This window comes from Cryobacterium sp. Sr8 (assembly GCF_004403225.1).
GTDB lineage: Bacteria > Actinomycetota > Actinomycetes > Actinomycetales > Microbacteriaceae > Cryobacterium > Cryobacterium psychrotolerans.
The window spans coordinates 1-56965 of the sequence record NZ_SOHO01000058.1 but is presented as its reverse complement, the minus strand read 5'-3'; the positions used below and the strand labels follow the sequence as shown (position 1 = coordinate 56965).

53 protein-coding genes are annotated in these 56965 nt (G+C 62.2%); 15 read left to right on the top strand and 38 right to left on the bottom strand.

Annotation, left to right across the window (positions count from 1 at the left end; translation table 11 throughout):
* Positions 1-33: 33 nt before the first annotated feature.
* The 16 genes from E3T54_RS12065 to mobF all read right to left on the bottom strand — a co-directional run bounded on the left by E3T54_RS12065 (position 34) and on the right by mobF (position 19926).
* Positions 34-837 carry a restriction endonuclease gene (locus tag E3T54_RS12065; RefSeq protein WP_241977200.1) on the bottom strand — a complete coding sequence of 268 codons (804 nt, stop codon included), beginning with the start codon at positions 835-837 and terminating at the stop codon, positions 34-36.
* Between the two features lie 903 nt (positions 838-1740).
* Positions 1741-2103: a hypothetical protein gene (locus E3T54_RS12060; RefSeq protein WP_134475894.1), complete on the bottom strand. Its 363-nt coding sequence runs from the start codon at positions 2101-2103 to the stop codon at positions 1741-1743.
* A 121-nt stretch (positions 2104-2224) separates the two neighbouring features.
* Positions 2225-2605 (bottom strand): hypothetical protein, encoded by a 381-nt coding sequence (locus tag E3T54_RS12055; RefSeq protein WP_134475893.1) that lies wholly within the window; start codon positions 2603-2605, stop codon positions 2225-2227.
* 273 nt (positions 2606-2878) lie between these two features.
* Positions 2879-3241, bottom strand: a complete 363-nt coding sequence (locus E3T54_RS17370) for a DUF1801 domain-containing protein (RefSeq protein WP_241977199.1) — start codon at positions 3239-3241, stop codon at positions 2879-2881.
* Positions 3242-3446: 205 nt separating this feature from the next.
* On the bottom strand, positions 3447-4634 hold the full coding sequence (locus E3T54_RS12045) for a tyrosine-type recombinase/integrase (protein ID WP_134475892.1): 1188 nt from the start codon (positions 4632-4634) through the stop codon (positions 3447-3449).
* Positions 4635-4640: 6 nt separating this feature from the next.
* Positions 4641-4895, bottom strand: coding sequence for an AlpA family transcriptional regulator (locus E3T54_RS12040; RefSeq protein WP_241977198.1), 255 nt, complete (start codon positions 4893-4895; stop codon positions 4641-4643).
* Between the two features lie 985 nt (positions 4896-5880).
* Positions 5881-6105 (bottom strand): KTSC domain-containing protein, encoded by a 225-nt coding sequence (locus E3T54_RS12035; RefSeq protein ID WP_134475891.1) that lies wholly within the window; start codon positions 6103-6105, stop codon positions 5881-5883.
* The gene (locus E3T54_RS12030) at positions 6105-7268 is read right to left on the bottom strand and encodes a DUF2130 domain-containing protein (RefSeq protein WP_241977197.1); all 1164 of its coding nucleotides are present in this window, start codon (positions 7266-7268) and stop codon (positions 6105-6107) included. Before E3T54_RS12030 ends, E3T54_RS12035 begins: the two co-directional genes overlap by 1 nt.
* 66 nt (positions 7269-7334) lie before the next feature.
* Entirely contained in the window at positions 7335-7520 is a 186-nt protein-coding gene (locus E3T54_RS17365; RefSeq protein WP_241977196.1) for a hypothetical protein, read from the bottom strand.
* Between the two features lie 2 nt (positions 7521-7522).
* On the bottom strand, positions 7523-9403 hold the full coding sequence (locus tag E3T54_RS12025; protein WP_134475890.1) for an ATP-dependent endonuclease: 1881 nt from the start codon (positions 9401-9403) through the stop codon (positions 7523-7525).
* Complete coding sequence (locus tag E3T54_RS12020) at positions 9403-12444, bottom strand: type I restriction endonuclease subunit R (protein WP_134475889.1); 3042 nt, start codon at positions 12442-12444, stop codon at positions 9403-9405. The genes E3T54_RS12025 and E3T54_RS12020 overlap by 1 nt, the downstream gene beginning before the upstream one ends.
* Positions 12441-13673 carry a restriction endonuclease subunit S gene (locus tag E3T54_RS12015; protein ID WP_134475888.1) on the bottom strand — a complete coding sequence of 411 codons (1233 nt, stop codon included), beginning with the start codon at positions 13671-13673 and terminating at the stop codon, positions 12441-12443. The genes E3T54_RS12020 and E3T54_RS12015 overlap by 4 nt, the downstream gene beginning before the upstream one ends.
* Entirely contained in the window at positions 13670-14596 is a 927-nt protein-coding gene (locus E3T54_RS12010; RefSeq protein ID WP_370255513.1) for a restriction endonuclease, read from the bottom strand. Before E3T54_RS12010 ends, E3T54_RS12015 begins: the two co-directional genes overlap by 4 nt.
* A complete protein-coding gene (locus E3T54_RS12005) occupies positions 14593-16161 on the bottom strand; it encodes a type I restriction-modification system subunit M (protein WP_134475887.1) in 1569 nt (522 codons plus the stop codon). The genes E3T54_RS12010 and E3T54_RS12005 overlap by 4 nt, the downstream gene beginning before the upstream one ends.
* 196 nt (positions 16162-16357) lie before the next feature.
* On the bottom strand, positions 16358-17149 hold the full coding sequence (locus E3T54_RS12000; protein WP_134475886.1) for a hypothetical protein: 792 nt from the start codon (positions 17147-17149) through the stop codon (positions 16358-16360).
* Positions 17074-19926 (bottom strand): MobF family relaxase, encoded by a 2853-nt coding sequence (gene mobF, locus E3T54_RS11995; RefSeq protein WP_134475885.1) that lies wholly within the window; start codon positions 19924-19926, stop codon positions 17074-17076. Before mobF ends, E3T54_RS12000 begins: the two co-directional genes overlap by 76 nt.
* Before the next feature lie 294 nt (positions 19927-20220).
* On the opposite strand from mobF, the gene E3T54_RS11990 reads away from it, so the two are divergent.
* The 5 genes from E3T54_RS11990 to E3T54_RS11970 all read left to right on the top strand — a co-directional run bounded on the left by E3T54_RS11990 (position 20221) and on the right by E3T54_RS11970 (position 24481).
* On the top strand, positions 20221-21066 hold the full coding sequence (locus tag E3T54_RS11990; RefSeq protein ID WP_241977195.1) for a type IV toxin-antitoxin system AbiEi family antitoxin: 846 nt from the start codon (positions 20221-20223) through the stop codon (positions 21064-21066).
* A complete protein-coding gene (locus E3T54_RS11985) occupies positions 21063-21848 on the top strand; it encodes a nucleotidyl transferase AbiEii/AbiGii toxin family protein (RefSeq protein ID WP_134475884.1) in 786 nt (261 codons plus the stop codon). Before E3T54_RS11990 ends, E3T54_RS11985 begins: the two co-directional genes overlap by 4 nt.
* A gap of 284 nt (positions 21849-22132) precedes the next feature.
* Complete coding sequence (locus tag E3T54_RS11980) at positions 22133-23278, top strand: hypothetical protein (RefSeq protein WP_134475883.1); 1146 nt, start codon at positions 22133-22135, stop codon at positions 23276-23278.
* Positions 23275-24066 carry a DUF1883 domain-containing protein gene (locus E3T54_RS11975; RefSeq protein WP_134475882.1) on the top strand — a complete coding sequence of 264 codons (792 nt, stop codon included), beginning with the start codon at positions 23275-23277 and terminating at the stop codon, positions 24064-24066. The genes E3T54_RS11980 and E3T54_RS11975 overlap by 4 nt, the downstream gene beginning before the upstream one ends.
* 85 nt (positions 24067-24151) lie before the next feature.
* Positions 24152-24481: a hypothetical protein gene (locus E3T54_RS11970; protein WP_134475881.1), complete on the top strand. Its 330-nt coding sequence runs from the start codon at positions 24152-24154 to the stop codon at positions 24479-24481.
* A gap of 243 nt (positions 24482-24724) precedes the next feature.
* On the opposite strand, the gene E3T54_RS11965 is transcribed toward E3T54_RS11970, so the two are convergent.
* Both E3T54_RS11965 and E3T54_RS11960 read right to left on the bottom strand, forming a co-directional pair.
* Entirely contained in the window at positions 24725-26002 is a 1278-nt protein-coding gene (locus E3T54_RS11965) for a tyrosine-type recombinase/integrase (protein WP_241977194.1), read from the bottom strand.
* The gene (locus tag E3T54_RS11960) at positions 25995-26183 is read right to left on the bottom strand and encodes a helix-turn-helix domain-containing protein (RefSeq protein ID WP_134475880.1); all 189 of its coding nucleotides are present in this window, start codon (positions 26181-26183) and stop codon (positions 25995-25997) included. The genes E3T54_RS11965 and E3T54_RS11960 overlap by 8 nt, the downstream gene beginning before the upstream one ends.
* Positions 26184-26664: 481 nt before the next feature.
* Here E3T54_RS11960 and E3T54_RS11955 point away from each other — a divergent pair, with 481 nt between their 5' ends.
* Positions 26665-27462, top strand: coding sequence for an ArdC-like ssDNA-binding domain-containing protein (locus E3T54_RS11955; protein ID WP_134475879.1), 798 nt, complete (start codon positions 26665-26667; stop codon positions 27460-27462).
* Positions 27463-27538: 76 nt separating this feature from the next.
* Here E3T54_RS11955 and E3T54_RS11950 read toward each other — a convergent pair whose 3' ends face one another.
* Positions 27539-28645, bottom strand: a complete 1107-nt coding sequence (locus tag E3T54_RS11950; protein ID WP_134475878.1) for a MerR family DNA-binding transcriptional regulator — start codon at positions 28643-28645, stop codon at positions 27539-27541.
* Between the two features lie 568 nt (positions 28646-29213).
* On the opposite strand from E3T54_RS11950, the gene E3T54_RS11945 reads away from it, so the two are divergent.
* On the top strand, positions 29214-29837 hold the full coding sequence (locus E3T54_RS11945; RefSeq protein WP_134475877.1) for a hypothetical protein: 624 nt from the start codon (positions 29214-29216) through the stop codon (positions 29835-29837).
* Between the two features lie 140 nt (positions 29838-29977).
* On the opposite strand, the gene E3T54_RS11940 is transcribed toward E3T54_RS11945, so the two are convergent.
* The 4 genes from E3T54_RS11940 to E3T54_RS11930 all read right to left on the bottom strand — a co-directional run bounded on the left by E3T54_RS11940 (position 29978) and on the right by E3T54_RS11930 (position 33072).
* The gene (locus E3T54_RS11940) at positions 29978-30862 is read right to left on the bottom strand and encodes a J domain-containing protein (RefSeq protein ID WP_134475876.1); all 885 of its coding nucleotides are present in this window, start codon (positions 30860-30862) and stop codon (positions 29978-29980) included.
* A 576-nt stretch (positions 30863-31438) separates the two neighbouring features.
* Entirely contained in the window at positions 31439-31591 is a 153-nt protein-coding gene (locus tag E3T54_RS16850; protein ID WP_166804911.1) for a hypothetical protein, read from the bottom strand.
* 493 nt (positions 31592-32084) lie between these two features.
* On the bottom strand, positions 32085-32399 hold the full coding sequence (locus tag E3T54_RS11935) for a hypothetical protein (protein WP_134475875.1): 315 nt from the start codon (positions 32397-32399) through the stop codon (positions 32085-32087).
* 304 nt (positions 32400-32703) lie between these two features.
* Entirely contained in the window at positions 32704-33072 is a 369-nt protein-coding gene (locus tag E3T54_RS11930) for a hypothetical protein (RefSeq protein ID WP_134475874.1), read from the bottom strand.
* A 277-nt stretch (positions 33073-33349) separates the two neighbouring features.
* Between E3T54_RS11930 and E3T54_RS11925 the strand changes: the two genes are divergently transcribed.
* Positions 33350-33550, top strand: a complete 201-nt coding sequence (locus tag E3T54_RS11925; RefSeq protein WP_134475873.1) for an antitoxin VbhA family protein — start codon at positions 33350-33352, stop codon at positions 33548-33550.
* Positions 33551-33661: 111 nt separating this feature from the next.
* Here E3T54_RS11925 and E3T54_RS11920 read toward each other — a convergent pair whose 3' ends face one another.
* The 3 genes from E3T54_RS11920 to E3T54_RS11910 all read right to left on the bottom strand — a co-directional run bounded on the left by E3T54_RS11920 (position 33662) and on the right by E3T54_RS11910 (position 34994).
* Entirely contained in the window at positions 33662-34459 is a 798-nt protein-coding gene (locus tag E3T54_RS11920; RefSeq protein WP_134475872.1) for a metallophosphoesterase, read from the bottom strand.
* Positions 34460-34546: 87 nt separating this feature from the next.
* Complete coding sequence (locus tag E3T54_RS11915) at positions 34547-34783, bottom strand: hypothetical protein (RefSeq protein WP_134475871.1); 237 nt, start codon at positions 34781-34783, stop codon at positions 34547-34549.
* Positions 34770-34994, bottom strand: a complete 225-nt coding sequence (locus tag E3T54_RS11910; RefSeq protein ID WP_134475870.1) for a hypothetical protein — start codon at positions 34992-34994, stop codon at positions 34770-34772. The genes E3T54_RS11915 and E3T54_RS11910 overlap by 14 nt, the downstream gene beginning before the upstream one ends.
* A gap of 259 nt (positions 34995-35253) precedes the next feature.
* Between E3T54_RS11910 and E3T54_RS11905 the strand changes: the two genes are divergently transcribed.
* Complete coding sequence (locus E3T54_RS11905) at positions 35254-35532, top strand: hypothetical protein (protein WP_134475869.1); 279 nt, start codon at positions 35254-35256, stop codon at positions 35530-35532.
* Between the two features lie 130 nt (positions 35533-35662).
* Here E3T54_RS11905 and E3T54_RS11900 read toward each other — a convergent pair whose 3' ends face one another.
* The 6 genes from E3T54_RS11900 to E3T54_RS16845 all read right to left on the bottom strand — a co-directional run bounded on the left by E3T54_RS11900 (position 35663) and on the right by E3T54_RS16845 (position 39573).
* Positions 35663-36523, bottom strand: coding sequence for a DUF4190 domain-containing protein (locus E3T54_RS11900; protein WP_134475868.1), 861 nt, complete (start codon positions 36521-36523; stop codon positions 35663-35665).
* 383 nt (positions 36524-36906) lie between these two features.
* Positions 36907-37350, bottom strand: a complete 444-nt coding sequence (locus E3T54_RS11895) for a hypothetical protein (protein ID WP_134475867.1) — start codon at positions 37348-37350, stop codon at positions 36907-36909.
* Between the two features lie 8 nt (positions 37351-37358).
* The gene (locus tag E3T54_RS11890; RefSeq protein ID WP_134475866.1) at positions 37359-37811 is read right to left on the bottom strand and encodes a hypothetical protein; all 453 of its coding nucleotides are present in this window, start codon (positions 37809-37811) and stop codon (positions 37359-37361) included.
* A gap of 222 nt (positions 37812-38033) precedes the next feature.
* A complete protein-coding gene (locus tag E3T54_RS11885; RefSeq protein ID WP_134475865.1) occupies positions 38034-38303 on the bottom strand; it encodes a hypothetical protein in 270 nt (89 codons plus the stop codon).
* Positions 38303-38518, bottom strand: coding sequence for a hypothetical protein (locus E3T54_RS11880; RefSeq protein ID WP_134475864.1), 216 nt, complete (start codon positions 38516-38518; stop codon positions 38303-38305). Before E3T54_RS11880 ends, E3T54_RS11885 begins: the two co-directional genes overlap by 1 nt.
* Before the next feature lie 164 nt (positions 38519-38682).
* Positions 38683-39573, bottom strand: a complete 891-nt coding sequence (locus tag E3T54_RS16845) for an LAGLIDADG family homing endonuclease (RefSeq protein ID WP_166804910.1) — start codon at positions 39571-39573, stop codon at positions 38683-38685.
* Between the two features lie 959 nt (positions 39574-40532).
* On the opposite strand from E3T54_RS16845, the gene E3T54_RS11870 reads away from it, so the two are divergent.
* A complete protein-coding gene (locus tag E3T54_RS11870) occupies positions 40533-41279 on the top strand; it encodes a helix-turn-helix transcriptional regulator (RefSeq protein ID WP_134475862.1) in 747 nt (248 codons plus the stop codon).
* Positions 41280-41919: 640 nt separating this feature from the next.
* Here the strand turns inward: E3T54_RS11870 and E3T54_RS11865 are convergent.
* Together E3T54_RS11865 and E3T54_RS11860 are read right to left on the bottom strand one after the other, a co-directional pair.
* On the bottom strand, positions 41920-42222 hold the full coding sequence (locus tag E3T54_RS11865; protein ID WP_134475861.1) for a hypothetical protein: 303 nt from the start codon (positions 42220-42222) through the stop codon (positions 41920-41922).
* A 269-nt stretch (positions 42223-42491) separates the two neighbouring features.
* Positions 42492-42962, bottom strand: a complete 471-nt coding sequence (locus E3T54_RS11860; protein ID WP_134475860.1) for a hypothetical protein — start codon at positions 42960-42962, stop codon at positions 42492-42494.
* Between the two features lie 416 nt (positions 42963-43378).
* On the opposite strand from E3T54_RS11860, the gene E3T54_RS11855 reads away from it, so the two are divergent.
* Complete coding sequence (locus E3T54_RS11855; protein WP_166804909.1) at positions 43379-44623, top strand: site-specific DNA-methyltransferase; 1245 nt, start codon at positions 43379-43381, stop codon at positions 44621-44623.
* Between the two features lie 121 nt (positions 44624-44744).
* Here E3T54_RS11855 and E3T54_RS11850 read toward each other — a convergent pair whose 3' ends face one another.
* The gene (locus tag E3T54_RS11850) at positions 44745-45650 is read right to left on the bottom strand and encodes a hypothetical protein (RefSeq protein WP_134475858.1); all 906 of its coding nucleotides are present in this window, start codon (positions 45648-45650) and stop codon (positions 44745-44747) included.
* Positions 45651-46546: 896 nt separating this feature from the next.
* Between E3T54_RS11850 and E3T54_RS11845 the strand changes: the two genes are divergently transcribed.
* Positions 46547-49468, top strand: a complete 2922-nt coding sequence (locus E3T54_RS11845; protein ID WP_134475857.1) for a hypothetical protein — start codon at positions 46547-46549, stop codon at positions 49466-49468.
* Between the two features lie 376 nt (positions 49469-49844).
* Here E3T54_RS11845 and E3T54_RS11840 read toward each other — a convergent pair whose 3' ends face one another.
* Positions 49845-50327, bottom strand: coding sequence for a hypothetical protein (locus E3T54_RS11840; RefSeq protein ID WP_134475856.1), 483 nt, complete (start codon positions 50325-50327; stop codon positions 49845-49847).
* Positions 50328-50459: 132 nt separating this feature from the next.
* Between E3T54_RS11840 and E3T54_RS11835 the strand changes: the two genes are divergently transcribed.
* A complete protein-coding gene (locus tag E3T54_RS11835; protein ID WP_134475855.1) occupies positions 50460-50927 on the top strand; it encodes a hypothetical protein in 468 nt (155 codons plus the stop codon).
* Between the two features lie 524 nt (positions 50928-51451).
* On the opposite strand, the gene E3T54_RS11830 is transcribed toward E3T54_RS11835, so the two are convergent.
* Positions 51452-51763 (bottom strand): hypothetical protein, encoded by a 312-nt coding sequence (locus E3T54_RS11830; RefSeq protein WP_134475854.1) that lies wholly within the window; start codon positions 51761-51763, stop codon positions 51452-51454.
* A 954-nt stretch (positions 51764-52717) separates the two neighbouring features.
* Here E3T54_RS11830 and E3T54_RS11825 point away from each other — a divergent pair.
* Positions 52718-53860: a hypothetical protein gene (locus tag E3T54_RS11825; RefSeq protein WP_134475853.1), complete on the top strand. Its 1143-nt coding sequence runs from the start codon at positions 52718-52720 to the stop codon at positions 53858-53860.
* Between the two features lie 760 nt (positions 53861-54620).
* The gene (locus E3T54_RS11820; RefSeq protein WP_134475852.1) at positions 54621-55445 is read left to right on the top strand and encodes a CFI-box-CTERM domain-containing protein; all 825 of its coding nucleotides are present in this window, start codon (positions 54621-54623) and stop codon (positions 55443-55445) included.
* Between the two features lie 58 nt (positions 55446-55503).
* Here the strand turns inward: E3T54_RS11820 and E3T54_RS11815 are convergent, their stop codons facing one another.
* A complete protein-coding gene (locus E3T54_RS11815) occupies positions 55504-55911 on the bottom strand; it encodes a hypothetical protein (protein WP_134475851.1) in 408 nt (135 codons plus the stop codon).
* Positions 55912-56965 lie beyond the last annotated feature (1054 nt).

Here is a 56965-nt window from a genome sequence, read left to right as displayed (position 1 = left end):
GAGCTCGATCCGCAGTCGGCTCACGCGACGCGCCTATTCCGCGAGCATCCAAACGCGCTTGAGTGGAAGTCGGGATCGGATGTCTTCCGGAAGATTCTCATACACGCGCATGACCGCGTCGACGACGTCTTCAGCGGCCCAAACCCGCATCCTGAACTGTTGACTTTGAACTGTCCCACGCGCTTGCTTCGATAGACCGCCCCATGCGACCAGAAGGCCCTGATCTGCTCCCTGCGTATGGACGACTCCGCTCAAATCACGAACAACGGAGTCTCCCGTTTGCCCGCCGGATTTCACTTGGACGATTACACGCGGAGAATCCATCCCGAGGACACCACGCCCGGCGACGATGTCGATACCGCCATCCGCGCCGGGTGGAGACATGGTGCAAGTGAACCCCTCTGCCTCAAGAATGGCCGTGATGAGTGCGGTCAATTCATGTCCTGCGAACTCCTCGGCAATACGCGCACTAATGCGGTCTCTCGCGACCTCGACAATATCGGTGTGCAGTTCGGGTTCATCGACATCGTCCTCTTCGAGGATCGTTGATTTTGCGCCCGGAATCTTGACTGCAACCTGGAAGGGAGCCTGACCTGGATCAATGCCGGTTGCCAGCAACTCCTCAAGACGAGATATTGCATGGTTCTTCGAGGGAGCGAAGATGGAAAGCGCGGAGCCGAGGCTGAACAGTAGGTCCTGTTTAACAGCCGAGCGAGGCAGATCCGTGACATGCCACTGCACCCGCACGACGTGACGCTTGTCCGGGTCGACTTCGTCAGCCACGTATTGGTAGCCGCTAGTGACCCTCCCGAGCGCGATCTGCTTCGTCGTCTTCAAGGGCATAGCCAAGAGATCCCCGGGACTAATGCGGGATCGCAGCGCCCACATCTGACCCGTGTAGTTGGCGAGGGCCGGTCCGCTGAAGTCAGGAAACACCTGAGAAAGAACTGCGCCGACGGCCTCACGTGTGCTGCATTCAGTCAGATCAGGTACTTCCTGCCAACCACCGCCGGAAACCCCGCCGCTCAGTGCCCATGCGTCTCGTTCTCCGTGCCGGCCCGATCGAACAACCCACGCTGCGCCCAAGATAGCTCCCTACTCTTCAGAATCTGATCATGTCAGACTGAGCCGCGCGTGAAGGTCCATGGGCTTCTGCCGCTCTTAGCTCTTCCGCGGAGTCGTCACAGATTCGCGCGTCGGGCACATTACCCTCCCTGATCTGGAGCTGGTCTCCGAGCCGTAGGGTCTGATAGGTTCATCTCGACCGCCGGGCATCGTCGCCCAGCGCAGTCTGGCCACTGCAGTGCAGGCCCCAACCCCACCTAGGAAGGGATTGCACTGCTGTGCCAACCATCGATTGTTCCAAGCGCCCCTACGTATCGCCCCGCGCGGCCGCCCAAGCGCTGCGCGCGGTTCGCTCCCGCGGAGGCGATCGTCTTCCCGCCGACATACATCCCTGTTCTAGGTGCCATGCATGGCATGTCACTTCCAAACGAGCCAGTGGGCGTCCGAAGTGGTGGCATAAGTTGGCCCTGATGTAGGCAGAGCCTTGGCGGTCCTAGCTAACTGGACCGGTTGTCCAGCCTCATTCAAATCAGGCGATATTGGCGGGCATCGGCAGAAAAGTTGTGGCGCTCCAGTGGACGAGGACGCCACCAGCACGAAGGGCGTCTACCGATACCTGCTATCCGGCGAGGACCGGAGCTCTTCGATCCGAGCGTCCGAGCAGCAACAGAAACGCTACGCGAGCGGGTAGCCGATCACGTCGTGGGAAACCGCGCTCACGACGTTGCCGGGAACATCGGCGTACGCGAGGCGATACACCGTGTTCAGCCGAGGATTGAAGATCCCGAGGTGCGTGAGCGACCCATACTGCTCCTGGCCCGAGCGCTGACCCATGAGGAAGTACATGAGCAGCTGCAACGTGTTCTTGTTCGTCGGCGGGTTCACCGACACTTTGAAGTCCCACAGCGTGTCCGCGGTGAGGAAGTCACCGTCGCCCGAGTTCACCAGTTCCGTCATCGACTGCCGGTTGACCGGCATGAAGCCGTCTTCGGTGATGGGGCCATGGCCGGTGAAGAACGCCACTGCCCTTTCCACCATGCTGCGGATGTGTGCGATGGTGACCGCATCAGGAATCGAGTGCTGGCCCACATAGGTATCAGGTCCTACCCTGAACGCGATGTCGTAGCCGACCAGGTGCACCGCTGCGCGAATCGCGTCATCATCCGGAATGACGCCCGGCCGCAGACAGCGTATCGGCGATGTGTTCCATCTCCCAGGCATCCTGCTCACCGCGCAGGTAGTTGACATCGACCACGGGGGTCAGCCGCCCCAGATCGAGAGCACTCATCGCTTCCATGGCGTGCAGGCGTATGGCGCCCCGAATCGAGATTTGGAAGGCGTCTCCTGGTTCAGCGCCATTTGCGAGGCGGGACAGGTAGTCGACGGCCATCCCCATCGTGGCGGAATGTATATTCTCGGCGTTGTGATCGAGAAGTTGAGGGTGCCCATCCCCGAGCTGGATCGTCTCCATTGCTCGCGGGTTGATGTAGCCGCCACGCGGCTGGGTGATCTGATTGATTCGTCTCACTACGGAAGTCATAGACCTCACGATATTAAGGGCCCACTCGAGCTCTACCCCCCCTTCGCTCTCGTAAACGAGGGAACTCCCCGTCCAGCTTTCGCTGCAACGGGAGCCGCACTTCCGAATCCGCACTCTTCTGGATTCGGCCGCAATCTTCGGGTCAACGCTTCTTGCCCCCGACACCTGGCACGGACGTGACTTGTTTCATCCACGCCGCGATCTGGCGTTCGTCGAGGTCATCTACGGACTGGAGCTCCACGCCCCGGGTTGACTTGCCCATTCCCACCGGGGTCACCGGCGGTACCGGTTCGAGCGCCGCGCCATTGATGAACATGAGCTTGAGTGGCCGGCGAAGCCGCCGCAGCTGAAGCACCACCCGTCGCCGACGCCGTAGTACGCCATGCCCCATTTCACGGAGCGCTGGAGGTCGGGCAGCGTCTTGGCCGCCAGGGCATCGACGGCTTCGGCGATGCCGCGCTGCGGTTGCGGGAGGCTGCCGATGTAGGCGAAGACCGGCTTGTCGCCGACCGCGGCTTTCGCGGGGCTTGCCCTGCCTGCCATGGCTTCGGGCAGGGTCCAGGCGGCGTCGCTTGGTGCCGCAGCGCCCCTGGCCGGTTTCTGGGCTTCGCTCTTGCAAGTCTCCTTGCTGTCCATGGCGAGATCTTATTCCGCACACCTCGTGGGTGCGTCCACCTCGCCCGCAGCAGCACACAGTGACTATTGCGCATGCTCAAACTTCGGTGTACAAAGGAAGCCAATTCCCGTTCTCAGCCAGCGGACTCGTACAGTGATGACCTCGTCTCACGGGTTGCGGCAAAATCCCCGATCACACGGTGCTGCCACCGTGGCAGCACCGTGTTCAGTCCTCGTCTTTCGCGAACGCCCGGTCGAGGAGCGCGGCGGTGGCCGGGTTCACCAGTTCGCTGCGTTGGATGTAGTGCATCACCGTGACTCTGGTGTCCGTGTGGCCGAGCAGCTCGGCGGCGAGTTCGATGCTGGCGTTGTCGTTGACCGCGGTCGCAACCGTGCGGCGGAACATGTGCGGGGTCACCCCGTCAATCCCAACTCCCATGAGCACCTGTCGCAACTGACGACGCACGTTCGCGGTGGTCAGCGGGGTGCCGTCCCGGGACTGGAAGAGCAGTGCATCCAAGCCCATGCTCCCGACTTTGGCGAGACGTCGGCGGACCGCGTCGGCGGTGAACGAGGGCAGGGCCACGACGCGACGGGACTTCGTGGTCTTGGGGTGATCCTGCCGGAAGGTCTGCTCGCCGTTCCGGCTGACGATCGTGCCGGCCAGGCGGATGGAGGGGATGGGGCTCGTAATGTCGACATCCCGGCGTCGGATGGCCAGCACCTCGCCGATCCGCGCCGAAGTGCCGAGCATCACCTCGACGATCGCGCCGAGCTGGCCGTCTGGCTTCGGACCGGAAACATGGTCGGCGGCGCTTTCCCACTGGGCGATCGCGGCGCGGATCACGTTGACCTCGGGGGCGGTGAGCGCATCGGGGATGTGCGGCTCGCGGTAAAGCCGGGAGACGTGGTCCATCGGGTTGCGTGGGAGGACCTCGTGCCGCACCGCCAATTCCAGCGCCAGCCGCAGCACGACCCGGGCCTGCTTGGCGCGGTTGTAGGAGAGCTTCGCCAGCTGCTTGATGAACTTGTCGCACCGGGCCACGCCGATCTCGCGCAGGGTGAGGCGATCGAACGCCGGAGAGACGAGAGTGCGCATATTGCGCTCGTACAGGTTCCGGGTGGTCCGGGAGATCCGGCCCTCCAGGTCGATGTCCTCCAACCAATACGTCACCAGGTCACTGAACAGGCTGTCCGGCGACAAGCTCGTGTCGGCGGGTTGGAACAGGTCCCGGTCGACCAGCTTGGCCTTCAGCGCCCGTTCGGCGGCCTTAGCGGTGGCGCCGCTGGCCTGCACCAGACGCGCGTGACCGTCCCAATCCCGATAGCGGGTCCGCGCCAGGTACCGGCCGGTCGACGACCGGCGGGTGCTGATGTCGCCGAAGGTGCCGATCGTCAACCGTTGCCGGGGCATCTCAGCTCACCGCCGATCGGTGCGCCTGGGCTCGCTGGTGGGTTCCCGCTGCTGGGCGATCCAGGCCCGCACATCGGAGATGGCGAACTTGAGGTGCTTGCCGAACCGGTAGGCGGTGGGGCCTTTGCCGTGCACCCGCCAGTCGTAGACGGTAGAGATCGGGATGCCCAGGTAAGTCGCCAGCTGGTGGACGTCCATCAGGGGCTCGAGACCCCAATCGTCTGTGGGAGAAGAGGTTGGGTTGTCGTTGTGGATGCTCATACCCGACAGGTGTGCACGACGATCCCGGACGTTCGGGAGGAACCGAAACCAACCTCTGCGCCCCGGACGACAGTGCCGGCTCAGCGGCTGAAAAACGCTGAAAGTGATGACGTAGTGATGACACAATCAAATCTCTTAACCAAAAACGTCCCGGAAACCCTTGAGTTTCCGGGACATTTGGTCGGGCTGACAGGATTTGAACCTGCGACCCCCTGACCCCCGCAGCTCTTTGTGGGCAGTAGTGGATGTTAGTTCATAATGCTGATCAGACGGTATTTTCTCCCCACGCGTATCGCGATCAGGCATGAATCCGCGGAGCCCAATGCGGTGACCTAAAACGGTGACCAGCCCCTGTCGGAAATCGCCAATGCGCAGATCAGCGTCTGTTGCGCGCGTCGGCAACAGTTGTTGGGAGCAGTTCATGATCACCCCACCCGAGAACAGAGCCGACAAGGTTGCGGCCGCCGTGCCGGTGCGGCTGTTCGCCGCCGGCACTTCCTGCGCGGCGTGCCACCCGGCGGCGATGGCAGCTCGGACGATGATCTCCTTTGCCCTAGACGCGCCGGCGATGCCGCGTATGCGTGGGTCGCGTCGCAGGCTCGCATGCGACGTATTTCAGCGCCGATAGCAGCCTTGCGTGCGCCCTAACGCAAAAACTCCCGCATCCCTGCGTGAGCAAAGCTGGGTACCTGGACTCGAACCAAGAACAACTGAAAGAAGACGAGCCCACGGTCTACCCCGTGAAAAAGTCCGAAAATCCGCGTAATCATGCGGATCTAGGTGGGTTCAGTCTACACCGAGCCCGTGCTGTCCCGTGGTCAAAAAGTGACCCTGAGAGGGCAAAAAGTGACCCAAACAGTTACCTGCACGTACATGGCGGCCCGTCGCTTGCGCGCCGCCGCAAGATGCTGGCAGTCGTCCGCCAAGGCTCTATCCGATCATCACCGGTTGATAATCCAGGCGGCATTGAGTCGGAAGGCGCCTCTCAAAGCTTCGTGTACCGATAACCGACTTTCTTGACGTTTATGTTCAGGTATTTCCCAACGCTTTCTCCACGGCTAGAAGTGGCAAGCAGCCCTTCGTACACAACGCCAGGAACATCAAAGTAGTTGTAAACCGAACCATCTTTAAACACAACTTCGAGCGTTCCTGAAGCCTCGTCATAGCCAACTTCCGCAACGTTGCTGCTAACAACCGGAAAACGTTCCATCAGTTTTCTTCCTCATCATCAGATACAGTCCGCCCCAGTTCAGCGAACTTTGCGGCCATCGTCGGGTTGCCCCGCGTCAGCTTCTTGATCGAAATATCTTGAAGCTTGTCGTTCGCGAGGCGGAGGTTCCGATCGGTACCAAGCAGGGCATCCTTCGTCTTCTGCAGATGGTCGATCGACTTGTCGATCTCATCGATCGCCGTCTGGAAGCGGCGGGAAGAGAGATCCCAGTTCCTACCGAAGGCCGACTTGAAGGCATCTACTTCCTTCTCGAAATTGGTGATATCGATGTTCTGTGCCTTCATGAGCGCAAGCTCGTTCTTGTACTGAAGTGAGTTTGTCGCGGCGTCCCGCAGTAGCGCGATCATCTGGATGAAGAACTGCGGCCGGATCACATACGTCTTCGGGTAGCGGTACGAAACGTCGACAATGCCCGTGTTGTACAGCTCACTCTCCGGTTCCAACAAGGAAACGAGAATCGCATACTCGCAGCCCTTCTCAGTGCGGTCCTTATCGAGCTCTTTGAGGAAGTCCTCATTTTTCTTCTTGGTCGCGGTGGTGTCGTTCTCGTTCTTCATCTCGAACATGATCGAGACGATCTCGGTGCCCGCCTCGTCCGAGTCGCGGAAGATGTAGTCGCCCTTACTGCCGGTTCGGGCGTCGTTGTCCTTTTCGAAGTACGCACGGGGAAAGGCTGTGGCCCGGATGCGGTTGAACTCGATCTCGCAGTGCTGCTCTAGCGTCTCACCGATCATCTTCGTCGACAGCTTCGCCTTCATATCGCGGAGCCGCTCGATCGCATCATCACGATCCTTGAGCTGCGTCTCGTACTTGTCTTTGAGCGACTTCTCCGAAAGCTGCTTCTCAAGCTCGGCCTTCTCCAGGTCACTCTTGAGCTTGTCGCGTTCTTTCTCGACGACGCTCAATGCCTCCGTGATTTCCAGCTTCTTCGCCAACCCAACGGAGTTGATTTTTGCCTTGAGCTCCTGAATCTCCGCATCCTTCGTTGAAGCGGACTTCTGAAGCTCGGCCTCGAGCTTCGCTTCGGCCAGCTCGATCGCCGACCGCTTCTCCTGTTTTGCCGTCTCGAGGTTGCTCAGGAGCGCATCACGCTCCTTCTCAATAGTGCTGAGAGCCTCGGTCACGGCCAGTTTCTGCTGCACGTCACCGGCGTCGAGTTTCGCTTTGAGCTCCTGGATCTCAGCGTCCTTCGCGGCTGATGCCCGCTGCTATTCGCTGGAAGCCTTAGCCTCTGCGAGTTCCAGAGCATTCTTCTTGTCCTGGTCAGCTAGCTCCAAGCGTTCATGGAGCTGTTTCTCGAACTCGCTATCACGAACCTGCTTGGCAATATCGGCGTAACCCGCCTCATCGATAGTGAATGTCCGCCCACAGTGCGGGCACTTGATCTCATGCATGGTTATGCCTCGCTTACCTTTTTCAAAATCTGATCCAGCGTTGAAGGCACCTCTCCCTCCGCTTTCAAGGTTGCGGTTCGATATGCCAGCTGATTCTTCGCAAGGCTAATGCCGGCGGCAGCTTCAACCTCACGACACCCGGCAATCCACTCCGGCCAGTTCTCTGCGAGATGAGCCTCGAGATGGTCATCGAAGATGGCGACGTTGTCAGCTACCACGGCGGCGGGAAAGTCTTCCTCGTCCCGACCGAAGTACTTGAGCGCCGAACGATTAGCGGAGACATGGGAAACGCGTTCCTCATCAATCTTGTCTTGCTTCTTACCGTTTGCCTTCGCCCGCGCCTCGAATCCGCCGTCGGCGTCGAACAACGCGTAGACGGGGATACCCAAGGCAGTCAGAATCGCGTGCACTAGCGGAATCGACTGTTTGCCTCCGACTGGCACGATAGACACACCCGCAGCCTCAAGAGAGCCGACTCCAAGTCGGTCACCAACGCCGTAGAAGACCGCCGACTCCGTGGGCCCTTCGACAAGCAGAGTGCGATTCGCGAAGAGTGCAACGGACAGCTGGTTCGTGATCACCCCATCGAGTTGGCGAGTCACTACCGCACCCTCCACAACCCCTGCCAGTTTCGCCTTCACATCTGCGATGGTGGCCCAGTGGACTGTCACGACAGGAGGTGCGTCGGTCGACCGCGTCAGGCGTCGAACCTGGTCGAAGTGTCGAGCCTCGAGAAAATATGGGCTATGGGTCGCGTAGGTCACCTGGATGCGTTTATCGGTGTCTTCTGCAAGCGCTCGGAGCACTTTCGCAAACGTCTGCGCCTGAATCGGGTGCTGAAAAAGCTCCGGCTCTTCAACCGCCAGGCAGATGACACCCTCTGATGAGGCCGCCCCCGATTGGGCGAGTAACTGCAACGCTGAGATCAGCAACGTGCGCTGAAAACCGTGGCCCTGGCGTTCTACCGCGGTCTCGGTGTCCCCATCAAGAATCGCGAGTTCGAAGGTGGTGCGGGGTGCCTTGAGTTCGACCTCTGCCGGGGTAACCGAGACGGAACGGCCCGGCGAGTATGACTCGATAACTTCATTGAGCTGACTGGTCAGCGCATCGAGCTGCGACCTGAACTTCTCGTCGTAGACCTGCTGCTGCTTCGAACGTGACTCCTCGACGATCTTCGCGATCTCTTCGTCCGCTGCTGCCCGGTCCACCGACCGCTCGAGAATGCGCCCGATGATACTTGCCTTGCCGTCTTGTGACTCTTCGTTGGCACGAAGGTCTGCAGTCACAAGCACGTAGTCGAACAGACCGCTCATCTTGCCACCGCTGTTAAAGCCGAAAAAGTTCGTCTGCAGCGATTCAGGAGCCTCGACGAGCTGATCAGTATGCTCTGCTTCCCAGGCGGTCATAGCTGCATCAACGGCTGTTCCAGAGTTCGCGGCGGGTAGACCGAGGTCTGACCGACTTCGTCGAAGCTCTGCGTAAAGATCCTTCTTTGCGGTCGCACTCGTCGCAGCCTTTATCGGGTTGAAGTCCGGGAAACCCTTTGCATTCGCGGAAAACACCTCGGCTCCTTCCGGAGATCTCCGCTTCCAGGCGGTAAAAGTATCTGCGCCATCCGGAGCATACTTTCCGAGCGCCTCGCGGTCTCTGTCCGTGAGATCACCGAAGGTTACTTGCACTTCGATATCCTCGTCGATAGCCCCGAACGAGCAATCCTTTTCAGCGAGTTGACCAACCTTGCCGTTGAAATACCAGTCGAGTGCCCGCAGGACTGTGGACTTCCCAGTACCGTTCGGCCCGATAAAAGTCGTCACCGCATCAAAGGTGATCGGTACGTCCTTCAATGTTCGGAAGTTTTTTATCCGAACCGCTTGAATCCTCATTACTCGTTCTCCTTTGCAACTAGGCCAAAGAACCGTTCAAAGAACGCCCCGAGCTTCTGGATCACACGTTGCTTCTTCTCGCCGTGGCCACCGTCTGCTGAGAAGCGTGAAACGGGCGGCAGCACCTTGGTGATTGCGGTTCCGCTGGTGCGGATCTGGCCGTCACGGAACGCGGTTTCGACGAAGACGCGGGTCTCATCTGGACGGAGGTTCTCGTCGGCGATGATCGCTTCGAGTTCCGCTTCTCGCTTGGCCGCGATGAACGTTCGCCATTCCTCGTCGATCTCACCGTCGACCGAGAGGGAATCAACGAAGTCCTCGATGAGGTCCTTCTTGTTGCGCAAGCTCGGGCTGGCATCCACAGCTCGAGTGATCGCCGCGCGGACTTCCTTGTCATCACCATCACCGCGCTCGTCGCGGTACTTCTGGACGAGCATGAGGATGTAATCGACGTTGATCTCGACCTGCTTGATCAGCTCGATCTCGAAGACGATGTCGTCGTTGATCTGCTCTTTATCAGCGTCCGTGCCCTTGCGGAATTCCGCATAAAGGTCGAGGTAGATGCTGCGGTAGTCCTGCGCCTGGCGGTCAGACAGTATCTCGTTGCCGGTGAACTCGTCGAACGACGTCAGGATGTTCTGCAGGCGCAGGATCGCGCCGAGCAGCCCGATGAACTCCTTCTGCGCAGACTCTCCGGTGATCGGCTGGCCGAGAGGGAAGGCTGCGAGCAGTTCCGTAACCTTCTCGGCATAGTCGTTGTGGTACTCGCCGTACGGCTTGAGCAGCACAACACCGCGGGCATCCTTGTTTCCGAACAGCGCGATCGCATCGTTCGTGGCATCTTCGAGGTCCCGGAAGCTCACGATGTTGCCGTACGTCTTCACCGAGTTCAGGATGCGGTTCGTGCGCGAATACGCCTGGATGAGCCCATGCTCGCGCAGATTCTTATCCACGAAGAGGGTGTTCAGTGTGGTCGCATCGAAGCCGGTGAGGAACATGTTGACCACGATGACGAGGTCAATGTCTCGGTTCTTCAGCCGCAGCGAGAGGTCTTTGTAATAGTTCTGGAACTTGTCCGCCGACGTGTCGTAGCTCGTGCCGAACATGCCGTTGTAATCCTGGATGGCATCTTCCAGAAATGACCGAGCGTCCATGCTCAGCGCTCCGGTATCGAAGCCTTCCTCATCGAGGGCCCCGTCTTCGACAGCGTCGTTCGCGCCGTAAGAGTAGATCAGCCCGACCTTCAGTTTGCGGTCAGAGGGTAGTTGCTCCTGCAGAATCTGGAAGTGATTGTAGTAGACGCGAGCGGCGTCGATGGATGCGGTCGCGAAGAGTGCGTTGAAGCCGCGCACGCGCTTGTCGCCAAGCGTGTAGTGCTGGGCGCGCTTAGTCTTCTGGTCGAAGTGTTCCAGCGTGTACGCCACGATCTGGCTGATCCGCTCCGGAGCGAGCAGCGCCTTCTCGGTGTCGATCGAGGAGACCTGCTTGTCAACCACATTGCCGACCTTGACGGTGTTGACGTAGTCGATGCGGAAGGGCAGCACGTTCTTGTCACTGATCGCATCCACAATCGTGTACGTGTGTAGCTTGTCCCCGAACGCCTGCTCCGTCGTCTTCAGCTGCGGATTCCCGCCGCTACCCGAGTTCGCGGCGAAGATCGGTGTGCCCGTGAAGCCGAACAGGTTGTAGCGCTTGAACGCTTTCGTGATCGCGCCGTGCATATCGCCGAACTGGGAACGGTGGCATTCGTCGAAGATGATCACGACGTGTCCGTCGTAGATCGCATGACCCTTGTTCGCGCCGATGAACGTGGACAGCTTCTGGATCGTGGTGATGATGATGCGTGCGCCCGGATCTTCGAGCTGCTTCTTCAGCACCGCCGTCGAGGTGTTCGAGTTCGCTGCGCCCTTCTCGAACCGGTCGTACTCTCGCATCGTCTGGTAGTCGAGATCCTTACGGTCAACGACAAACAACACCTTGTCCACGCTCGGGAGCCTCGATGCGAGCTGCGCAGCCTTGAACGACGTCAACGTCTTGCCCGACCCTGTCGTGTGCCACACGTAGCCACCCGCAGCAACACTGCCAAGTTGCTTGTAGTTGGTGGAGATATCGATCTTCTGCAGAATCCGCTCGGTCCCAACGATCTGGTACGGGCGCATCACCAGCAGCATCTTGTCAGCCGTGAGCACGCAGTACTTCGTCAGGATGTTCAACAGCGAATGCTTGGCAAAGAACGTCTTCGCGAACGCAGCCAAATCAGTGATCGGCTTGTTCTGCGCATCTGCCCACCACGACGTGAACTCGAACGAGTTCGACGTCTTACGCACCCTCTTCGATCCGGCCGCCTCACTCAGGTGCTGACGGCGAGTGGTGTTGGAGTAGTACTTCGTCAGCGTGCCGTTACTGATCACAAACAGTTGCACATACTCGAACAGCCCCGAACCTGCCCAGAAGCTATCGCGCTGGTATCGGTCGATCTGGTTGAAGGCCTCACGGATGTCGACGCCGCGGCGCTTCAGCTCGATGTGCACCATCGGCAAACCGTTCACCAGGACTGTCACGTCGTAACGATTCGACCGAGCAAAGCCGCCCTCGCCCTGGCCGATCTCGTACTGGTTAATAACCTGCAGGCGGTTGTTGTGGATGTTCTGCTTGTCGATCAGGAGGGTGTTCTTCGTTGAACCGTCATCGCGCTTTAGAAGCTGGACGTGATCCTCCTGGATGCGTACGGTCTTCTCGACGATACCGTCGGCCTTGCCCGCGATCTTCTTCTCGAAGAAGTCGGTCCACTCTGCATCTGAGAACGTGATGTGGTTCAGCACTTCAAGCTGCGTTCGAAGATTCGCAACGAGCTGCGCTTCCGACGTGATCGGAAAATACTCGTAGGCCTGCGACTCCAGAAGACGAATCAGCTCCTGCTCAAGCGCAGCCTCCGACTGATAAGCCGACACGGCATGGGCATCCGGAACGTACTCGGCAACGACCGTACTCTCCGCAGAGACCGCGATCGGCTCATATTTTCGAGGGAGGGCGTCGCTCATGCTGCGGGCTCCCCGAAGGTCAGGAGCTTGTCACGGTAGTACTCGTACTGCTTCCGCCGAGCAGCAAGCTCGGCGGGCAGACCAATACTGAGGTCATTCACGAGCGCGTCGAAGCTGTCGAGGATCGACACGATGCGCTCCTGCTCCTCGGCGGTCGGCACGGGAATCTTGATCTTCGAAAGCCCTGCCGAGGACAGGCGCTTGACCTTGCCACGCGCGACATGATTCGCCTTCTGGGCGTGGAAGTCATCGGTCTGCACCGCATATGAGACGTACTTCGGGTCCAGCTCCGAAGTGAACGAGAACGTATCGTCGTGCACTGCGACAGGCCCATCTCCGAGCCAGGCAACCGCCTTACCAACGTCCACGACAGTTTCACCAACGCCCGCAAAGATCACGTCGCGCGGCTGCGCGAACCGCAACTGCGCGACCATGTCCGAGTTCACCTCGCGCTTTGCGCGCGACGCCGAGACTCCGTAATCGGTGTAGATCTCGCCGTAGTGGATGCTCGGGATGCCGGACTCCACGACATCGCTCTTTGTGAACCGGCGACCACGCATGAAGGTTCCCAGCTCGCCCATTGCTACGCGCGGTCCATCAACCGCATTGACCAGAGAATCACGGTAAGACGCGTACTGGCGACGGCGGGCTTCCAGCTCCGCTTCCAGCTCCGCTTCCAGCTCCGCTTCCAGCTGAGTGAACTGATCCAATATTCTCACGATCTCCCGCTGCACCTCGAGAGGCGGCACGGGGATTCGCACTTTCATCAGCTGTTTTGCAGAAACATCGATGACCTTTGTGCCGGTGGCGAGAGCTCTCTTTTGCACAAAGAATGATTCGGACTGAAACCAGTACGAGAGGTACTTCGGGTCCTCGTTGTGTTTGACTACGGTGGCATGCCCGCCCGTCACAATAGGCTCGCCACCCAGCCACGCGACCGCTTTGCCTACGTCTTCAATGTTCTCGCTTGTGTTGGTGATGATGATGTCACCGGGCTGGGCCTTCGCGAGCTTTACGGCTGTCTCCGGGGCCACGAAAGATATCGTCTCGGTCGCCCATACTCCGTAGCGGGTGTAGATCTGGCCATAGTGGATAGCGCCAACACCTTCCTCGGTGAGGTCCGCTTTAGGCATGCCATTGCCGCGCACAAGTTCGGCGATATCTCCGAGCAACCTGAACTCAACTCCCTGAGGAGCGAACTCTGCGATCAGTTCGTCGATATGGCTCATGCGAAGAAGTCCTCGTCGATCTCAACGACCCTGTAGGTCTCACGTACCTGAACACCGACCCCATAGCGAATCATCAGGCTAGTGAGGCGCTTGCCATCGATCAGAACGACGCGCATCGGAACAGCTTCAGCGTATCCACGGGCTCCCTCTGAGAAGCGGCTGGTCGTGATAAAGACACCGCTGTCTGCCTTGCCGCTGAGCGCGCCCACGAAAGCCTGCACATCGGGTCGCCCGACGACGTTATCGTCGGCGTATCGCTTCGCCTGGATGTAGACGCGGCTGAGTCCAAGCACATCCTGGTCGATCACGCCATCGATGCCGCCGTCGTTGCTCAACTGCGTGACGCTGCCACTGCCGGTTGTACCTCCGTAACCCATGGCGAGCAACAACTGCACGACAGCCTGCTCGAAGAAGCCAGGTTCCTTACCTTGGAGTCGTTCGATCAGTTCCACGGCCACTTCCTCGTGGATGCGTTCGATCCCGCTCTGCACCTGCTCGGTGGGGGTCATCGATTCCGTGTCGGCCTCGATGACTGCATTGCTGACCTTCGTCGCGCGGTCGCTCTTCTGATACACGCTGATCGGGGAGTGCGGATCCTCCCCCAGCATGCGGATATCGCGCTCCTTCGCACCGTTCGGGAACATCGTAATGAGCTGCTTACCGGCCTCAGTGATCGTGTAATGGCCACGTCGGGGGCGGGAGAGCGCACCGACGTTCGTGAGGAAAGATACCCCCCAGCCGATACGATTCTCGTACTTGAGCTGGTTCCCTGACGGCAACAGCGCCAGTTTCTGTTCATCCGTGAGCTTCGCCTGGTCCGCGACCAGCGGCTGGAACTCGCGCCAGTGACGAACTACCCCGTCGCTCAGAACTTGGAGCGTCGGGATCATGAAGCCTTCCCAGTTGGGCATCTGATCGATCACTTGGAACCCTCGAGATCCGCGACTATCGCGTCGATAGAGGTGCGCAGTTCCGCTTGGCGGGTGACGATGCGGGCGATCTCAGCGTTTAGTTCGATGATATCGACGGTCACACGGGTGTCCTCAGCCACAACGTACGACGACACGGCGATGTTGTAGTCGTTCGCCGCGATGTCTTCGTTGGGGGTGAGCTTGGTGAAGTACTCTGCGTCCTTGCGAGCAGTAAACGCTTCGAGGATCTTCTGTTGATTCGCGTCAGCGAGCTTGTTCTTGTTGCCCGTGCGCTTGAACTCGGCCGAGGCATCGATGAAGAGAACCGCGTTGTCGTTCTTGGACTTCTTGAGCACAATGATGCACGTTGCGATCGTGGTGCCGAAGAACAGGTCCGGTGGGAGCTGGATGACGGAATCGACGTAGTTGTTGTCAATGAGGTATTTGCGGATCTTCGCTTCCGCGCCCCCGCGGTAAAGAACGCCGGGGAACTCGACGATCGCGGCAGTGCCGTTGACGGCCAGCCACGACAGGATGTGCATGGTGAAGGCAAGATCAGCCTTCGACTTCGGTGCGAGCACACCAGCAGGCGCGAAGCGTGGGTCGTTGATCAAAAGCGGGTTGGCGTCACCGTCCCACTTGATCGAGTAGGGCGGGTTGGAGACGATCGCTTCGAACGGTTCGCCGTCCCAGTGGGCAGGGTCGGTGAGGGTGTCGCCGTGGGCGAGGTTGAACTTTTCGTAGTTCACGTCGTGCAGGAACATGTTGATGCGGGCGAGGTTGTAGGTGGTCAGATTGATTTCCTGGCCATAGAAGCCCTGCCGCACGTTGCCCTTGCCGAGGACTTTGTCGAACTTCAGCAGTAGCGACCCTGAGCCGACGGCGGGGTCGTAGACCTTGTTCACCTGCGTCTTGCCGACCACGGTGATGCGGGCCAAGAGTTCAGACACCTCTTGCGGCGTGTAGTACTCGCCACCGGACTTGCCTGCGCTCGATGCGTACATCTGCATGAGGTACTCGTAGGCGTCACCGAACAGGTCGATCGTATTCTCACCGAATTTCCCGAGCGGTAAATCGCCGATCGCATCGAGCAGTTTGACGAGCTTCTCGTTGCGTTTGGCAACTGTGTTGCCCAGCTTGGAACTGTTGACGTCGAGGTCATCAAACAAGCCCTTGAGGTCATCTTCGCTGTCGCTGCCGACGGCGGATCCCTCGATGTTCTTGAAAACTCTCGCGAGCGTCTCGTTCAGGTTTGCGTCCTGGGAACCGGCGACCCTGACATTCTTGAACAGCTCGGAGGGGAGGATATAGAACCCCTTCTCCTCGACAGTCTCTTTGCGACCGAACTCCGCCTGAGTATCGGGGAGTGTGGCGTAGTTGAAACCTTGGTCGCCGGCCTTGTGTTCGCCGGCATTGATGTAGGAGGTGAGGTTTTCAGAGATGAACCGATAGAACAACATCCCGAGCACGTAAGACTTGAAGTCCCAGCCATCGACGGAGCCGCGAAGGTCGTTCGCGATGCGCCAGATTGTTTTGTGTAGCTCCGCGCGCTGTGACTCTTTGGTCGTGGGGGCCATGTCTCGTCTCCTGCGCATCAGCGCGCGATTAAGTTCTGCTCGGGTTCACTTCTAAAGGTACCGGTGAGCACCGACGCGACCGCGGAGCCGCGCTGCGTGACAAGCTGCCAAGGCGGTTCTCCTGCGAAAGCCGCAACGGATAAAACCTTCGAATCATTGATTCGTAATCGCGTAAGGAGGACAGCAGCGGAACACATCAAAGCCTCCGCCCCAGCCCGCGCTCAGGCGCGGTGTGCCGCACCGAACCAGAAGACGACTGGTCATTGCCGCTGAGCCTGCGAGCTTGTTGATATGCGCCCTGCGCGGCGCGGTACTCGTGAGCGTGTGCGCGATCGGTGATCGGCTCAGGGCTGTCGAGCAGCATCGATCCGGTGACGCCGTGCTTCTGCCGATAGAGCTGGATGGTGGTCGCGGCCTGCAGCCAGGCTTCGCGGGCCTGGTCCTGCGTGGGCGGCGTTCCGAGCCGTGGCGTCCACGGTTCCCCCGCTTCGAGTGCGTCGATGGTGAGGGATCTCACGGTGCGGGTGATGATCTGCTCGCGTTCGGTCAGCGCGGCGCGCATGTCCTCTGAGATCTGCCCTTTCGGGATCGGGATGAGTCCGGCGACTCGCTTCGGGGCGACGGCGCGCGAGCCGCGGCGGGGTTCTCCCGTGAATCGGTTGAGCACCTCAGCAATCGCGGCAGCAGGATGAGGGTGCCCGTCAAGCCTCGGGGCCGCGCGGCGGACGAGGTCTTCGACGTCGTGCCCGTTGGACTCGCCTCGACGGAGTGCGGCCTCGACCTGAACGCGGTCGTCACTGTCGAGGATGCGATCTACCTGCGTGTCGGAGAGCCCGCTGGATTGCAGGAGCACCTCCCACCGGTCGTGTTGAGCGTGTGCGGCGATGGTCTCGTACTCGGCGATGAGCTGCGTCAACGAGGCGTGCTCGCTGACGGTGAGGCGCAGCGTTTCGGTCGCGGTCTGCTCTGCACCGCTGCGGGCCAGCACGTCTGCCAGGATGCTCTGGCCGTCGCGCTCTTGCGCGTGCTCGTCATGGTGATCCTCGACTCCGGCATCCTGATCGGTCGGGATATAGAGGTGGTTAGCGTCGCGGCCGCGGGTGGCAGCGACATATAGGAGCTCGCGAGTCGCGATCTGCGGGTCGATGATCCGACGGTGGCACCTTGGGCGCGGTGGACGGTCGTCGCGTATCCGAGTTCGACGTGCTCGCGCACGTATTCGGCGGGCAGGACGATCCCTTGTCCGAAAGGTGCGCCGCTTCTACCGAGTCTGCGGATGGCGAGGGAGCCGTCGTCGAACCTTCCGGTCACGGCCCATCGGTCGCCGTTCTTCACCCATCTGCCATCCGTCGTAGTGAGGCGACGGTCATTGCTTCTGGTGACGACCTCATCCCCCACGCCCGCGGTCGTTCCGTCGTGCAGGGAGAGTCCGTCCGGTTCGACCGCCCCGGCCGCGATCAGATCTGTGCGGGCGCGCTGGTTCAGTTCTGCGACGGTCTGCGAGGTCGCTGCGATCATGACCGTGGATAGCCCCGTGGTCTTGTCCGCACGCCAGGCGGCATATGCGGTGTTGAGGATCGTGTCGGTGTCGCCGTCGTGGATCCGGTCGTGATCGGCATAAGCAGTGAGTGCGGAAGTGTCGCCGTGGCGGAGTTGGAGTGTGGCGGTCTTCTCCCAGTCGTTCCGGAACCGGCGCACGTCGGTGAGTTCCGGGGCGTCGCCGCGGTCGCGAGCGAGCATCCCGAACGCTCCGCCCGTCTCGACGGCGGTGAGCTGCGCCCAGTCCCCGATGAGCACGACCTTCGCACCGACCGCGGCGGCATGAGTCGTGATGCGACCCAGCGCAAGGGTTCCCGCGAGGGATGCTTCGTCGAGAAGCACGAGCTGCCCGCTGGTGAGATTCCACCGGCCGGCTTCGTGATCGTGAAGAAACTTGGCGGTGTTCTCGGTGGGGATACCGAGCTCTGTTCCGAGGACTTCTGCGGCGGCTGCGGATGGCGCCAGGCCGATCACGGAGTTCTCGCCGTGAGTCCCTGCCCATGCACGGTGTAGCGCGCGAAGCGCCGTCGTCTTGCCTGCGCCGGCGGGACCGCCGAGGAGATCGAGCGTGCGGCCGGATGTCGTGAGCTGGGTGATCGCGACCGCCTGATCCTCGGCGAGGGTCACACCCTGCTCGTCGGGTCCGGTGGTGTGGCGGTGGGCGGTTCTGGCAGATATCTGTGGGCCATCCGTCCGATGCGAGAAGGCCAGGAGTCGGGTTTCGGCGTCGAGGATGTCCTGACTGCTGTACGCGATCGTGTCGCGGGGCTGGAACGCCGAGTAGCCGTCGTCCTGCAGGAACGGGCCGGGTGAGAGACGGTCGTACTCGGGCGTGAGTCGCAGGGATCCGCTCTCGGCCCGTTCGACGATGGTGACGAGGAGTCGTTCGCGGTCGTCGGTGGTGGCGAAGCGGATGCACATCGTCTGGCGGGCAGCTTCCGCGTGGAGGTTCCATCTCCCCCACACAGCACGTCGGTTGCCGACCTCCATCACGACCACCGCGGCGAGGTCCTCAACCTGCGCGCCCGGCAGGTCGTCTGCTCGGAGGAGCACGTCACCGGGCAGGTGGGTGAGGATCGCCTGTGCCCAGGTCGTGGCATGCTGTCCGAGCACGCGGGTTGCGCGTTCCCTCCAGGCGGCCGTCAGCTCCGCGAGAGACCGCACCTGTTTCTCCGGGCGGGTGGTGAGAGTGGCCTGCTGTCGCAGTCGGGTGAATGCCCGTGCGGACGGGGATCGTCCGTGCCGGGTACGGTACTCCTCGACCAGTCTGGCGGTGACGTCTTCGATTCCTTCGCTGCCTGCCGTGCCGCGGGTGCGCTGGGAGAACTCGTCCAGCAGCAGCGTGGAGACTCCGCTGATCTCCCAGCCGGTGCGACGATCCGCACCGCGATCGACCGGAGTCCACGAGACGCCGAGGAGCCGGGCCGTGTGATCCGTCAGGTAGGCATTGTACGTCTCGGAAAGCGCGACCGTGGCTTTGTGCAGCGCGCGGGAGTCGAGAGTGCGCCACTTCCCATCCGTGCCCTGCGCCTTGTTCGCGATGACGAGATGGGTGTGCAGTTGTGGGTCTCCGGCGCGGGAGTCGTAATGGTCGTATCCGGTCGCGATCACGCCTTGCACTCCGGCGCGGGCGATGCCGCCTTTGCCGGTTCGGGTGGCGGCGACCTCGCGCTCGAGGAATCCGAGCACGTCCTTCATCGCGGCATGGTGCGCCTGCACGATCAGGGATTGCGTGCCCGCATCCGCGACCGCCCACAACGTGCTCACCGACTTGGGCGGCGAGAATGTGAAGTCGAACCCTGCAACGGGCTGGCGGCTCTTCCGTTGCGCCTCCTCTTCGCGGATTGCGGCTGTTGCTTGCTCGCGTTGCTCGGCTGTGATGTTCTCCGGAATCGCAGCAGTGCGCGTTGCGATCCGAGTGCGCGGGGTTGCGTAGCGGCCGTAGCCGAGGCCAAGCTTTTGCCCCGTGATCGGGTCGGCGCCCTCGCCGAGCAGCCGGGCCAGGTGCTCCTCGGTCACTTCGTCGCCTGTGGCTATGCGGCCATCGATATCGGAGCCGAGAGCCTGGACGCCGGAGCCATACCAGGCGCCGGGAGGCGTACCTTCCTGAGAGTAGTAACGGGTCAACGGGGTGCCGAGATCTCGGTTCCCGTCGCCGACCACGACAGTCTTCAGCAGGTACTCGTAGCCTCGCCCGGCGGACATGACCCGCATCGATACCACCATGATCGGCCTCCCCACGGGGCCGTGAATCGGCCCGTTCAGGAGACAGGTGTGCACCGCGCACCGGGAGCACCGTCGAGGTGCCAGATGTGTGGGGAATCTGAGGGAGACCGAAGTCGTCCCGTTGGTGGTTCATAGGTACGGCAGCAGGCAGGATCGCTACCAGGCAGAAAAAGGAGCTTCGCTCGTAACGAGGTGCTGGCGGTCCGCTGTCGTTTGCCTCCGTAGTTGGGGTCATAGTGACGAACTACGGGTACAAACGACAGTGTCGAGGCTACGCAAGTCTCTCTCTTGGGATTGCAAATCGTCACGGTTTCTGTGACGATTGTTGATATGGAGAGAGGGATCGTGGAGGCGGTTCGTGCGCCGGAGGCTGCCGATTGGGCTCTCGCGCATGGTATCGATGCACTGACGAGCGGCGATGTCGCCCGCTTATTGGACGTGCCAGAGACGCAGGTGCGCCAGCGTTTGAACCCTGCGGTGCGCCGTGGCCAGTGGGTCATGCCCACGCGCGGGCTGTGGTTCGCGGTTCCTCCCGAGTTCCGCACCTGGGGAGCGCCTCCCGGCATCGAGATTATCAACACGATGATGCGCCACGTGGGTGCACGGTATTACGTCGGTTGGCTGAGCGCAGCGGCGATCCACGGTGCGGCGCATCAGGCGCCGCAGGTGTTCCAGATTGCCGTTGATCGTCTCGTTCGGGATCGGATCGTCGGTCGCACGCGATTCTCGTTCGCTCAGCGCAGCGATATCGCATCAGTTCCGACCGTCTCCCATGCAACACGTTCGGGCACCGCGCTCGTGTCGTCGGTTGCAGCGACGATGCTGGATGTCGCTAGCGACATCGACCGGGCAGGCGGGCTCGACAACGCCGCAACCGTCATCTGCGAACTCGGCGAACTCGATGCCTTCACGATGAGTGATCTCATCGCCCTTGCCCCATCCTTCCCCGCATCTGCCATCCGGCGCGCTGGGTGGATGCTCGCCACCTTCACCGACCATGACGGGCTCGACGACCTCCAAAGCTTTGCCCACAATGCCACCCCCACACCCTCACGGCTCGATCCCGCGGGTATCGCGGCCGGCACGGTCGATCACGACTGGATGCTGTACCTCAACCGTGATGTGGAGCCCGACCTATGATCCCTGCCAACGTCATCACTGCCTGGGGTGTGGATCATCCCTGGCCGACCCGCGAGCAGGTCGAACAGGATCTGCTGCTTTCCCGAGCGATCTGCGCCATCGCCGACGACGACTATCTCGGCCGCGAACTGATCTTCCGCGGAGGCACTGCCCTCCATAAGCTGCACCTACCGCGCCCGTACCGCTACAGCGAGGATCTGGACTACGTCCGTGCCTCCGCGGGCGGTATAGCGCCATTGACCCAGGCGCTCACTCGCCTCGGCGAGCAACTCGGGTTCGAGGTGCGCACGCGGGTGAGTGAGCACCCGAAGGTCTACTGGCGGACCACTGCCGAGTCGGGCATTCCGTTGCGACTCAAAATCGAGGTAAACACCCACGAGCGCTCCCCCGCCTTGCCGATCATCCAGCGCGAGCACCAGGTGGCCTCTGCGTGGTGGCGCGGCTCGGCACTCGTGCCGACCTTTCAGCCCGCCGAGCTTGTGGCGACGAAGATCCGAGCGCTCTATCAGCGCTCGAAAGGACGAGACCTCTTCGACCTCTGGCTCGCCCTCGACCACCTCCGGCTGGACCCATCCGAGATCCTGGGAGCATTCGGTCCATACCGGCCGGATGGACTCACCTCGGCGAAGGCGCAAGAGAACCTACGACAGAAGCTCGACACGGCATCATTCCGCCACGACCTCGACCCGCTCGTCGTGGCCTGGCCCACCGGCTACGAGATCGATACTGCCGCCGAACTCGTCAGCACAGCCCTGCTTAATCGGCTCGATGAATCGCGGTAGATCCCGAGCTACATGAGGTGTCAGAACGCGGAGAAGGTTACAGATTCGGTAACCAACCCCAGCTTTTGAAACTCGCGCGATACGGCGAAACGTCACGCCATCCGTGACGCCCGTAGATCTGGAACATTGCCCATTCCGCAATGCCTGATCGAATCTTTGTTCGATTTTTCGGCGAGTCGCGACCCAATGTCGGAGGTCGTGGTCACAATAAATATGTGACCCCATAACTCACGCTCCAGTGAGACACCCGATTCGGGGTCACTGCGAGGCATGGAGGATTAGAGGTGGGATCCACGGAAGTTATCGACGTCTCGGATGACGGCGAATCCGAGACGGTTCGCAACCGCATCAGCATCTCCCACGCAAGTGCGAGCCAGGTGCAGTCGATCATGTCCTCGTACGCGGCGGTTACGCCCAAGTTCGATTTTTCGGCGCTCATCCCCGCGATCGACACCGCGTCGCTGATGCCAAAGCTCGATGCAAGCCTCTTCGCTTCGATCACGAACGTGCAGAGCCTCTTGCCGAAGCTCGATTCCATGCTCGTTCCCGCGCTGAACATCGCGGCTGTTATGCCCAAGTTCGAGGATGATCTGGTCGTCCCCACGACGGCGCTCGCCAATATCGCGAACATCCAGAGCACACTGCTTGCCAGCATGCCCGACTACTCAAAGATGCTGGGCGGCATCACGAGTGAGTGGATCGCGGCGATCCAACCCAAGATCGATCTCACCGCATCGATACAACCGATTCTCGATATGATGCGCTCGATCGACTGGGACTCGATCACTCAGCGCCGACGAATTCCGGATAACTGGCCCGAAAACATTGGTGAGAGATTGCCTGCGCTCATCGCGCTCGTCAACGACGATGGTATCCCAGCGGCATGGGTGCCGCGGAGTGAAGTACTCGATCTGCTGCTGTCAGCCACGACCCGAGATGAACGCTCCGAAATTCTCATCCGTCACCGCGAAGACATACTCGATGACTGCGCAGACTGGCTCGATAGTCTCACAGATCCTGTACTTGACCCCGTTCTCCCAACTGCACGGGAAGTGATCGAAGCATGCCGCAATAGCTACTGGAAAGTGGGTGCGATCTCTGCCGTCCAAGTCGTACATAGCATCGTCGAGTCACTCCATTGGGTGAGTGATCGGCAGCGCGTTACCAAGCATCATGTCCTGACGATGGATACGCCATACACAAGGTTGCTCGAACAGGCCACCCGAGCACCGCTCGTACTGTTTTACGACGATTGGAATCCGCTGTCAGGGAAACCTCGTCCGGCGCATCTGACTCGGCATGTTATTTCACACCGTCTCGGTGAAGACCAGGTCAGCGACCGCAATTGCGTCATCGCGGTCATGCTCATGGCTTCACTCCTCATCACCGTCTACCAACTCGACCTCGGACAGCGGGAGATCGCAGCATGAGCGGCATCGGCTTTCGGCAGTACCACTGGACCCGCCTTGAGCGCGGCTCGACGATCATCTTGGAGCTCAGCGCGACGGCCAACGTAAAGCTGATGGATCCGAGCAACTTTATGGCTTACAGAAGCGGGCGCAACCACCGCTATCGCGGTGGCCAAGTGACCAAGTCGCCATTTCCTTTCGTCGTGCCCTCTACAGGGACCTGGTATCTCACGATCGATCGGATGAATATGGGGCAAGCAACCTTGCGCAGTTCGGTACGAGTGGTTCCACCGCCGCTTCCCGTCGCTCAACCGGCACGACTTTCCTCCCTCGCGGGAATTCGAGCAGAACCGCCGGCGCATCTGACACCTGACGAAACCGGACAGACCTGGGACGTGTTCATCTCTCACGCCAGCGAAGACAAGACGGCGGTGGCACTGCCCCTGCACGACGCTCTTACGGAACGGGGACTCAAGGTCTGGCTGGACAAGGGCGAGCTTCGGATTGGCGACAGCCTGCGACGAAAGATCGACTACGGCCTGGCCCACTCATCGTTCGGTATCGTGGTCATGTCGAAGTCCTTCTTCGCGAAGGGCTGGCCGCAGTACGAGTTGGACGGCATCGTCGGGCTCTCCATCGCCGGCAAACAGCGGATGCTTCCCATCTGGCACGACATCTCAAAGGACGAGGTTGAGAAGGAGTCGCCTTCGCTCGCTGACAAGATCGCTCGCACGACCGCAACGAATACCATCGCGGAGATCGCAGACGAGATTGCTGCTGTGGTCCGTGCGTCCGAACCGGCAATCTGAGTCAAAGTACGCAGGAGAGAGAATGTCCCAACCTATTCTTCCGAGAGCTGTAACTTCTGTACTCGTCGAAGCAAACTCAGACAGCGTGACCGTGACCTGGGGTCTCGGCGATCGAGTTGTTATCGACGATCCTGAGTTCTTCGGCTACGGGATCTACTACTACGACCCGACTGGCAACGGTGGCAAGCGGTTCGGCGTTCGATTCGGCGACGCGACATCAGCGTGGGTATTCGACCATGCGAGCGCTACGCAGGCGAACTACGAAGCCGATAGCGTCACAGTCATGACCGACTCGATCGTGGCCCGCTACCACGATGCCAGTCTTGGCCTCGACGAGATCGGGACAATCACCGCCTACGCTCATGTGAATGGCGATGATCTCCAAGACAACCTCCCGGTAACGCTGCTGCGCTAGTCCGTTGTATTGCAGATCATGAACGACAGCGCGCTCGCCTTTCTCTCCAGATTGCAGATCGTCACGTTTTCCGTGACGTTCGTGATCTGAAGCGGACGAGGCCCTCCCGCCTGACGGTGGTGCCAATTTGGCACGGCCGTCGGCTCGGGAGTAGTTGGCCGGGACGGTGGTGCCACCGTGGCCCCACCGCAAGTTCCGCGGATTTTCGGGGAATCTGACGGTGCCGCCACATTGGCGGGACCGTCACAGCTTTACCCGCAAGCCGTCGTGATCTACATATAGTAGCCATTCTCGTTTTCCTATACAAGATCTTGTGGTCAGAACAGATCGGCGAAGGCCTGGTCGATGATGTCTGCAGTCACCGGGTCGACAAGTTCGGCGCTGACGACGTAGCTGGCGCGGGTGATCTGCTCGTTCGCGTGCCCGAGGAGTCGGGAGGCGAGACTGATCCCGGCGACGGCCTCCACGAGGGTCGCGGTGGATCGGCGGAAGATGTGCGTGCTGAACGTCGACGGATCGATCCCCGCCGCTTCCAGCGCGGGCGTTGTCGTCGACGAAGGTGCGCAGGAGCCGCTCGTAGTTGCTGACGCTCAGCGGCCTGCCCGTCTTCGTCGCGAACAGGTACGCCTCCCTCCCCTTCCCCGCTCGCGCGAGCTGGCTACGGACAGCGGCAGCAGTGAAGCTCGGCAACGCGATGTTCCGCTTCTGACGAGTGCGCTTCGGCGACGGCTTGCGATACAGACCCCCCGCCTTGGTCTGCTTGATCGTCGCATCCACCAGCGCGGTCGGCGGGCTCGACGCCACATCCACATCGCAGCGCCGCAGGGCGAGCGCCTCGCCGACACGGATGCTGGTGCCGACCATGATCCACATGGCATTCTCCAGCGTCTCCACGTTCGGGCGCGGCCCGTACCCCTCGTCCTTCCGCCAGCCGCGGATCAGGCGCTGAACATGCAGGAGCTGCTCCGGGGTCAGCACCGAGGTCTTCTTCTCCGGCAATGGCAGCCGCCGGGCATCCCGAACAGGGTTGAACAGCAGGATGTCGTACTCGATCCCGGTCTGACAGATCTGTGACAGTACCGACCGCGCCTTCCGCGCGGCGGCCAACGACTTCTTCTCCCGGATGTCGGCGAGGATGCGGTTGCAACGGCGCACGGTGAAGTCCCGCAGCAGCAGATCGCCGCAGGCCGGAACAACGACGCGACGCGCCGCCTGCTCGTACGCCTCCATCGTGGAGTCCTCGACCATGCCTGCGCGGCCCTTGTCGTAGAGGAACACCGCACCGACTTCGGCGATGGTCGCGTTCTTGCCGAGCGTCGGTCCGCCGGTGTCGTTGAGGATCGAGTCGGCCTTCTCCCGTAGCGCGGTCTCCGCCAGTGCCTCGGTGGTGCCGCTGGCTTTGACCTGATGCGCTTTGCCGACTTCGTCGCACAGTCGCGCTTGGGCCTGGTACCTGCCGCTGGGAAGGCGGATGATCCGGATCGTGCCGAGCTCTCCGGCTCGGAGCTTCGCCCTAGCCATCGGAGTCGAGGTCCTCGAACCAGACCAGCACCTCGCGGTACAGGTAGCGGACGTGGCGTCCCATCCGTCGCCAGGGAGGGCCGGTGCGGGTGCGCCGCCATTCCTCCATCGTGCGCGGGGAGACGTGGAGGAGGTCGGCGGCCTGCTCCGGGGTCAGGATCTCGTTGTCATGCTCGCTCATGATAGGAAGGTGCGTACCCGGTGCACGGGATGGACGCGGCCAGTACGGAACAGGCCGGGACAGCAAGGGGCGCGGGAGCGGACCCCTACGCGGCAGGGTCAAAAAGTGACCCAAAAAGGGACTTTCGAGGCGGAACGCCTGGAGGACGGCCACGGACATCTCTGCTTTCCCGCAGATTTTCGGACCTTATGGCTGGGGTACCTGGACTCGAACCAAGAACAACTGAATCAGAATCGCTTGAACTCAAGATGCCGGATTCACTGGGACCTGCGAAAAATTCTCGCGAATGGCTCAGTTTAATCGAAGAGAATTCGTCTGCCGTCCTACTGCCGGCTGTGCGCGACAGAGCTGAACTCCAGTGTCTTGATTCGTCCTTGCCGCCCGCTGTTGTGCCGCGCATAGGGGGTAGCGCACGTCCATCGCCCCATCCCGCCACCGAATAGCCTTGGCGGGCACCACATTTTCCTTGGGGGGAACAGCAATGAGCGTCAATACAAGCGAGCCGTCCACAAGGGCGAGAGTCCCCCGCAAGAAGCTGGCCATGATGATCGCCGTGCAGTGCCCGGGCGCAACCGACGTCGCCGGGTACAAGAAATGGGGGGAACTGGGCCGCCAGGTCCGGAAAGGCGAACGCGGTATCGCGATCCTCGCCCCGAAAACGTTCCGCGTAGACGCCAAAGACGCCGCCGGGCAACCTGTGCTCGACGCGAAAGGCAAACCACGGAAGGACACGAAAACGTTCGGGATGACCACCGCGACGGTCTTCGACATCTCCCAGACGGAAGGCCCTGACCTCCCGTCCGACCGTCAAACCCTCTCCGAGGAACCACCCGCCGGCCTCATCAGCGACTTGGAACAGGCGATCGCCGATCAGGGGTTCACGCTCGCGTACGAGCCGATCCGTGAGGGGAAGCTCATGGGTTACACGACCACGGACGGGTCGAAGCGGATCGTCGTCAAAGCGGGGCTGAACGCCGGGTCCACCGCCCGTGTCCTCGCCCACGAACTCGGCCACGTCAAAGCCGGGCACATCGACCAGGTCGACGAGTACCACACCGGGCACGGCGGGCACCGCGGCCAGATGGAAGTGGAAGCCGACTCGATCAGCTACGCGCTGCTCCGCGCCAACGGGATGAGCCCGGAAGTCGGGCAGGCTAATGCTGCGTACGTCAGCGGCTGGGGCAAACGGGACCCGGCAACCGTGAAAGCGGCAGCGGAAACCGTGGCGAAGGCGGTGCAGGCGCTGTTTAAGGAGTCTGCTTGGGTGAACGCCGGCTGAGCATGGCGATCGCTGATCGACACGTCTCCGCCCTGTTGCCGGGTCAGCTGAAGGCTCTGGCGAACTTCGTTCCGCGCTACTGGGAAGCCAGTGATCGCCGGACCATGAATTCGACAGGCTCGCTCATATTGATCGGGTGAACACGTATTCCGGCGTTCATGGACGGCCAAACACGAAGGACCTCATCAATGAAGCCTTGCCCGACGTCTTCGACTCCTGCGAAATCGATGTCGATCTCGGCGAATCCCGTCATACCATCCATTACTCGTCGCGCTTCGGATCGGGAAACGAAGGTGACTCCAGACCCGAAGAGTTTGACTGCGGGGCGGCTCTTCGAGAAGCGCTGATCTTCATCTGTGAACGAGTCGAAGATGGAACGAAGCGTTCTCGGAGGTGGCAGTGGCACGTTCATCTCGACGATTGACCCTGATACTACAGCCGACGAACCGAGAGCAAAATCCGCACGGGTGTTGTCCACTGTCATCCGAAAGCCATTAGATGAGATCCGGAAGGCTCCTCCAGCTTTCGACGTGAAGAAGATGCCCTCACCCGAGTGACGTTCCCTCCAAGTCGTTCTTTTCCCTTTCGTGAGCTCGCCAGCTGCCTCTATGTCTCGGTCAAGCCCCAGTCCAATGCGAAGGTGGGCGAAGACCCCCTCCCCGTTGTCGGCAATTCTGAACGCGAGTTCTTGGTCTGACGACCAAACTTCGACGGTCGCCTTCGTGCCAAGGCTGTGATCGACGGCGTTGTTGAGCATTTCGGTGAATCCGTACCGGGCTATGATGTTTCCCTCGCTACCCGCATCGAGGCCGACGGCTGACGACACTTCCGCCCAGACAACCGACTCGTCGAGCCCCTCAAGCGCGAAAGATCCTTCCCAGTCAGGTTTACCGGTGGGGACAATGGTCGCCTCCGGTATCGTCCCGCCGAGAGCGGCGCGCACCTCGTTGAGGTCGAAGACACGATGTCCACCGGGCGACCGGTTAGATGGAATCCCTTTCTGGTCGGCAAGGCGGCGGAGAGTCTTGATCGGAATCCCGAGCGCCTCACTCAACTCGCCGATACGGACACCGACCGGCTCCAACGCACTCGCACTCAACTGGACGTCCGCTTCGCCGCGCGAGCGCCCGAACTCACCACTGTTCCCGGGTTCACCGGTCTGCTTCTTGCGAACTTGCTCCATAGCATTGATGTATGCGGCGGAATCTGCCCGACGGGTAGATTCCGAATCGTCCTCCTGCACAGTAATCTACCCGATCGGGAAGATTCGCGAGCCTGATCCCTAGATAAATCTACCCGAGTGGGAAGATTCCGGCCCACGTGAGTCACAATCTGCCCGCGCGGGTAGATTTAGCTGCCGTGGCGGGACAGCAAATCTACTCGCGCGGGCAGATTTCGGCGCGTCCACCCCAGCAGATGGCGCGGCCCGAGGAGCGAAGTGTTCCCGGCGGCGCGGCGACCGCGCCAGGCGAAGCCGAGCGCTGCGATCGATCCTGAAACCTCGGGGAGCTTCGGCTCCTCGCCCAGGCCAGAGCGTTGATAAAGTTATCGCCGGCCGCGCGAGCCGCCCCTAGACCGTGGCCCCGAACCGGAAGCCGCTCAGGGTCCTGCGCCCCATCGGCCGCGCACCTCCGTGACGTCACCGGGCCGCCAGCGCATCGCTGCCGCGCATAGGCAAGTGTGGCGCAAACCCGCGTCAGCCCCGCCGGCCGCTACGTTCATCCAGGCATCACTCACTGGGGGAAACGACTTTGAACATCCGACGCACACTTATCACCGCCGGGACCGCCGCGGCTTTCATCCTCGGGCTCACCGGGTGCGCCGCGCCGGGCGACGCCGTCGACGGGGTCCTCGACCCTCTCTTCGGCGGGGCCACGGCCACCGCCACACCGACGGCAACGCCAACGCCGACGCCGCTCGCCGGTGACCTCGACGCCAACGGGAAGATCGACACGTGGGAAGCGGAGCAGCTGGCCAAAGGCTCGTACAAGCTGGCGGACGGCAGCGTGGTCAAGGTCGACCCGACCAAACCGTTTGCTGCGCCTGTCATCGCATCCATCAAGAGGGAAGCCGCTCCGCTCGCATCAAAAATGAACGAAACCGGTGAATCTCGTAGGTTGACCCTGGTGGCTCTCATGGGCCAGGCGGACGCCGTCACGGCCGAAACGGGGCGCGGCGTCACCTACGTCTACCTGGCAACGACACGAACGCACGACGCAAACGGAAATCCCGCGGACGAGCTCGTCTGGGCGACGACCGCGTCTGACAAAAGCCGTGGTACCGGGATTGCACCGTCGGCCAACAAGGCCAGCCTGCTCGCCGAAGCCCGGAGCTGGAGCGCCAACCGCAACTACGAAGTGATCGGCATCGGCTGAGCCGGTCGCTCCCCCGCCACCTCAGCGCGGGCGGGGGAGCTAGCGTGCCGCCCGCGTCACATGCAGGTGATCTTCGCCAAGCTCGCTCGCTCAAACCTCACGCCTCAGAGAGACACGGATCGAAGCGGCACTGGCATCGTCTAACAGATAATGGACGTTATGGACGCGAATTCTTCGCGAGAGCTGGACTCCTGAACGACAGTCTTGATCTCCCCAGGCCGCAGGTCCATATACTGCAGGTTCGATGATGTCGGGTCTCCGTCGATTGTGTAGGCGCGGACGATTTTTACGGCTGCGGAAGTGCACGCAACCGGCGAAATGACCGTCCACACCCAACACCCGGATGACCCCGTGCAGAAGCGTTCATAGGAGGCATCATCCGTCACGAACTCCACTTCGACCCTGCTCAGAATCTCCCCGGATACCGCCGCCGACTCTTCGTTGGCAGCTTCAAGCGCGCCGTCTATCTGCCCGCCAGATTGCTCCGCCGACTGTTGGTCGGCGGTGTCCGTGTTTCCCTGCATGTATCCAGATGCCGCCGTCACAATACCTACGAGTGCAAGCACTGCGATGACGACGATTGAGTTGATGACACGATCTCGTCGGACTTTTTCCCATCCCGTTTGCCGGCGAACAGGTGCCCGCATCGGGTGAGCGTCATTCGCCGCCGGCGGCTGCGGGGCACGTTTCTGGGGACCGCCTACCCAGTCATGCGCGGCCCGCGCCTGCGTGAATTCCTCAAAGCTCATAGGCGGCGTTCGTCGCGCCTCGAAGCTGTAATCGGGATTGACCGGCTCCTCCTTAGGCTGGGCCGGTCGTCGCTCCGACAAATGCGCGTGCAGCACGTCACGCGCCTGGGTGACACGGATGAACTCTGCCGTGGCAGCGGCGATGTCTGAGGCGGGAGCTCCCGAGAACCGGTCGGGGTGAGACATTCGTGCGCGCAGTTTGAAGGCCTTATCGATCTCGAGTCGAGATGCGGTCGCGCTCACATTTAGAATCGCTGAAGCGACTTCAGGTGTCATAATCACGACCCGTAGCCCCGCGCGTAACTCTCATAGGCTTGCCGGTCCGACGCTAACCTTGCTTTCCAAGCGTTGGCCTGGATGCCACGCATGAGCGCCTCACTGATCTGCCTCATGCGAATTCCGGCTCGAATCATTTGAATCGGTCCCCAGACGATCGCGCCCCAAAAAACGAGGGATCCACCTCCGCCGCCTGAGGCCGCGAAACCCCCGAGTGTCAGAACCACACCTCCGATGAAGAACGCCAACCCGATCCACATCGACTTTTTGGCCGGTGCGAGATGCTCAGCGGCAAGCTTCGACCAAACGCTATCGTTCTTGGTCCAGAATTCCCACCCCGACGGCGTCTTGGGACACCCCTCGAGAGGCACCCAGCCAACCGGAGGCTGCCAACCTTGGTGGCTGGCAACCCAGTCAACCGTGGGTCTCGGCCAATTCGGCGGAGTATGAAATACCAACGGCAGTTGACTGATGACAGACGCGTCGGACATGCGTTCAGACTAACCACGCGAGCGAGCGTGCCGCATCACCCCAAAAGGGCTGCGCACGCGTGTGTTCGCGAGCCCGTTCGAGGTACTACGTCGACTGGTGCGGTCGCTGTTCGTTCAGTTCCTGTCGGAGCCCCGCGTCGTTACGCGTGGCGCTCTGGTTGAGGAACGCAAGATCGTCCAGCTCCTGGCGCGGATCAGTGTCCCCGACAAGGCGCAGGCAGCTGCGTTCCGTTTCCATGGCGGAAGCGTACCGTCCGCGGTGAGCGCTGGGATAGAGAGGCCGGCTGCGCGCCCTGTACGATCACCGTGTGGACAGAGAAAAGGCGCGCGAGGCCGTCGCGAAAGCAGAGTGGCAGCAGATCCTGTCTGGGATGCCCCCGCTCTCCGCTGCCGCCGTCGAACGGCTGGTCGTTCGACTAACCGCTGCGTCATGACTCCAGCGTGGCTAAACCCATGAGGCTGCGTGTCTCGTTGGTCTCGTGCTGGATGTCGGAGTTGGACCACGCGTTGATTCGCCGTTCGGTTTCAGCGCCACCGTACCGTTTGCACGCTTTCTGACCGACAAATTCAGCGCCCCTAGGGCGGTTCAAGTTGAGGCCAGCGCGGTACAGGTAGGTTCCGTTCGTGGGTCTCATCTCCCAGTGCGGGCTGGCGTGACCCACCGAAGTTCCTGTTGGTCGTGCCCCTCCCGGCGGCGGTCTGGAGGACGCCTAGCCATGCGGCCGAGAGTACTAGTTCTGCGTTGCTGGCCGTGCCTCGTAGAAGTCGATGATGGGCGCGATCTCGACGACGGTGGTGGACTGCCTGCTTGTGAACGCGACGCCTTCGACGCCGAGGTCGATGATCAGCTCCATTCTTGAGCCGACCGTGCATTCGACGATTTCAACCAACCGGGTCCAGCCCTCATCTTGGCGCAGAACCGCGGCGCCGGCGCCACCGGCGTTCGGCACGCGCCTCACCGCTTCTGCGTCGAGGTCGAGGATGTACACCGAAGAGCGGGTGGCGACGCGGTAAGTACCGGCAGTGGAGTCCATGAGAGTGAGCATGTGCTGACGGTACTGAGGGCCTCAGACACAGTCCGCCCGACTGTCCGATATCTCCGCTAGTCCAGACGTGGCAATGTGTTTGAACGAGGGGAACGTGACAGCCACGTCAAATATACGGAATCCGTATAATATAACTTTTCCGAACATCGATGTCGGCTCTTTGGCGGTGAGCTATCCCCCCGTGCGCCGAAACCGGTACGGCACTTCGCCGTGCCTGCTACTGGATGGTTTTGCATCTCAGGAAAGCTTTGGGGCGGCGCGGTCCGGCGCCGCGGCCCCGATCAGAACAGCTCGTTCGAGCGTTCTATCGGCGGACCGCTGCGGCGTCGATGCCCGCCCACCGCACGACATCGCTGCCGTCGCCGTCGCCGAGCACCTGCCAACGCGTGCGCGCGTCGTCCTCATACGCGGGTTCGGCGAACCATGCCGCCTGCGCCTCGGGCGAAGTGAACCCGGCGCTCAGTGCGATTAGCACGGGCTCCAGGCCCGCGATAACGCGGCCGCCTGTGAACTGCGGGAGAGGGTAATAGAGGTCTCCCCCGAATCGGACTGCAAGAAGTCGGTGACTCTCCCGCATTGAATCTAGCGCGGCGTCGTCCACACCGAGTGTGTCGCGGACCGCTCGCTGAGTCGCCCAGGGCCCCAGGCTCTCGTAGAAGGCGACGTCGTCCATGCGAGCACTCTACGCCGACGCCTGGGCGTGTGTCGCTGCGAGCCTTAGATATCAGGACGAGCCGCGCCTCCCCCCGTTCCGCCCGTGACGGACGTTCAGCTCACGCGGTCCTGAAAGCAGGTTGGCCGCAGCCGATGAAGAATGCCGCGCATAGGGAATTCAGACGCGGAATCCCGTGTCAACCATGGCTCTTTGAATCGATCGACTGCCGCGCATAGCTAATAGGGACAGCCCCGTGGACTAGGCCGATGGCAGAATGAGAGCAGAATTAGTGGAGATGACGCCTCCGACGCATGACCCTAAGCGATTCCTAACTGGGGACGAAGCTGATGCGCGCCTGGTAGAGATTGACAAGTGCCAGCAGCTCGCCGGCCACTTTCCCTCCGCTGAAGCTCTCGCCCGTGCTCGCCGTATTCTGATCGGGGAAATGACCCTGGACGAGGCGCGCGCGGAGATCCTCGCCAAGTACTCCGAGTGAGCCACGACGACAAGTGCCACCGTGGCTCTCCCGTCCGCCACAGCGTGGACTGCCATCACGCGGGCGTCTCAACGGGCAGTGGGCGGCCACCAGCTTCGTTCACGTCACCCTTCATTTACCGCCATTCAGACGGAACGGGGACAGCTCGAGCGTGGCGAGGTCGAGAATCGCCTGGCTTACCCGGCTGCGGCTTCCTCCGGAATCGAGCAACACAACACGGGTTTCGAACCTGTCCGCGCCCCTGCCGAAGGAGATAACTTCGTCGAGGTGGGTGTGGAAGTGGGAGCCGAGGTAAAGGGACGGCCTGACCGTCATGAAACCGCGCGTGAACGCAGCGCGGCCTTCGGCCGCATACGCGAGGCCGTCAGCAGACCAATACCGGTCGGTCTTCGCCAGGAGACGGTCGAGGGTCGGGAACGGTGCGGGAGCGTCATGGCCGACCATGACGTCGGCGCCGGCGGATCCGAGTGCAACAAGGTCATCGGGTGTGATGGCTTCCAATGGCCGGGCACGGGGATGATCGATGCTGTTCGCCCCGCCCAACGCGACAAAGCTTCTGCGCCCGCCGACTGTCGTTCTAAACGCCCGCGGCAGCGCCCCGATGTTAACAGCGAGCCAGCGGATCCCGTCGGAGCGTATCGGATGCCCGTAGATCACCTCGTGCTGGTCATAGTTCCCGTCGACGAAGAAAAGCGATTGCCCGTTCTCGGCAAGTATCTCGCTCGCCCAGCCCAGGTTGGAGCGCTCCGGCTTGGCGTCGACGAAGCCGAAGTCGCCGAGTTGCACCAGAACGCGAATGCCGCGCCGACTCATCAACTCGCTGACCTCGCGAAGGTGGTGAATGTCGCCGTGAAGATCTCCGAGCAAACCGACTCGGCGGGCAGTGCTCAGGGTCTGCGCCGCGTACACGCTGCTCATGGAACGGATCTCCCTTGCTGAATGACACGGTATTGGCCAGCGATAGCCGAAAGAACGGCGCTGATCGGACTTCAGGGATTAGCCAACAGAGTCGGCCTCGATGACCGTGTAGGTGTGCCGACCGATCGTCCCGCTCCAGTAGCAAAGTCCGGCGGTGGTCTCACCCTCGGACCTGGTGACCCGGCTGTCCGCGACCTGACGTCCGAAGAGTTGGACGAGGACAACGTCCAACCGGGCTGAGAAGTCAGAGTCGTCGGGGAAGTCGAACCGGATCGGCACATCGCGGTCGTCCTGGTAAACCTCAATGATCGCCATGATCTGTGCCTCTTCTCTCTGCGGCGAGGCGCTCGGCGAGCGCGTCGATGTCATCGCGCAGTGCGAATACGCGGACGGCTGGGCCGACACCGACGGGTTCCACATGCGCCCAATCTTTGAGGTCGAGCTGAGCTCGGCTCGCCCAGGATGCGCAGTCCTCCCACAAGCCAGCGAGCACGAAGCGTGTGGCGGGGCGCACGCTGCGTGTCATGCCGTCACGTTATCGCTGGCCTCCGACACCCGGAAGTCATGTCGCGGCCGTCTCTAGCCAGCCAAGTACCCTCGAGGGCTGCTACGTGGACCGGGGACGGCTCACCCCCCTCTCAGCCAGAAGGGCCCAGCATTTTGCCTAGTTCGCCGAATCGGGTTGTTCTCGGGGACCTGGATTCGCGACACTGAACACACTGGACCGCTCAACATGATTCGTCGTGTTGAGCGGTTCTTCAGTGCAGCGGACTACGGCAAGACTGGTGTTCGCCCTCGACTACATGGGCAGCGCCGAGTTCGAATGGTCCACCCCGAAGCTGTCCGTAAACCTGATCCGTGCGGCGCGCAAGCTCGAGATCTGCGAAAGGTCCGTGACGCGCGCGGGCCGGACCCGACACGTTCAAGAAACGGTTCGACACCGACGACGGCAACCACCGCGCTGGCATCGTCGCCAGGTGGGCGTTCCGCGCCCCGGTATGTTCACCCTCGACCGCGGTGTCGCCGAGCGGCTGATCCTGAAGCTCCGACCGCCGAAGAAGTAGGAGCGCGCCACGCTCAAGAGATGGACCGGGAGCGCTCAAAGAGGTGGAGTACGAACCTCGGGACGCGGCCCGAGCACGCAAGACGCCGCCCGCTCTCTTTCGAGAGTGAACGGCGTCTTGTGGTGCTCGGTTACTGGGCGGCGAAGAAGAAGTCCTCGCCGAACATCGACCCGGCCACAGCCCACGTCCCGGCTGCGGCGTCGGCGATGGGGATCATGACCGCGACGTTGCCTGTCGCTGAGGCGCCGGGGTACATCTCGTTGAGGCTGCTCAGGTCGTTCGGGGTCACAGCGCTCTTGTCGAACTGCTCGTGCGTGGTGCCCGCAGCGCTCACGAACTTGACGCTGATGTCGATCAGTGGGTTGCCGGTTTCGGTGCCCACGTACTTGATGGTCAGGGGCAGCATCGCCCAGACCATGCCCGCGTCAGGCACGTCGTTGAACATGTTCGCGTCGGCGATGACCGAGTTCGCGTCGAGGATGGACTTGCCGGGGGTGATCTCCCACACGGGCTGACCAGACTCTTCGACGTTGATCATCGTGCCGAGCGCCGCCGGGTTCTCGCGCGTGCCGCTCTCCGCCGGTTCCGGCGCGGGCTCCGCAGCCAGCTCGTCGTCGTCTGCCGCAGGTTCGTCCACGGCGACGGAGTCGGAGCCGACGGAGTCCGCGACCGACGCGGCGAACCCGGCAGTGTACGCGACAGCCATCGTCACGGAGAGGATGATCGCGAGCACGGAGATGATGAGCCCCGCGAAAGCCGTCTTGTTCCGCTTCGCTTTCTGGATCACGGCGACGAGGCCGAGGACAGCGCCGACGGTGGCGAGCAGCCCGCTCCCGTAGTTGACGAACGGGATGAACGCGCCGATGACGGCGAGGATACCGATGACCAGCGAAGCGGTCGCGAGACCGTTCTTCGCAGGGGCCTGCGGGGCGGGGGCTGCGGGCGGCGGTGTCGGCGCGCCCGTATCGACTGTTTGCTGTGAGTTGTCCATGAATTGACAATGGCAGACACGTGCGACATTGGACGGGATACCCCCTCCGATTGGGGGCGGGCTACGCGCCGCCCATGCCCAGCAGCCGCCGGGGCGCCCGCGTCTCAACGAGCAGCCCCCCCAAATCTCCGGGGCTGCCAAGGTTGGACAGACCCTCAGTGCTGCCCCCGGCGCGTGGGCCCCGGCACAGTAGCCCTGTCCTATCAGTGGCAGCGGGCAGGCGTAGCGATCACGGGGCTACCGCAACGACGTACTCCGCTTCGACGGTGAAGATTCCCTAACAGCGGGGGAACCAGAAGAGATACCGGTTGGAAGTCGGTTCATGGCTACGGTCGAGATGGCATGCCAAGCCCCTCGGGATTTATGAACGAGTGGCGCGGCGGCTACCGGAGACGGCCAAGGATTCTCATATCCGCGTGTTGGGCCGTGACGTCCCCGCTGTAGTCGTAGTCCCGGAGGGCTTCCGTCCAAGGGATGTGATATTCCTCGGCGTCCTGGTCGATGTCAGCCGCGGACTTCAAGACCAGCGCAAACCTCACTGCCGCGTCGCTGTCCGAGCCTGGTGCACCGAGTGCGTCTGCGGCGTGGAACCGGTAGGCGGCCATCTCCTGCGCACAAGCACTCATGTCGTCCCCAAGCGCGATGAACTCAGGTCCCTCTCCGTTCGCGGCATCCGTCACAACAACAGCTCGCCTCCCGTCTCGGTAAATGGTGGCCGTCCATGCCGTACCCGTGGGTCCGTGGCCGAAGCATCTGAATTTGCGGAGGTTGTACCCGCTGATCGTGGTTCGCGTCGCAGGGCATAGGTCATTCTTGTGAACGTTCATGTGCGTTCCTATGCGCGGCACTTCTGGGAAGCCGAACGCTTGCGCCTGGCGGACACGGGAGCGGCCGCCGCAGGCTCACCGCAGAGGACATCGATTGCGAGCAGCGCGGCGACTGCCGTGTTCATGCTCCAGGTGCGCCCCTCGGTTTGGTAGCGCGCCGGCAGCGTGTAGACGGTCCCGGCGCGGTCTGTCATCTCAACCGCTGCGACGTCGGTCGTCCCACAGGCTGTGACAGTTCGGCCGTCGGCCGGCACATTGGTAATCGAAATGACGCACGGTTCCTTCATCCCGCTGGCGGCAAACACGACGCCGAGGGGCCCGATACTGAGCTGCGCAGGGCCACCGTCAATCGTGTACGAGAACTCACTACTGACGTTCGCCTCACTGGTGCTGGCATATAGGTCATAGGTGAGGGTCCGACCGTCGGCGGCCGTGGCAATTAGGGGGCATGTCATCTTCATGAAGTGCCTATGCGCGGCACTTCACGTCACTTGCTTGATTTCGACGAAAATGCCCGCCATCTTTTCACTTTGTCGCGATCGAAGTCGATTTCAAACTGCCAAGGTCTCGCCGCACTCGATCCGAACGCTCGTCGCCTCTTCATCGTCGCCTGCTGGCGACTGTGTGGGTTGCATAGGAGCGGCCGGCCACGTCAGCGGGCTCGTCACGGTCGCTGCGTGTCTTCAAAGGGGAACATCTCCCCTGCGGGTGAAGTTCGCGATCCTCCCGATCTCCAACACCTCGAGGGTGCGCCCGTTGACGATCGGTGCGTATTGGCCGAAGTCGCCCACCACCCGCCGCTTGAAACGAATCGAGCGCACTTCGCCCCCATCCGTGAGGGTCGTAGTCTTCCCGTCGATGGTGAGAGTGACCGTGCGGGCTGCCCGGCCAGCCAGCGGCTCGACCAAGATGTCGAATGTTCCGCGGTGCCGGTCGCCCCCAAAATCGGTCATTACTGGCTCCCCGCGCGACGCCCAGCAGCCAGGCGCTCCGAGAGGAAGCCGACGTCTTCGCGCAGCTCGTACACGCGCACGGCCGGGCCTGCATCGACGGGCTGGATATGAGCCCAGTCATCGAGGCCGAGCCGAGCGCGGCTGGCCAAGGATGCACAGTCCTCCCACGAACCAGCGAAGACAAAGCGGGTATCGGGGCGCAGGCTGCGTGTCATGCCGTCACGCTACCGCTGGCCTCCGACACAGAGGCGACGGACTCTGTGGTCGTCTCCACGGTGCTCACTCCGACCGGCTCAGCAGCATCGATCCTGAATTACGCGATCGCCTGGCCTGTGCACCCCAGGCCAACGACCTGTCCGGCCCGGCTTTTGGCGGGTACTCATCTTTCGAGGGTTCGAACGGCAACCCCGTTGACGATGATGCTATGGACACCATCCACAGCGATCTCGAACACAAGTTCATCGGCAGCAGCTGCTTCCTGCGACACGACCTTCACCCACTGAACGGCAGTCAGCCGATGCAACTTGGGGCTATCGAGGGCTAGAGCCAGGCGCACTTGATTGCCGTAACCGACATGGTTCATGCCGGCACGTGACATCATCGCCCGAGGGAGCCCGGCTGCCTCGAAAACGGGCCGCACGCTTACTCCAGATTCACGAACCAAGTCTTGGATGATCCCGACGGGAAGGTGTGAGCCTAATCTCCTCGCTCTTGAGTGCATGTCTTTCCCGAGTCCAGCCATGAGCGCGACTTCCGCTGCTTTACCTCCATGGTGTAGGTGGCCGTTGAGCATCTCAGCGAAGCGAACCGTGTCGGTAACCGAGATTTGGTACGCGAGGCGGCTCCCTTTCCTGGCCTCATATGGCAATTGAGAGATACTCGTCGGTACGCCCAATCGGAGCAACAAAAATCGCACGTCCTCCGCCAGTTGAATCGAGATCGTCTTATACGTGGCTCCTCTGCCTTCCGGAGACTTCGTGAATCGAAAGATGCACCCATCGGTGTCCCACAGAGCCCCGACCAGCTCCTGGATGACAGGAAGAGAGGCCTCCAAGAACGACTTCGGGACGAACTTTGTGTCTGACAAGGACCCGCCAGCGCTCTTCTCGCCCCGTGGAGTCTTCAGTTCGAGTTCTCTCAGCCATGTCAGGAGCCCACCTGCTGGTGTTCCGCCTACTCCGCCGCGGACAGTACCTCCTGAAACCATGGTCGTTACAACTCCTCGTTCCCTCACTATCGAACGGAAGGTACTCTCGGGGAACGCGCTCAAGACACTTTGGCTGAAGGAAATGTGCAGCTCCGGCGACGCTCCCACGAAGTCAATGTCCGCCGCCTGTCCCAAGTAACCATCGCCAAGCAGGAGCCCAAGAATCCGTCCCTGCGCGACGCTCGCTCGGGGCCGACCGGAGACACCAGCAGGCGGAATATATACCCATGGTGCAGCCATCACATCGCCGGGTCGAATGTCTCCGGTCTCATGCCAGCCGACCGGCGTCATGAATTGGTGACCCGGCGCGCAGGTGAGAATCGAGCCATTAGACAGTCGTGTGGCGTATGTACTGCGAGTCCCCGCGGGCTCCACAGAAGTCACTCGGCCCGCTACCGGTCTCAAATCTGGGCCGGCACCTTGAACGATTTCCCCGACAGTAATGTCCCGAATATCTACTAAGTGGCCGCGAGTCACCGAATATATGCGGCTGCTACCTGAAACGCCCGATCCCTCGGCGCCTTTCGACGCCGGCGTGCGCGGTTCTGATTCAGCTCCACAGCCTGTTGCCGTCAACGCGCGCGTCTCGACAACAGTGCTGTAGCCGCCGTTCGGGCTGACTTTAGTTCCGCGCATGCGGCCCTTGCGATCACGTCCGGATCCAAACGGTGACTCATTCAGACGCCTGCTTTCATGTTCGGCCATTCAGCTGCCTCGTGAGTGGAGACCGTGAGCGCCATTGTCCGGGTTGCCTCTGACATCGGATTGGGTCGACGCGAGTGCGCGCACAATCCGACGTTCCAGGCGGAATGCCGCGCATAGAGACCTATGCGCGGACGATCGCTGCTGACGTCGAGCAGGCCTTTCTCGGATTGCCTCATGGTCCACGTGCGTCGAATAACGCACAGTCCATCTCAGTAACCAGATTCGATATTCGCTGCTATTCATTGTTATTCGTGGCCACCTTGGGTTTGTAATGACGAGCGTGCGACAATGTACCTGATCGAGTACAGGGGGGGCACATGTTCGCAGACCAACTGCGCGGCGCTCGCGCTGACGCACACCTCAGCATTGCGAGCCTTGCGGAACTGGCGGGCACCTCTCGGGCGGCGGTGACGGACTATGAGGCCGGCCGAAAGATTCCGCGCGTTGACACGGCCGAGCGCATTTTCCAAGCACTCGGCAAGACTTACGCTCCCGTGGAATATCCCCGCGCCTGGCCGGTGAGACTAGACAATGATGCCCTCGCACCCTTGGCGGGGTGGGCGCCCAACCGGGACCGGATGTTGAAGAAAGCGCGTCGAGACCAGGCTGTGATCGTCGATGCAGATGCGAGCGCAGAGCGCCTCGAGGTCAGTTGGGGTCAGGTGAAGACCATCGTCGAAGGCACCACCGTGACCGGCGACGAGATATCGGTGTGGCGGGTGCGTGAACTGAGCGGGTCGGCAGCGAAGGTCCTGCAGGGCATCGAGCTCGGCGACGAGCCGAGGCTCACCGTTATCACGCGGGGAGCTCTCGTAGCCGCGAACTCCGACCTTGACGTACCCCGACGCGCGATCGACTTTCTCGTCCGCGCGACCCAGCACGGAGCCGACCCCGCATTCACCCGCCACCAAATCGGCGGTTTCCTCGCTCATCACGGCTACCCGTGGCTTTGGGTGCCCCACCAGCTCGGCCACGACTACCGGCGCGCGCTCGTCGCGTGCATGCGCCAGGGCGAAGGCAACCTGATGGCGCGCGTGCTCACGGCCAGCATCGAAGGTGCTTGACTGGCCGTCTCTTGGAGGATCACTGGGAGCGCGCTGATTGTTAGCCGTGAGTGGCTATTGTCCCCTTTAGTCTGTATTGCCGCGCAGCCAGTGTGCTGCGAATTACGACGTGGATGCGTGAGGACCACGTGACGGGGTCACCGCGATGAGTGTCGTCTCTGCCGGGTCTCGGCCGTGCGAGCGTTAACACAAAGTAGCCACCCGTCGATTGCGTGCACTACGCGATTCCGCCACCGCCGTTCACGCGGGTTGGAGTGGTCGCGGAACAACGCTGCCACGTGGTCCGGGGTGACGATGCACCGCCAGCAGCGGCCACGGCGGAAGATGTTGGGGCCGCCGCACTCGCGGCACGGATCACGTAGAAGGCGGATGGAAGTCACGGCGGAACCAGCCCAGGTCTCCCGCGCCGAGAGGATGAAGACCGGTGGCTCACCCACCGTGATCGGGTCAAGCGTCCCGAAGAAGACCGTCGAGCGCCAGTCGTATGGAGACCGGCGGCTGTCCGGTCCTGGGACGCGGCGCAGGGTGGCACCGGAGCGGTAGAACTCGAGCCGAAACATGGCGCCGGTCGTGCGCACCTCAAACTCGCCGCGAGTACCGGGCTCGATCCGCGTGAGCTCCGTCCGCACACCCCTGACCTTCATTGGTCATCGACCCTCCGCATGCCCACGATCGGACTGCTGCGCGAATACTGCTCGCCGTCGCCGCGCCAGCGATCACCGAGCTCGACAGGCTCCCCCACCCTGAAAGCCGGGAGGCTGTGAAATTCCACTGGGCGGTCGTCCAGCCACATGCTCTGGGCAGCGTCAGTCGGGAAACGCTGTACGAGCATCGGCCCGCCCGTGGACCAGGCCACGGTGTAGACCGTGCCGCTGGCGCAGACAATCTCGTACACACCATCGGGGTCGACACCGGGCGTCAGTATCTCGATTTCGGAGCTCATCATCACAGTCTCCGCGGTGCCACCGACAGAGCCGCGACAGTGTTCCGAACATCGGATCCGAGTTGCCCCGCGCGGGCGGGCGCGTGATGTCCCTTACGCGTTCGGCATACGGGCACCTGGCGGCTGGGCGTCATCGTCTGAACCACCGGGCGGCGTATCGACTGCCGATAGGCCGACCAGGGTCGTCTCCTCGTGGGAAGAGCCTCTGATCCGTCGAGTCGTTGAGCGGTGCGCCGGCCGAAGAGAGGACTACAAGACCTCTCGCGGGATCAGCCCGCGCAGAGCGTGTTCAGCGCCATGTACGAGGTCTGCATGTCGCTGGTCGCGGTGGTGAGTTCGGTCACCGCGCCCGTGTCCCCATCGACGTAAATCTTCGCGATCGCGTCACGCACGGCGGCGGTGTCTTCGTACACCGCGGTCGCGGCCGCCTTGACCTCCGGGGTGGTCACGGACTCCGAGACGGTGCGGAATGCATCGACGCTGGCGGTCCAGGCGTCAACGGCAGACTGCGGGTCGGAGGCCGCATTGGCGACCTCGGAGATCGTGGTAGCCGCTTCCTGCAACGGTCCAGCCATGCTCACGCAGGCTTCGGCGACCGTCTGCTCGGTGCTCGTGTCTTCGGCAGGAGCCGACGTGGCAGCCGGTTCGCTGGACGGGGCGTCGTCCGACCCTCCCGAGCAAGCGGTGAGCCCAAGTACTGCGACGACAGCGATGGTCAGAGCAACGATGCGACGGTTCATGCTGTGATTCCCCCAGAGTAGAGATGTGGATTACTACGCTCATCCTATGGCTCTCGGTGATCCCGCCTTCCACTTGTAGTCCCGCATCAAGCGCGATAAGTCGCAGCGTCTCCGCGCCACCACCGTCGCACGAGTGGAACTCAAGCCCAGGTATACGACAACCCGCGTGATTCGCCTGGCTATCAAAGATCAAGCAGTCCGGTAGAGAATCCGCTTTGCGGACAACTCCGATGTCCCGCTGAGGGTTGGTCTTATGCACCACCGATAGCCTGAACACGGCGAGCGACCGTTCAGCCAAGTTCCTCGCCGGCGCTATGCCTGGCCCGCATGTCCGGGAGAACCCCCTGCTTTTCGACGCAACACCGTTCCCGCGAAACGGTTCACTCCGCAATGGCTCCCCCGCCAGCCCGGTTCACATGGTCGTAGAGGGCGACAACCTGCCCGTGCTCGAGGCGCTTCGCGAAGATTTCCGCGCAGCGGTCGACGTGATCTTTCTCGATGGTCCGTACAACGGCCGGAGCCGACGACTTACCTACCGGGACAGCCACGCCGACTGGGCGGATGACCTTCGGATACGTCTGACGCTGGCTCGAGAGCTGCTCTCGAAACTCGGAGTGATTGTCCTGGCCGTTGACGACGCCGAGATCGGGCGGCTTCGTGTCCTTGCGGACAGTGTCTTCGGCAGCAGACAACACTTGACCACCCTCGTGCACCAAGGTGATGTGAGCTCCGGCCGTCGATTCACCGGCGGCGGCGTCGACTATATGGTCGTCTACGGCCGCTCGAAGCAAGCGATGATGGACGCGGATGTCCGCTGGCGAGAGCGCAAGCCGGGCGTTACGAAGGTCCTCTCGGCCGGAGCGAAGGCGTGGTCGAACGCTGACGGCTCAGCCGCAGAAGCCACCATTCTTCTGCGTGCGTGGTGGAAGGGGCGCAAGGCGAAGTTCTCCCCCGGCCTCCGCGAGTACACCCGCGTCGACGAGACTGGCCGCGTGTTCCGAATCGGGCCGCTCGGTGTGCCTCAGGGGCGGGGTTCTGGCCGCTACGACCTCTTTCACCCAGCCACAGGCCGCCCCGTTACGCCGCCGCCGGGTGATTGGGTCGCCCCGCCAGCAACCATGACTGCTTACATCGAGCAGGATCGAGTCCTCTTCGGGCCTGATGAAACCACCACTCCTTGGCGCAAGCTTTTCTTGGATGAGCAACTTGACCAGGTACCCGTCCCCAGCTTTTCGCAGACAAGGGCAGAGGGTACCAAGCTGCTGAACCGCATTTTTGACGGCGAGGCCCGGTTCTCGCACCCCAAGGACCCAAGTATCCTCGCCAGATGGTTCAAGGTGATGGCTGGACCTGACGCGACGTTCCTCGACTTCTACGCGGGCTCTGGCACAACCGCCGAGGCCGTCATGATGCTCAATGCCGAGGACGGCGGGACACGGCGATCAATCCTCGTTACCAACAACGAGGTGTCGGTTTCGGATCAGAAGACGCTCACCGCAGCTGGCCACGAACCGGGCGATGCAGAGTGGGAATCGAGAGGCGTGTTCCGTCGAGTGTGCCGACCGAGGATCGAGACCATCGTCACAGGTGTGCGCGAAGATGGTTCGGAGTACACAGGCCAGGTGTACGCCGAGAACGTCGACTTCTTCCGCGTCAAGTAGAGCGGCTCCGCCCGGCCCTGTCAGGCCCAGATCACGTGGCCGACCATGCCCGGCTCGGACGACGGGACGAAGGACAGAGGCCGAAGTCCACTGTCGATCAGGCCGTGCTCGACCACAGCCGTCACGGTGTCGATTGCTGATTCCCACAGTCCTTCAGCGAACTGGCGACGGTCCCGGCGAGGAGCTCAGCGATCCGGCGGCGACCCGCCTCGTCAGCGAACGGCCAGGGGGTGAACAGCGGATCTCCCCAGTCGGGCTCCGCACCCCGCTCGAGCAGTGAGCTCGCCACAGCAATGACGCCGCCGCGGGTGCGGACGTCTTCTACCGCTGCTTCCGTCGTTTTCATCCCAACCATGCGATCTGGCGTGCGCGGCACACCATTGTCGGCTGAGAAGTGATTCCAGGCCTTCTGACGCGCCTGGTCCAATGTGAGTAACCCGGCATCCAACTCGTCCTCCAACCAGTCCTCACTTCCATCGGCCAGAGGCAACGCCTCAACCCGATGCGCCTCGGCTGATACCTGAGGGTCATTGAGGCTCACCACGCGGTGACCTTCGTGAGGGACACCATGGGGATCCCCGACGAACCCGACCGGCCGCCACGCGAAACCGGCGGAGGGCAGTTGGGTCGTAGCCTCCCACCCGCTTCGCACGGAGCGCGCCAAGTCGTGCCACTCGTCGTCAGTCAGGTCACGCTCGAGAATTGACTGCTCAAGTCCGATTAGCTCGTCCAAGGCCGCCAGCGCCTGCAAATCTTCAGAGCGGGTGCCGGTTCTCCGGCTCATTTCGATCTCGATCGCCTGGGTGACGGCGTTGAGCAACACCGCTTCGGTCAGGCCCCCTGAGCCATTCCGGCCCAGAGCGTCGAGGATTGCATCCTGGGCGATGTCCTCTACATCCTGCGCATTGAGGTTGTGGGACTCGGCGGAGAGCCGCACCAGCGCTTGCGCCACCGAGATGGCTTCATTGTCGCTGAGCTGGGCTGCCGACGGAGTGTTCCGCAGTGCGGTGGGGGTTGTCTTGGTCATGCAGTACCTATGCGCGGCATTCTGGCCTGCACCGAGATTGGATTCGATCGCCGAGGTCCGCTCATGCAATTCCGAACAGTGTCCGTTGCCTGGGAAGCCAAGTTCAGCCGATTTCGTCTCGCACGGCCCATTTCCCGTAGACGCGCGGAAGACGCCGGAACTCGCGCCACAGCAGCCAATGAGTCGATATCTGGTGTGTCTGTCTTATGTCTGAAAGGAATAGAAGTAGTTAGGTAGGTAGTAGGCAGTCAATCTCTGTAAATGCTCTGTCAACGCTGTCCTGTGTCCGTTTGTCTCACTTGAGACTCAGACGGCCCGCAATGGATCGCGAGGCTTCCGGTCTCCTGCGACACGAAGGAGAGGAGGCGCGGCAACCGCTATGAGGAGTGGGCGTCCAGCTTTCACCTGGTTCCCCGAACAAGTGGCGGCGACCAACCTGCCGGACGGTGGGCCCTGAATCCGGCAGCCGTGGCGCGTCCTCGGCTTGTCGCGCAGGTTCACGGAAACGCCGATGCAACAGTTCGATCGTCCGAGATGCGCACCAGAAATCCGACCTGGACTGTCGCTACCAACGGCACCGGGACGCCAAAAACCCAGCCGACTGAAAATGCACGCATAGGGCACCCATGACCAACACCCAACCCATGTCCCCCAGCTGCCGAATCACCGACTCCGCTTCCACAACCCAGCCGCCCACCAGGCCCCCGCATAGGGACCCCATGACCAACACCCAGCCCACATCCCACAACACGGAGATCAGCGTCACCGACTCCAGAACCCAGCCGTCCACCAGACCCCCGCATAGGGACGTCATGACCACACCCACCTCACCCCCCAGCCACCCAACGGAAACCGCTGCCGCCGCCCAATGGCTGCCTTCCAACTACTCCCCCATCGTGACCGGGTCCGGCGCCATCAAGTTGGCAAGTTCAGCTGTCGCGCCTCTCGTGGCCGCCGCTCGCGGCTACGAGTCGGTGCACGCGGAACAGTCCAAGGACTTCGCCCAGCGATGGGGGCTGGGTGACGGCCGAACAAAGCCCGGCCGTCAGTTCCTCTCTATGTGTTCCAGTGGCGGAGACGTGCTCGTGATGCCCTGGTACTCCGCCGAGAACTTGGTGTCCACCGCAGATGCCTTTGTCGTTCCCGAGGTGTCCAGCGTGCAGGTGCGGCCGCGCTTCCCGCGTCTCAACGAGGCCACGGGGAAGCAGCGTAAGTACGAATTCCTGGTCGGCCAGGACACAGTCCTGGACTTCCACCCCGCTATGACCCGCGAGTGGATGCACAGCGCCCCCCGCACGTTGATCGCCGAGGGCCTGCTCAAGGGAGACTCAGCCCTCACCGCACAGATCCTGCTCCACGCGGCGAAGGAGGAGCTGGAACTGATTGACACAGACCGCATCCGTGTAAGCGCCATGCGGCGTCTCTCCGCGATCCTGGACAGAATCCCCCCGCACGAACGGGTGTCCATTCTGAGCGTTGCGGGCGTCGCCAACTGGCGATCAAACCCCGAGTGGCACACGCTGAGGTTCAAGGGGAGCCGCGTGCTCGTGTCCTTCGACGGAGACGTGGCCACAAACTGGAACGTCTGGGGAATGGCGCAGCAGATGTTCGACTTCATCGAGAACAAGCACGGATCCCCTCTCCTCGTGGATCTCTCCCGCAGCGCAGCCGCCGGCGCAGCGCTGGCTGAGAACCGATCAATGGGACTCGACGACTTCTTCTGCGCATTCGGCACATGGGCTGACCTGGGTGATCTGATCTCACCTGAACTGCCGCCCCGACCTGATAAACCTGACGATGCCCGAGAGGGAGAATGGCGTGTCGGACGCGACGGCACCTGCCTGGAACAGTGCGTAGCGATCAAGGATGAGGATGGGCGACAGCGCGGTGTGGAATGGCAGTTGAGGGAAGCCATTGGGGGGCGAATCGCCACCCTGGACGTCCAACGCACACCCACGCCCCAGGAGACTGTGGGTGAACCATTCGGTGCTGGAGCTGATCGCCAGCCTTCGATCTCACGCTGCGAGATCGAAATCGCCTGGATCGACGTCCACGGGAACAAAGCGTCCGGGGTAATCTCCGGCCCCACGAACATCCTCAACTACCAGCCCATCGACTGGATTCGCCACGGAGCCCACATTCCCGAATCGGTCCTGGCTTCCCCGGCGTGGCCACCGAGGAAGGGAGCAGACTGGCTCAAGGCCATGAAAGGCAGCGAGACACAGAGCACGAAATCACGCACGGTCTGGCAGGTCATGGGTTGGGTGCCAGTACCCGGCGACGAGGCCCGCGCCTTCATCGTGGGCGACCAGGTCGTCGCGTCGACACCGTCAGCGTCCGCCTCAGTAATCGCTGGCGTAACGGGCGCTGTCCTGGCGGGCGCCACGAAGTTCGGTGTGCACGACGTGTACGTTGGGCCGGAGTTCAGCGACCCGACCGGCAAATACAATCTCATGGACGACATCAGGACGGTACTTCGCGCGTACATCGACGACGGACCGTGGCTGGACAAGAAGATCGCGGCCACGGTTCTCGCAGCGGCTCTGCGTCCGACTGTTCCGCTGCACACGTCTGTGGCGATGTACTTTCACGGCGCGCCTCAGAAGGGGAAGTCCTGGACAGCCGAGCAGATAATGTCGTTCTGGCAGTCGCGTCCCGCTTCGTGGACGGAATTGCCCGGCAGCGCCGGCGACACGATGGCCTCTACGGAGACCGCGATCTCGAAGACACCCATCTGGGTTGCCGATGACCTCGCACCGAGTGTCAGCAGGCAGAAGGCAGACGCTGAGACAGCAAGCGTCGACCAGCTAATCCGCGCCGTTCACAACGGAACTGGGAAACGCCGGATGAACGCAGATATGACGTCAAAGCCGGTCGCGGAGCCCATTGCCCTTCTCATCGTCACCGCAGAGAACCTTCCGTCAATCGACTCAATTCGGCAGCGTCTTGTCACGATTGAATTCGCTGGCCTCAAGGCCGCGGCGAGAGACGAAGCCCAAGCCCTGGCGACGCGAACGACCACCGCAGCACGAGTGACCGCTGCAGTGCTCAGGATGATGATCCTCGAAGGAGAGCGTCGAGGATGGCGAAATATGATCGTCGAACTGACCGGCGACTTGGCTGCATCGGTCGATAACGCAGCGCTCATCCTCGAGAGGCGCGGCGTGGATCCAAGCAGAACCACGAGACCGGCTGAGCTTGCGGGAGACCTATGCCTGGGCCTCCTCGGGCTGGAGATCCTTCTCCGCGAGCTCGGCGAAGATGCCCTCGCAGACACGCTCACATTCGACGAGGGCGCCCTGTCAGCCCTCGTATGCGAGCAGGTCGCTCTCGACGTGACCACGAAGCCTCCAGCAGAGCCTGGGCAAGTTCTCATCGACTGCATTGCCAAGGCTCTGTCGTCGGGCCACGCCTATCTAGCCAATCTCGACGGCAGCCCGAACGCGCCACAAGTGCGGGGCATCGCTACGCACGACCTGGGCTGGCACCAGAAGGGCCAGCCGGAACCAATGGCCCAAGGACACTGCGTGGGCGAGATCAAGACCTTCGAGTCGAAAACAGGTGAGCAGATCGAGGTCATCTTGCTGGATCCCACCGAGGCATTCAACGTGGCACGTCGGTACTACCCCGATGAGATCAAACCCGGAACTCGCGGTGAAAGCTCGTGGAAGAGCGCCAAGCTGCTGAACCTCATGCACCCGCACTACGCGCACACGGTCGGGCTCAAGGTGCAGGTGAGGACCGGGGGCGATCGTAAGGCCAGCTGGTTCCCGGTCAACAAAGAAACGCTGTTCGGACTGACACCATCAGCCGAATAGGCGGCGCAGTCGCAGCGGACTCTTGAGCTGCACGAGGGGTCGGGGCGGCTGGCTGCGGCCGCGCCGCCCCCTCAGCCCACGCCAAGGAGCGTTCTGCAGGTCGAGATGGCATCGTGCCGGTCGGTGAGCACCGCGACCGAAGTGCGCGGCACGCTTCACCGAAGCAGCTTCGAGCACAGGCCGATAGGCCGCCACCGATCCACGGTGGCGGACGGCGGGACCGCAGGGGCCGTTGAATGAGGCGGTGCCCTACGCGCGACAGGCACAGCGCCCCGGACTTCGTCAGCGCGAAAGATCCTGGCCCGGAAGCCACGCCGGTCGACGCTGGCGCGTCTCCCTCTCGGAGCTGCGCTCCTCACCCGTCGCGCGACCGACCCTATGCGCAGTTCTTCTCGCCCGGAGCGCATCCTTCGGACGCCACCCGATCCCTCCCTACCGTTTCGCCGCGCGCAGGGGCCGGTATGTCGACGATCAGTCTCGCCGGCATGCCGTGCTCGCGTTGGCTGGCCGTCGTCACGGCTCCGATCTCGACACTGACCAGTGACGCGCTCAGGGGCATCGCGCAGAACCCGACCGGTTGGCGCGCACTCCGCAGGCACTGGACCACGATCGTGCCGACGACTCCTCCCGCGATGCCAAGTGCCAGAACCAGCACCACGGTCGAGAGAACCTGGTCCGCTTCGCCGCCCTCCGAGACCTCATGCTCGGGATCCACCTTGTGGAACTTCGTCTGCCCGCCGAGTTCGCTCGTCCCGTCGTCGAGGTATGCCCCGTAGTAAGCGCCGTCATCGCTTGCCGACGATGCCATGTGGGTGCCTTCGGGATGTACCGCCCTGCAGAAGTCGCCGTCCTGATTCATGCAGCTCCGTCGCTCCAACGCCTTGGCGCGATCCTGCCCTCGCCCTGAGTAGGGCCATATCTGCTTCGTGCTGCAGCGCAACTGGCGCGTCGAGGAGCGTTTCCGTTTCAGGCATCTGCCACGATAGATCCCATGAAGAAGCTCATCGCGCCCCTCGTCTTGGTTGCTGCTCTCGCCCTGACCGGTTGCGGCGGGACGGACACCGTCCCTGCCAGCACTGCCCCTGCTGCCAGTGCTGCGGCTAAGCCCGTCGAGGAAGCGCCCAAGGCCCCTGACCTGACGGGCGATTGGAAGCAGAGCAACTCGCTGAGCGAGACCGACTTCATGACGGCTACCATCGCCGACGGCATCATCAGCGTCGATTGGGAGCTGGGGAGCGAAGACATCACCGCCGTCTACTGGGTAGGCACGTTCGAGGCCCCGCCAGCTACGACCGAAACTCACACCTGGTCCTCGCAACGAGACGTTGCGGCGACCGACGCGGCCCTCCTGGCGTCCACCGACGCCACAAAAGATTTCACCTACAAGGACGGCCTCATCAGCTTCGCAGTGAGCATTCAAGGCGATTCTGCGACCGTGGAACTGAAGAACCAGCCGTAGCCTTTGCGCAGTCGGGCCCCGGCGCCAAGCGAGACTGCTTGGAACCGAGGCCCGATTTCACCCGCCCCACTCGCAGCTCGCCTTCGCCCCCGTTACCTTCTTCGTATCCCTTGATCGAGCACGCTTCCTGGGCGGCGCCCGCTGGCGCGGTCGCCAGCCGATAGGCCGATCCGGATACCAGGGTGGCGGAAGGGCAGGACCGCACGGGGCTGCCACTTGAGTTCACGGCAGAGCGGTCGTGTCTCCCGGTGGTCCTGTCGCCAATCCACTCGGTGGCGCCGGTCGACGCTGGCGCGTCTCCCTCTCGGAGCTGCGCTCCTCACCCGTCGCTGCGCGACCGTCCCTATGCGCGGTTCTTCTCGCCGGGCGCGAATCCTTCGGACGCCCCCTCGTCTCCTGCCCCACCGTTTCGTCACGCCCTGTGTCCGACACGTCGACGGTGCGTTTCGATGGCATGCCGTGCTCATGACGGCGCTGGGCGCTCGCTCAGTCAACGCCGTCGGTCCCGAAAGCAAGAGCCCCGTTTACAGGCTCGTCAATTCAGAGAATTTCGATTCCCACTGTGCAGTGCAGCGAACGGGAAGAACCAGGGTCGGCCACGTTGCTATCAACAAATCGCGATTCAGCCAGCGTTCCTGCTCCTCCCGAGTCCCAGTGCGGACCAGGGCTTGATACATCCGTTGAAGGTCGATGGGATCTGCCAGATCGACCGTCTTTTCCGGTCCCCAATAGATCGTCCTCGGGAGGTCAAGGACACCGGAAGATGGCCCTGCGAGCTCGTTGAGCGACCCAGGAACTTCATACTCGATCGCGTTGGCGTAGACGAACTTCTTCATGTCGCACCTCCCATATCCATTATCTCGCGGGGCCGAGTTCTACGCCTGCACAGCCCACGACGGACCAATCGCCATGCGAAATCTGTCGGCTATCTCACCTAAGGCGCAAGGCCGCATTGGTGGTCCCAAGGACGTGTCGAAGCCGGCACGGAATCGGGACGGATGCGGTGTCACGGTGTGGGACGGAACCGTGGGAACACCTGCGTCCCTCGACGTGCGGGACGCGGGACAGGAACGGCGCGCAGCGCGGCACGTCGCTCCTGCACGGAGGATGGTAGCTGGCAGGTCACGTACACACTGACTGTGGCCGGTTCGCGTAGTGGCGCCGGGACACGATGAGGGGCCAACTCCGCGGGTCGCGAACCGTCATCGACCCTGCGGCTCGCGGACTCGAATTCGGTGACTTCACAATGAGAGTTCCGCGGGCGCGAGGCGCCGCGGTCGACGCGGCATTCGAGGTGCGGGAGTCAGATCTTCACACCTCAGGACCCTGGTGCCTGCAGGAGTAAGCAGGGCTGCGCCGCGTCCCCCTTGGCTTCGGGGAAATTCGTCCGAATCCTGTGCAGCGATCTCAGCAGGACCGCCCGTATTCCGCCGCATCTTCTCAGGTGGACGGCGTCTCCCGATGCCGCGAAATCCGAGACGAAAAGAGCAGCAGTGTCCCCCGAAAAACTGACCCAAGAATCCGCGCGAAACGAAGGCGCAATTGCGCTGGCCACGCGCCGCTCCGCATGTCCCACTCCGGGCTTCACCGCCGCGGAGCGTCTGGACCCATTCTGGGACGGCTTGTGGGAACAGGGTTCCAGCGCCTCGTGGCTCAGTCTCGACCTCGCCGGACGGATGGAGCAGTCCGGACGCGGACGTGTCCCCGCGCACCTTGCGATTCCGGCCACGTCCCTGAGGGACTCCCTGCGGTCCGCCGCACGGTCCCAGCCTCGTCTCAATGCGATGTCGGTGATCGACTCATGGCGAACCGTCACCGGGGAGCAGCTCGCCGCCATCACCGGCGACACCGCCTCAGCCGGTGCGCGGAGCCGGACCATGGCCGAACTGTGGGCGGCGGGCATCGCTGACCAGGGCAGCTTGACCGGCGGGATGAGCGCAACCGGGAGCGATCGACGAACCCTGCTCTACCGGCCAAGCCGGACCAAGAATTTCGACCGTGACGTCTCCTCGCGGATCACGTACCCCGAGTGGATCTCGGTCACGGCTGGCCTGCCCTGGGCTTCAGGAGGCCAGTACGACCGGCACAACATCCTGGCCGCCGAGCTCGCGTTGCGCATCGCGGAGTACTGCGAGGCCGGCGCTGTTGTCGGAGAGAAGCTCTCAACCTGGGATCTGCTCGCTTACAGGGGCGCTGGTCAGGCGGCGCCACCCGCCGGCATGCAACGCGCCGCCGACGCCACGCTGATTCGCACAGACGGGGCCCGCATCGCAGTCGAGCTGACCGCGAGTATGACAGGGGCACTCGAGAAGAAGGTGCGCGCGTGGGCGGAGCTGCTCAACAGGACTCGCACCGCCGACACTGCGTTGGCCGCCGTAGTCTTCGTCGTCGCAACCCCGCCCGGCAAGAAACTCAACCGGGGCGAGGCAGTCGCGCGCGTGCGAACAGTGGTCCAGAAGGCCGCTCGTGACTATTCGGGCATCATCGGCGATCGCACCCAATCCCGGATGTTCGTCGTCAGCTGGGAAGACTGGTTCCCGAGCGCCCACCACGCGAGTCCGGAATTCTTCACCCTGGAGGCGTGGCGACCGTCCGGCGCACCCTTCTCCCCCACAACCCTGTGGGAAAAAGCGTCGCTGCTAGACGTTTTCGACACGCCGTTTGAACCTCTATACCCCGAGGACGCCCTCGCCGTCCTCGACAATCTCACCGGAGTCCGGTCCGTCCCGCGATGGCTCCGAACCGGGAACCCTCCACAACTCTGGCCGATGGCAATCAAGGCCCTGGGATTCACGACTATCCCAATCCCTGCACCTGAAGACCCTGAGCGGGAACGGGTGCTGCTCGGCGCGGCGCGAGGCGCCACGTCAACTGCGGGTGCCCCGAAAAGGCTCCGGTTCGGTGGGCCAGATGTCCCCCGCCTCCGCCCCTGACTGACCTAGGACTGGAGCCTCAATCAGGGGCTCCGAACGAGTCAGTGTTTGCTCGCTCGCCGAACAGGGACTCTCCGAGATTCGTCCTCTGATCCGATGAACCCACCTGGCCGTATATGCCGCGCATAGGGAATGGCAGGAGGGAGCGACTCGCTCTCCTTCGTTCAGCCAAGGTCTGGCGGTGCTTCTGTCATTGCCCTATGACGGCGGTTCTCGCACTCCACTACCGGCGCCGAATCGGACCCGGATCCACGGGGGTAGGCGGCCGCTACCCGAGATCAAAACCGAACCGAGCCGCGTTATGGCCCACCAGACGAAGAGGCCTGATCGCGAGCGGAGACAGAACCACGACCGAGGCTCAAGTCGGCGGCTCCCCGCATTCCACGGCGACGGTGACTTCGACGGCAACTTCGAGACGACGATCACTCACCAGGAGGCTCCTCCCGTGACTCGAGCGGGCGGAGCCGAAAGCGCACCGCCCGAAGAGTCGCCGAACGACTGCCCTGGTCCCTGGCAGCCATGTCCTGAGCGGTTACGCGATCCCAATTACCTTCCCCTCGAGGCCGGCTCCAAGCCACATCCCCAGAACTGGGGTCGGCACAGGTTCCTCGCGCAAGTGCACAGCGCGAGAGACTCTGATGAGTGGGAAAGAAAGGTCGATTGTGAGCAGAGAGAACAAACCGCGCGCGCGCGCCGTGTGGAACGAACGGGACCAGATGAACCGGCTGGCCGACGACCGCCGCTACCTCGGCGGGCCCCGATGATCGGGTTGACACCAGAGGTACAGAAGATCGAGCGGCGGATTCGCGAAGCGCCCGAGGTCAGAGACCTCGACCCCTTTGGCCAACTCAGGCGATATCAAGTGGCATCGATATTCGTCCTTATCGACCTCTTGACGGCGACAATTCATCCCGACCTCTTTGACAAGTTCCTCCGGCCACTCGAAACCGACGCTGAGCGCGGTGACGTCGGCGCGCGAGCGCAGTTGCGCTTGCTGAAGATTTGGACCGCGGGAACACACTCGACTGCCCTAGCGGCAAGTGACGCTGAGCTCTCCGGAATGCAGGCATCCGGGCGTGAACTACTTGGTCAACTCTTCCTTGTCGCAACGATGTCAGACGTGCAAACCAAAGAACCTCGATTCGCCACGTTGTACGAAACGCTGACGCGTCTGGACGCGGAGTACAACTTTCTGGCGGCCGCTTGCGTCGTGTATCTCGATACTGCCTTCCAAGACGCACAATCCGCCGCGGCCACGCGGGGTTCGGTCGGCGCACCGCAACCGGGCAAGAGCGCACCGGAACGAAGCACTAGCGGCGGCGGCGGTTGTTATATCGCGACGTCCGTATACGGGTCCTACGATTGCCCCCAGGTGTGGGCGCTTCGCAGGTGGAGAGACTCCGTGCTCTCCCCAACCTGGCACGGCAAGGCAGCCATCCGCCTCTACTACGCCGTCAGTCCTGGCCTGGTGCGCGCTGTAGGCCGCAGGGCATGGTTCGTGTTCATCACAAGAAAGCCTCTCGACCGGTTGGTTGCGCGACTGATTGAGCAAGGAGTCTCCGACGGCCCATACCAAGATCTGTAGCAGCACGCGCAAGGGCGGCCAGTCCGTCACCCGGAGTGTGAGCCGGGACGTCACGGCTTCATAAGTGGGCGTCGATGGCTCGGGCGAGGCCGGCAGTATAGAAGTGATCAAACGCTTGATCGAGGGGAATGCCCTCTTGGGCGGTGAGTGTGGCCGCTTCCACCATGGCCTGGTTGAGGATGAGCCCGGCGATCTGGCTGCCGAGCGCCACAGTGTTGATGCCGAGGGTGGTGGCGATCTGGGCGGCGCGGGCGGCGGCGGCAAGTTGCACGCCATGCTTGGCGGTGCCACGGATGATGAGGCCGGTGACAAAGAACACGGCGGCAAGAGCGTGCCAGGAGCCGTCGCCGCTGGTGGCTCCGAGGAGGAAGCCAGCCGGGGCGGTCCACATGAGTGCGGCTCCCCAGCCGCGCTGTGATTTGAGGCGGCGGCGGGCAGCTTCGAGGGAGGGGTTGGAGAGGCTCATCGGTGAGTCCTTTCAGATGCGGCGAGGGTGGCGGCACCGAATCCCCCATCTCATACTCACGAGGGTCAAAGCCGTTCCCGGTCAGGGTATTTCATTGACAAGGGCGCCCAGACACCGACTCGCGGAACATTCTCGAAGCTGCGGGCAAGGGATCCCGGCGCACCCATGACCGGGCCGGTCGTGCCCTTCGAAAGCCCTCTAGCCGCTGGACCATTCCAGTACGAGTCAGGTGCCGTCCGGGTCGATTCCGCAAGAATTTCGCCACCGCTCAGCCACTCCAAATGGTCTCGTTTCTGCGTGGGGTTAAGGCCGGGAACTAAGCGTCAAAAGTCCAAGTTCATCCGAGGCCGGTACCTGCGCTGGGAGTCCACTATGGGGAGGTAACGAGACGCGATCCCTGAACCCAGCGGGCGCAGAGCGCAGTAATTTCGGCCACACGGCACACAAGGACACGGGAACACCACGACTGATTCGGGTTCCCAGGAAGATCAGAAACTGTATGACTGGCACCTGGGACTGCGAATCCTCTTAGAGGCTGGTGCGCTGGAGCTGGAAAAGATGGCCCACCTAAACGAGGGAAGGAGGAAGTTACCGAAGTCGAGAACGGTCAGGCCCTCGCCGTTGATCACCCCGGACTCAACACCGCTTTTGAAATCTGGTGGAAAGCCCTGGGCAGATCCGTTTGTTCCGGATCGCGGTGTATCGAAGGAGTGCGACGGCTCCCCACCAGCTCTGACCGGAAACCAAGTTCGATAGCTCGCGTGACTGCGTGAGTCGGCGCGCGAGTGTGCAGTTAGCGGCACAATCGATCTCACGACCATCCCGGCCAGCTGTTGAAGAACCGGAATTGAATCGGTGACAGTTCTTTCTCCGCTACGGCAGCCTTTTCGCCACCGCGAATGAGGAGATCGGACAACGATTCGATGCGCTCACGGTGGGTCACGTCCCGCTGAGTGGTGGAGTTTCTCAACACCGTGCGGGTCAGTTGTTCTAGTTTAGGCGGCGGCGAGTTCGGGGAGGATCACCGCCTCATCGATGACCTCGACGGGGTTGT

What these genes read in the sequence shown, in the direction of transcription:
- E3T54_RS12015 (WP_134475888.1), bottom strand. Translation starts at nt 13,673, where the DNA reads ATGAGCCATATCGACGAACTGATCGCAGAGTTCGCTCCTCAGGGAGTT.
- E3T54_RS12035 (WP_134475891.1), bottom strand. Translation starts at nt 6,105, where the DNA reads ATGGAACGTTTTCCGGTTGTTAGCAGCAACGTTGCGGAAGTTGGCTAT.
- E3T54_RS12040 (WP_241977198.1), bottom strand. Translation starts at nt 4,895, where the DNA reads ATGAGCATCCACAACGACAACCCAACCTCTTCTCCCACAGACGATTGG.
- E3T54_RS12060 (WP_134475894.1), bottom strand. Translation starts at nt 2,103, where the DNA reads ATGGTGGAAAGGGCAGTGGCGTTCTTCACCGGCCATGGCCCCATCACC.
- E3T54_RS12020 (WP_134475889.1), bottom strand. Translation starts at nt 12,444, where the DNA reads ATGAGCGACGCCCTCCCTCGAAAATATGAGCCGATCGCGGTCTCTGCG.
- E3T54_RS11880 (WP_134475864.1), bottom strand. Translation starts at nt 38,518, where the DNA reads ATGACACGCAGCCTGCGCCCCGATACCCGCTTTGTCTTCGCTGGTTCG.
- mobF (WP_134475885.1), bottom strand. Translation starts at nt 19,926, where the DNA reads ATGGTGGTATCGATGCGGGTCATGTCCGCCGGGCGAGGCTACGAGTAC.
- E3T54_RS11815 (WP_134475851.1), bottom strand. Translation starts at nt 55,911, where the DNA reads ATGAGCCTCTCCAACCCCTCCCTCGAAGCTGCCCGCCGCCGCCTCAAA.
- E3T54_RS11865 (WP_134475861.1), bottom strand. Translation starts at nt 42,222, where the DNA reads ATGAGCTCCGAAATCGAGATACTGACGCCCGGTGTCGACCCCGATGGT.
- E3T54_RS17365 (WP_241977196.1), bottom strand. Translation starts at nt 7,520, where the DNA reads ATGCATGAGATCAAGTGCCCGCACTGTGGGCGGACATTCACTATCGAT.
- E3T54_RS11850 (WP_134475858.1), bottom strand. Translation starts at nt 45,650, where the DNA reads ATGACCAAGACAACCCCCACCGCACTGCGGAACACTCCGTCGGCAGCC.
- E3T54_RS11890 (WP_134475866.1), bottom strand. Translation starts at nt 37,811, where the DNA reads ATGAAGATGACATGCCCCCTAATTGCCACGGCCGCCGACGGTCGGACC.
- E3T54_RS11930 (WP_134475874.1), bottom strand. Translation starts at nt 33,072, where the DNA reads ATGGACGACGTCGCCTTCTACGAGAGCCTGGGGCCCTGGGCGACTCAG.
- E3T54_RS11935 (WP_134475875.1), bottom strand. Translation starts at nt 32,399, where the DNA reads ATGCTCACTCTCATGGACTCCACTGCCGGTACTTACCGCGTCGCCACC.
- E3T54_RS12025 (WP_134475890.1), bottom strand. Translation starts at nt 9,403, where the DNA reads ATGAGGATTCAAGCGGTTCGGATAAAAAACTTCCGAACATTGAAGGAC.
- E3T54_RS11835 (WP_134475855.1), top strand. Translation starts at nt 50,460, where the DNA reads ATGAAGAAGCTCATCGCGCCCCTCGTCTTGGTTGCTGCTCTCGCCCTG.
- E3T54_RS12005 (WP_134475887.1), bottom strand. Translation starts at nt 16,161, where the DNA reads ATGGCCCCCACGACCAAAGAGTCACAGCGCGCGGAGCTACACAAAACA.
- E3T54_RS11915 (WP_134475871.1), bottom strand. Translation starts at nt 34,783, where the DNA reads ATGGCGATCATTGAGGTTTACCAGGACGACCGCGATGTGCCGATCCGG.
- E3T54_RS11925 (WP_134475873.1), top strand. Translation starts at nt 33,350, where the DNA reads ATGACGCCTCCGACGCATGACCCTAAGCGATTCCTAACTGGGGACGAA.
- E3T54_RS12045 (WP_134475892.1), bottom strand. Translation starts at nt 4,634, where the DNA reads ATGCCCCGGCAACGGTTGACGATCGGCACCTTCGGCGACATCAGCACC.
- E3T54_RS11895 (WP_134475867.1), bottom strand. Translation starts at nt 37,350, where the DNA reads ATGAACGTTCACAAGAATGACCTATGCCCTGCGACGCGAACCACGATC.
- E3T54_RS12055 (WP_134475893.1), bottom strand. Translation starts at nt 2,605, where the DNA reads ATGACTTCCGTAGTGAGACGAATCAATCAGATCACCCAGCCGCGTGGC.
- E3T54_RS11960 (WP_134475880.1), bottom strand. Translation starts at nt 26,183, where the DNA reads ATGAGCGAGCATGACAACGAGATCCTGACCCCGGAGCAGGCCGCCGAC.
- E3T54_RS17370 (WP_241977199.1), bottom strand. Translation starts at nt 3,241, where the DNA reads ATGGACAGCAAGGAGACTTGCAAGAGCGAAGCCCAGAAACCGGCCAGG.
- E3T54_RS11950 (WP_134475878.1), bottom strand. Translation starts at nt 28,645, where the DNA reads ATGGAGCAAGTTCGCAAGAAGCAGACCGGTGAACCCGGGAACAGTGGT.
- E3T54_RS11910 (WP_134475870.1), bottom strand. Translation starts at nt 34,994, where the DNA reads ATGACACGCAGCGTGCGCCCCGCCACACGCTTCGTGCTCGCTGGCTTG.
- E3T54_RS11955 (WP_134475879.1), top strand. Translation starts at nt 26,665, where the DNA reads ATGAGCGTCAATACAAGCGAGCCGTCCACAAGGGCGAGAGTCCCCCGC.
- E3T54_RS11975 (WP_134475882.1), top strand. Translation starts at nt 23,275, where the DNA reads ATGAGCGGCATCGGCTTTCGGCAGTACCACTGGACCCGCCTTGAGCGC.
- E3T54_RS11830 (WP_134475854.1), bottom strand. Translation starts at nt 51,763, where the DNA reads ATGAAGAAGTTCGTCTACGCCAACGCGATCGAGTATGAAGTTCCTGGG.
- E3T54_RS11965 (WP_241977194.1), bottom strand. Translation starts at nt 26,002, where the DNA reads ATGGCTAGGGCGAAGCTCCGAGCCGGAGAGCTCGGCACGATCCGGATC.
- E3T54_RS11940 (WP_134475876.1), bottom strand. Translation starts at nt 30,862, where the DNA reads ATGACACCTGAAGTCGCTTCAGCGATTCTAAATGTGAGCGCGACCGCA.
- E3T54_RS11855 (WP_166804909.1), top strand. Translation starts at nt 43,379, where the DNA reads ATGGTCGTAGAGGGCGACAACCTGCCCGTGCTCGAGGCGCTTCGCGAA.
- E3T54_RS11900 (WP_134475868.1), bottom strand. Translation starts at nt 36,523, where the DNA reads ATGGACAACTCACAGCAAACAGTCGATACGGGCGCGCCGACACCGCCG.
- E3T54_RS11885 (WP_134475865.1), bottom strand. Translation starts at nt 38,303, where the DNA reads ATGACCGATTTTGGGGGCGACCGGCACCGCGGAACATTCGACATCTTG.
- E3T54_RS11820 (WP_134475852.1), top strand. Translation starts at nt 54,621, where the DNA reads ATGATCGGGTTGACACCAGAGGTACAGAAGATCGAGCGGCGGATTCGC.
- E3T54_RS11985 (WP_134475884.1), top strand. Translation starts at nt 21,063, where the DNA reads ATGATCCCTGCCAACGTCATCACTGCCTGGGGTGTGGATCATCCCTGG.
- E3T54_RS11840 (WP_134475856.1), bottom strand. Translation starts at nt 50,327, where the DNA reads ATGAATCAGGACGGCGACTTCTGCAGGGCGGTACATCCCGAAGGCACC.
- E3T54_RS16850 (WP_166804911.1), bottom strand. Translation starts at nt 31,591, where the DNA reads ATGGAAACGGAACGCAGCTGCCTGCGCCTTGTCGGGGACACTGATCCG.
- E3T54_RS11860 (WP_134475860.1), bottom strand. Translation starts at nt 42,962, where the DNA reads ATGAACCGTCGCATCGTTGCTCTGACCATCGCTGTCGTCGCAGTACTT.
- E3T54_RS11870 (WP_134475862.1), top strand. Translation starts at nt 40,533, where the DNA reads ATGTTCGCAGACCAACTGCGCGGCGCTCGCGCTGACGCACACCTCAGC.